At 64.5% G+C, this 57,671-nt stretch carries 39 protein-coding genes and 1 other annotated feature (1 of these 40 running past the window's edge); of the genes, 11 read left to right on the top strand and 28 right to left on the bottom strand.

Features of this window, described 5'->3' with window-relative positions; translation table 11 throughout:
* Positions 1-153 precede the first annotated feature (153 nt).
* The 6 genes from ACI3K3_RS12825 to ACI3K3_RS12850 all read right to left on the bottom strand — a co-directional run bounded on the left by ACI3K3_RS12825 (position 154) and on the right by ACI3K3_RS12850 (position 5,775).
* Positions 154-426 carry a DUF1427 family protein gene (locus ACI3K3_RS12825; RefSeq protein ID WP_404914225.1) on the bottom strand — a complete coding sequence of 91 codons (273 nt, stop codon included), beginning with the start codon at positions 424-426 and terminating at the stop codon, positions 154-156.
* Positions 427-452: 26 nt separating this feature from the next.
* Entirely contained in the window at positions 453-1,289 is an 837-nt protein-coding gene (locus ACI3K3_RS12830; protein ID WP_404914227.1) for an alpha/beta fold hydrolase, read from the bottom strand.
* Positions 1,290-1,406: 117 nt separating this feature from the next.
* Positions 1,407-2,078, bottom strand: a complete 672-nt coding sequence (locus ACI3K3_RS12835) for a hydrolase (RefSeq protein ID WP_404914229.1) — start codon at positions 2,076-2,078, stop codon at positions 1,407-1,409.
* Positions 2,075-2,269: a hypothetical protein gene (locus ACI3K3_RS12840; protein WP_404914231.1), complete on the bottom strand. Its 195-nt coding sequence runs from the start codon at positions 2,267-2,269 to the stop codon at positions 2,075-2,077. Before ACI3K3_RS12840 ends, ACI3K3_RS12835 begins: the two co-directional genes overlap by 4 nt.
* Positions 2,269-3,156 carry an alpha/beta hydrolase gene (locus tag ACI3K3_RS12845; RefSeq protein WP_404914233.1) on the bottom strand — a complete coding sequence of 296 codons (888 nt, stop codon included), beginning with the start codon at positions 3,154-3,156 and terminating at the stop codon, positions 2,269-2,271. Before ACI3K3_RS12845 ends, ACI3K3_RS12840 begins: the two co-directional genes overlap by 1 nt.
* 141 nt (positions 3,157-3,297) lie before the next feature.
* Positions 3,298-5,775 (bottom strand): ATP-binding protein, encoded by a 2,478-nt coding sequence (locus ACI3K3_RS12850; protein ID WP_404914235.1) that lies wholly within the window; start codon positions 5,773-5,775, stop codon positions 3,298-3,300.
* 191 nt (positions 5,776-5,966) lie between these two features.
* Here ACI3K3_RS12850 and ACI3K3_RS12855 point away from each other — a divergent pair, with 191 nt between their 5' ends.
* Positions 5,967-6,413, top strand: a complete 447-nt coding sequence (locus ACI3K3_RS12855) for a VOC family protein (RefSeq protein WP_404914237.1) — start codon at positions 5,967-5,969, stop codon at positions 6,411-6,413.
* A 21-nt stretch (positions 6,414-6,434) separates the two neighbouring features.
* Here the strand turns inward: ACI3K3_RS12855 and mddA are convergent, their stop codons facing one another.
* From mddA to ACI3K3_RS12870, 3 genes are all read right to left on the bottom strand, one after another.
* Positions 6,435-7,169 (bottom strand): methanethiol S-methyltransferase, encoded by a 735-nt coding sequence (gene mddA / locus ACI3K3_RS12860; RefSeq protein ID WP_404914239.1) that lies wholly within the window; start codon positions 7,167-7,169, stop codon positions 6,435-6,437.
* 141 nt (positions 7,170-7,310) lie between these two features.
* Positions 7,311-8,429 carry an acyltransferase family protein gene (locus ACI3K3_RS12865; RefSeq protein WP_404914241.1) on the bottom strand — a complete coding sequence of 373 codons (1,119 nt, stop codon included), beginning with the start codon at positions 8,427-8,429 and terminating at the stop codon, positions 7,311-7,313.
* A gap of 17 nt (positions 8,430-8,446) precedes the next feature.
* Positions 8,447-9,922, bottom strand: coding sequence for a hypothetical protein (locus ACI3K3_RS12870; RefSeq protein ID WP_404914243.1), 1,476 nt, complete (start codon positions 9,920-9,922; stop codon positions 8,447-8,449).
* A gap of 469 nt (positions 9,923-10,391) precedes the next feature.
* On the opposite strand from ACI3K3_RS12870, the gene ACI3K3_RS12875 reads away from it, so the two are divergent.
* Positions 10,392-12,905 carry a calcium-binding protein gene (locus ACI3K3_RS12875; RefSeq protein WP_404914245.1) on the top strand — a complete coding sequence of 838 codons (2,514 nt, stop codon included), beginning with the start codon at positions 10,392-10,394 and terminating at the stop codon, positions 12,903-12,905.
* Positions 12,906-13,474: 569 nt separating this feature from the next.
* Here ACI3K3_RS12875 and ACI3K3_RS12880 read toward each other — a convergent pair.
* From ACI3K3_RS12880 to ACI3K3_RS12925, 10 genes are all read right to left on the bottom strand, one after another.
* Positions 13,475-14,020 carry a calcium-binding protein gene (locus tag ACI3K3_RS12880; RefSeq protein ID WP_404914247.1) on the bottom strand — a complete coding sequence of 182 codons (546 nt, stop codon included), beginning with the start codon at positions 14,018-14,020 and terminating at the stop codon, positions 13,475-13,477.
* Positions 14,021-14,504: 484 nt separating this feature from the next.
* Complete coding sequence (locus ACI3K3_RS12885; protein WP_404914249.1) at positions 14,505-17,195, bottom strand: S8 family serine peptidase; 2,691 nt, start codon at positions 17,193-17,195, stop codon at positions 14,505-14,507.
* Positions 17,196-17,811: 616 nt separating this feature from the next.
* Positions 17,812-19,551 carry a hypothetical protein gene (locus ACI3K3_RS12890; protein WP_404914251.1) on the bottom strand — a complete coding sequence of 580 codons (1,740 nt, stop codon included), beginning with the start codon at positions 19,549-19,551 and terminating at the stop codon, positions 17,812-17,814.
* 47 nt (positions 19,552-19,598) lie between these two features.
* The gene (locus ACI3K3_RS12895) at positions 19,599-20,900 is read right to left on the bottom strand and encodes a polysaccharide pyruvyl transferase family protein (protein WP_404914253.1); all 1,302 of its coding nucleotides are present in this window, start codon (positions 20,898-20,900) and stop codon (positions 19,599-19,601) included.
* Positions 20,901-20,913: 13 nt separating this feature from the next.
* Complete coding sequence (locus ACI3K3_RS12900) at positions 20,914-22,263, bottom strand: FAD-dependent oxidoreductase (protein WP_404914255.1); 1,350 nt, start codon at positions 22,261-22,263, stop codon at positions 20,914-20,916.
* 499 nt (positions 22,264-22,762) lie between these two features.
* Positions 22,763-23,752 (bottom strand): MucR family transcriptional regulator, encoded by a 990-nt coding sequence (locus ACI3K3_RS12905; RefSeq protein WP_404914257.1) that lies wholly within the window; start codon positions 23,750-23,752, stop codon positions 22,763-22,765.
* Positions 23,753-23,913: 161 nt separating this feature from the next.
* Entirely contained in the window at positions 23,914-26,184 is a 2,271-nt protein-coding gene (locus ACI3K3_RS12910) for a glycoside hydrolase family 3 N-terminal domain-containing protein (protein WP_404914259.1), read from the bottom strand.
* Positions 26,185-26,323: 139 nt separating this feature from the next.
* Positions 26,324-27,838, bottom strand: a complete 1,515-nt coding sequence (gene proP, locus ACI3K3_RS12915; RefSeq protein WP_404914261.1) for a glycine betaine/L-proline transporter ProP — start codon at positions 27,836-27,838, stop codon at positions 26,324-26,326.
* Between the two features lie 460 nt (positions 27,839-28,298).
* Complete coding sequence (locus ACI3K3_RS12920; protein ID WP_404914263.1) at positions 28,299-29,264, bottom strand: DMT family transporter; 966 nt, start codon at positions 29,262-29,264, stop codon at positions 28,299-28,301.
* Between the two features lie 67 nt (positions 29,265-29,331).
* Positions 29,332-30,138: an AraC family transcriptional regulator gene (locus tag ACI3K3_RS12925; protein WP_404914265.1), complete on the bottom strand. Its 807-nt coding sequence runs from the start codon at positions 30,136-30,138 to the stop codon at positions 29,332-29,334.
* Positions 30,139-30,271: 133 nt separating this feature from the next.
* Positions 30,272-30,328: a sequence feature (sul1 is cis-regulatory element that is thought to sense ions involved in sulfur or methionine metabolism; They are found in Alphaproteobacteria), on the top strand.
* 65 nt (positions 30,329-30,393) lie between these two features.
* Here ACI3K3_RS12925 and ACI3K3_RS12930 point away from each other — a divergent pair.
* Positions 30,394-31,890: a SulP family inorganic anion transporter gene (locus ACI3K3_RS12930; RefSeq protein WP_404914267.1), complete on the top strand. Its 1,497-nt coding sequence runs from the start codon at positions 30,394-30,396 to the stop codon at positions 31,888-31,890.
* Between the two features lie 47 nt (positions 31,891-31,937).
* Here ACI3K3_RS12930 and ACI3K3_RS12935 read toward each other — a convergent pair whose 3' ends face one another.
* The 4 genes from ACI3K3_RS12935 to ACI3K3_RS12950 all read right to left on the bottom strand — a co-directional run bounded on the left by ACI3K3_RS12935 (position 31,938) and on the right by ACI3K3_RS12950 (position 40,369).
* Positions 31,938-34,019, bottom strand: a complete 2,082-nt coding sequence (locus tag ACI3K3_RS12935) for a glycoside hydrolase family 97 protein (RefSeq protein WP_404914269.1) — start codon at positions 34,017-34,019, stop codon at positions 31,938-31,940.
* Positions 34,016-35,638: an alpha-amylase family glycosyl hydrolase gene (locus ACI3K3_RS12940; protein WP_404914271.1), complete on the bottom strand. Its 1,623-nt coding sequence runs from the start codon at positions 35,636-35,638 to the stop codon at positions 34,016-34,018. Before ACI3K3_RS12940 ends, ACI3K3_RS12935 begins: the two co-directional genes overlap by 4 nt.
* 36 nt (positions 35,639-35,674) lie before the next feature.
* Entirely contained in the window at positions 35,675-37,489 is a 1,815-nt protein-coding gene (locus tag ACI3K3_RS12945; protein ID WP_404914273.1) for an alpha-amylase family glycosyl hydrolase, read from the bottom strand.
* Between the two features lie 156 nt (positions 37,490-37,645).
* Entirely contained in the window at positions 37,646-40,369 is a 2,724-nt protein-coding gene (locus tag ACI3K3_RS12950) for a TonB-dependent receptor (protein ID WP_404914275.1), read from the bottom strand.
* Positions 40,370-40,686: 317 nt separating this feature from the next.
* On the opposite strand from ACI3K3_RS12950, the gene ACI3K3_RS12955 reads away from it, so the two are divergent.
* Together ACI3K3_RS12955 and ACI3K3_RS12960 are read left to right on the top strand one after the other, a co-directional pair.
* Positions 40,687-41,721 carry a LacI family DNA-binding transcriptional regulator gene (locus ACI3K3_RS12955; RefSeq protein ID WP_404914277.1) on the top strand — a complete coding sequence of 345 codons (1,035 nt, stop codon included), beginning with the start codon at positions 40,687-40,689 and terminating at the stop codon, positions 41,719-41,721.
* 139 nt (positions 41,722-41,860) lie between these two features.
* A complete protein-coding gene (locus ACI3K3_RS12960; RefSeq protein WP_404914279.1) occupies positions 41,861-43,366 on the top strand; it encodes an MFS transporter in 1,506 nt (501 codons plus the stop codon).
* A gap of 249 nt (positions 43,367-43,615) precedes the next feature.
* On the opposite strand, the gene ACI3K3_RS12965 is transcribed toward ACI3K3_RS12960, so the two are convergent.
* On the bottom strand, positions 43,616-44,932 hold the full coding sequence (locus tag ACI3K3_RS12965; protein ID WP_404914281.1) for a dicarboxylate/amino acid:cation symporter: 1,317 nt from the start codon (positions 44,930-44,932) through the stop codon (positions 43,616-43,618).
* 480 nt (positions 44,933-45,412) lie between these two features.
* Between ACI3K3_RS12965 and ACI3K3_RS12970 the strand changes: the two genes are divergently transcribed.
* The 3 genes from ACI3K3_RS12970 to ACI3K3_RS12980 all read left to right on the top strand — a co-directional run bounded on the left by ACI3K3_RS12970 (position 45,413) and on the right by ACI3K3_RS12980 (position 50,510).
* Positions 45,413-47,833: a glucose/quinate/shikimate family membrane-bound PQQ-dependent dehydrogenase gene (locus tag ACI3K3_RS12970; RefSeq protein ID WP_404914283.1), complete on the top strand. Its 2,421-nt coding sequence runs from the start codon at positions 45,413-45,415 to the stop codon at positions 47,831-47,833.
* Positions 47,834-47,939: 106 nt separating this feature from the next.
* Entirely contained in the window at positions 47,940-49,274 is a 1,335-nt protein-coding gene (locus tag ACI3K3_RS12975; protein WP_404914285.1) for a carbohydrate porin, read from the top strand.
* A gap of 162 nt (positions 49,275-49,436) precedes the next feature.
* Entirely contained in the window at positions 49,437-50,510 is a 1,074-nt protein-coding gene (locus ACI3K3_RS12980; protein ID WP_404914287.1) for a BON domain-containing protein, read from the top strand.
* Between the two features lie 241 nt (positions 50,511-50,751).
* Here ACI3K3_RS12980 and corA read toward each other — a convergent pair whose 3' ends face one another.
* The 4 genes from corA to ACI3K3_RS13000 all read right to left on the bottom strand — a co-directional run bounded on the left by corA (position 50,752) and on the right by ACI3K3_RS13000 (position 55,581).
* Positions 50,752-51,732: a magnesium/cobalt transporter CorA gene (gene corA / locus ACI3K3_RS12985; protein ID WP_404914289.1), complete on the bottom strand. Its 981-nt coding sequence runs from the start codon at positions 51,730-51,732 to the stop codon at positions 50,752-50,754.
* Between the two features lie 83 nt (positions 51,733-51,815).
* Positions 51,816-54,446, bottom strand: a complete 2,631-nt coding sequence (gene mprF / locus ACI3K3_RS12990) for a bifunctional lysylphosphatidylglycerol flippase/synthetase MprF (protein WP_404914291.1) — start codon at positions 54,444-54,446, stop codon at positions 51,816-51,818.
* On the bottom strand, positions 54,428-54,856 hold the full coding sequence (locus ACI3K3_RS12995) for a DUF2147 domain-containing protein (protein ID WP_404914293.1): 429 nt from the start codon (positions 54,854-54,856) through the stop codon (positions 54,428-54,430). The genes mprF and ACI3K3_RS12995 overlap by 19 nt, the downstream gene beginning before the upstream one ends.
* Positions 54,853-55,581 carry an AcvB/VirJ family lysyl-phosphatidylglycerol hydrolase gene (locus ACI3K3_RS13000; protein WP_404914295.1) on the bottom strand — a complete coding sequence of 243 codons (729 nt, stop codon included), beginning with the start codon at positions 55,579-55,581 and terminating at the stop codon, positions 54,853-54,855. The genes ACI3K3_RS12995 and ACI3K3_RS13000 overlap by 4 nt, the downstream gene beginning before the upstream one ends.
* 294 nt (positions 55,582-55,875) lie before the next feature.
* On the opposite strand from ACI3K3_RS13000, the gene ACI3K3_RS13005 reads away from it, so the two are divergent.
* The 3 genes in view from ACI3K3_RS13005 to ACI3K3_RS13015 are tightly spaced (at most 26 nt apart) and all read left to right on the top strand, a layout consistent with a single transcriptional unit that may run on beyond the window.
* Positions 55,876-56,322 carry a PDZ domain-containing protein gene (locus ACI3K3_RS13005; RefSeq protein WP_404914330.1) on the top strand — a complete coding sequence of 149 codons (447 nt, stop codon included), beginning with the start codon at positions 55,876-55,878 and terminating at the stop codon, positions 56,320-56,322.
* A 26-nt stretch (positions 56,323-56,348) separates the two neighbouring features.
* Positions 56,349-57,035 carry a winged helix-turn-helix domain-containing protein gene (locus ACI3K3_RS13010; protein WP_404914297.1) on the top strand — a complete coding sequence of 229 codons (687 nt, stop codon included), beginning with the start codon at positions 56,349-56,351 and terminating at the stop codon, positions 57,033-57,035.
* A protein-coding gene (locus ACI3K3_RS13015) for a sensor histidine kinase (protein ID WP_404914299.1) crosses the window boundary here: on the top strand, positions 57,032-57,671 show its 5' portion. 752 nt of this gene lie beyond the right edge of the window; the window shows 640 of its 1,392 coding nt (coding positions 1-640); its start codon is at positions 57,032-57,034; its stop codon lies beyond the right edge, outside the window. The genes ACI3K3_RS13010 and ACI3K3_RS13015 overlap by 4 nt, the downstream gene beginning before the upstream one ends.

The raw sequence follows: 57,671 nt of genomic DNA on the forward strand, positions 1-57,671 counted from the left end.
CGGCCTGCGGGTTCTCGCGGTCGAGCGTGGTGATCTTGGCGTTGACGATGATGGTGTCGGTCATGGCGGCTTCCTTGGAACGGGCAGTTTGGGTGAAAAGCGAGGGCAGCAGCGAGGTGGCGGCCGCGCCTGCAAGCGTCTGGCGGCGGGTGATCACGCCTCGGCCTTGTGATCGGAAGTGCGGCAGGGGAACTTGTCGCCCGGCAGGCGGCCGAGGACATGCTTGCGGCAATCGGTCTGAACGAACTGGGCGACTTCCTCGTGCGCCCAGATCTTCTTCGCCAGCGGCACGATCTGTTCGCCGAGCAGAATGCCGAGCAGTCCAAGCAGGGCAATCATCGGCGGCGCCGGCGAACGGACGCCGAGGAGAGAGTAGACCACGCCCACCAGCAACCCGGCGGCAATCGAGAGAAGGTAGGCTTTCATCGGGGGGCTCTCCTCGGCGTCTTGACTCAGGCCTGCACGAAGGCGAGCAGGTCGGGGTTGATCACTTCGGCGTGGGTGGTCAGCATGCCGTGGGGATAGCCCTCGTAGATCTTGAGCGTGGCGTTCGGCAGGATTTCGGCCTGGAGAAGCGCGGCGTGCTTGTAGGGAACGACCTGGTCGTCATCGCCGTGCAGGACGAGGGTGGGCACGGTGATCGCCTTCAGATCGTCGGTCTGGTCGGTTTCGGAGAAGGCCTTGATGCCTTCGTAATGAGCCTTGGCGCTGCCCATCATGCCCTGGCGCCACCAGTTGTCGATCACCGGTACGGACACGTCGGCGCCCTCGCGGTTGAAGCCGTAGAACGGGCCGGCAGCGACGTCGCGGAAGAACTGTGCGCGGTTGGCGGCAAGGGCGGCGCGGAAACCGTCGAACACTTCGACGGGAACGCCGTCCGGGTAGCGATCGGTGGGGATCATGATCGGCGGCACGGCGCTGACCAGCACGGCCTTGGCGACGCGGCCCTGCGGAATGCCGTAGCGGGCGACATAGGCCGCGACTTCGCCGCCGCCGGTCGAGTGGCCGATGTGGACGGCATTGCGCAGGTCGAGGTGTTCGGCAACGGCGGAGGCGTCGGCGGCGTAGTGGGCCATGTCGTGGCCTTCGCTGACCTGTGCGGAGCGGCCATGGCCACGGCGATCATGGGCGACGACGCGATAGCCCTTGGACAGGAAGAACAGCATCTGGGCGTCCCAGTCGTCGGAAGAGAGCGGCCAGCCGTGGTGGAAGACGATCGGCTGCGCATCCTTCGGACCCCAGTCCTTGTAGAAGATTTCAACGCCGTCCTTGGTGGTTACGGTACCCATGATGCTGATCCTTCGATGTGTGTGCAGGTGTGACGTGTCGACTGGAAATGGTGGGGACCGGAAATCTCTGGCGAGGGCCGGTTGGGGAGGTTGAGGCTCCCGGTCCCGAGCTTCAGATCAATGGCCGCCCTCGGACGCGCCGAACATGGTCTTCGCGTAATTGATGCCGATACCGTAGGCTCCGCCCCACTTCTTGGCGATTCCGGTGGTGCTGTCGTAAGTTTCGGTGCGGGCCCAGTCGCGCTGGAGTTCGAGGAGGTACTGGAGCGAGGTCATCGGCACGGCGCCCAGCTGGATCATGCGCTCCACGGCGCGCTCATGCGCTTCGGTCGAGATGTCGCCGCAGGCGTCGGTGATGACGTAGGCCTCGAAGCCCTGGTCGATGGCGGAAGCGACCGGACCGACGATGCAGACCGAGGTCCAGAGCCCGGCGAAGACGATACGCGGCTTGGCGATGCGATTGATCTCCTCGATCACGGCTTCGTCTTCCCAGGTGTTCATGCTGGTACGGTCGAGCATGGCTTGGCCTTCGAAAGCCTCGGTGATCTCGTCGAACATCGGGCCGGAGAAGCTCTTCTCGGCAACCGTGGTAAGAATGGTGGGAACATTGAACGACTTGGCGCCGCGTGAGATCAGGGCTGCATTGTTACGCAGCAGTTCGGCCGAGATCGACTTGGTGGCGAAGGCCATCTGCGACTGGAAGTCGATCAGCACCAGAGCATGATTGTCAGGCGAGATCAGCGACTTGCCGGGGGTTGCAGTGGCGGTCGGTGCGGCGGTGATGGTCATTGGTCAGTCCCTTTGGTTTGCAGTGTCGATCTTGTGAAATGAGGATTAGCCGGACGATCGCTTTCCAGAAATCCAGATAAATCAGATGGTATCGTTCTAGATATTAGAAGTTCCGGCAGGCTGGCCATGCCGGCGAGAGCGAGGTCTTCGGGGCGCATTACCAGCACCGGGAAGCCGGTTCCGATCAGCATCATCCCACCTCCGCGACGGCGTCGCGCGGCTGTGGGCACAGAGCGTCGACGATCAGCGCGTGGGCCGGCTTCGTGCAGCGTGCGTCGAGAAGATCCGGCAGCCAGACGAAATCGTGAATGCTGCCGATCGTGCGCAAGGCGCTGACGTCCCCTTCCGCCGCCAGCAATCGCCGTGCGAAGTGTTCCGCGCCCCGGCGGAAGGGATCCACTTCGGCGGTCAGGATCAGGACCGGCGGCAGCCGATGCAGGCGATCTTCGTTGTAGCCACCCGGCCATCCGGCTTCGTCGAGCATCTTCCGAGCGAGCGCTGCACGGCCGCGCGCCGCATCGGTGGGCAGCCAGGGCGTGCTTCCCGACGCGTCTGGCCAGGCCAGCAGCGGCGTGGCCAGCACAAGCAGTTCGAGGGAAAACGGCGCCGACGCGGGACGGCTGGCAAAACATGTGGCGATCAGGGCGCCGATGCCATGTCCGCCCAGGAGCAGGGCAGTGGCGCTTTTCAGTTCCTCAAGCGCGGCGACGATGACGGGCTCCAGTTCCTCGATCCCGGAATGAAGCGGGAGGCTCTGGAGAACCAGCAGGGCGCAGGCCCTATCGGCGATCAGCTGCACGGCCTCGTCCGGGGCCTGGCCTTCGGAGTCAGGGACGTGGAGGTAGAGCATGGCCGCGCCGCCGGAGCGGAGGTTCGAGGGCCGGAAGTGCTGACGGGCGCGGGCCGTGGGGGCAGGACTGGGTTCTTCGGCAAAACTGGGCGCTTCGGCCTGTCTGTCCAGAAACGACTGCACATGCGAATCGAGCAACGGCTGGTCCTGGCCGGGTGCCAGCAGGACTGCCGAGGCCATTGCCGACTGGGCTGTTGCCGACTGGGCTGTTCTCGGGGGCGACGTCATTCCAGCTCTCCATGCACCGGAAGCGTTCCGGCCTGCTGGAATGACAATGGCGCATCGCCGGCAATGGCGTGAGTTAAGCGTTGTGAAGAGGTGTTAAGAGCCCGTTTGAAGAATGTCGCTGCGGGCATTTTCCAAACTGTCCTAAAGCGTCTTCGCGAGCATCGCGGGCGCCCACGGCACGTCGCCCGGATGGCCGCTCGCGATAGCGAACATCTCTTCCTGCATGCGCGACGCGCCTTGCGGGGGCGCAACCGCCCTACCGATCGCGGCGCCGTAGCCGGGGACGAAGGCGGCCCAGTGGTCGAGCCCGCTGCGTCCCGCATGGCGGGCCAGCGCATCGATCCATGCTCCGGCGAGCGCCTTTTCGCCTGCGGCGATCGCTACCGGAATGCATCCGATCGCCAGCCCGTAGCAGGCGGAAAGGGCGTGATCGACGTCGTCGATGTCCTCTCGGCAAGCCCGCGCCAGGGCCAGCGCCTCGTCCAGCGCGCCCGCCGTCCAGCGCAGGCGCATGAGCAGGCTCATGGCGGCGATCTTGCCGTCCACTTGCGCGTGGTTGGCGTGGGTGGCGCGTTCCGGGGCGGCGTCTCCGGCCAGCACTTCGTTCAGGTAGCGGGCCGCCTCGGCCCCGTTGCCCGAGAAGTGATGCGACAGGGCCTGCATGTGCGCCGCAGTCAGTCGGTTGAACAGCGCGCCTTCGGAACCGACCCGGCGCGCGAAATCGTCGGCCAGCGAAAGGCTTTCGGCATAGGCTCCGGCAAGGATGCGATGGGCCCAGATGCCCCAGCCCGCGCGCAGCACCAGCGCTTCCGATCCAGTGCTTTCGGCCAGTGCCTGCGCGCGCTCGAAAGCATGGCCCATGGCCTCCACCGGCCCGCGCGTATGCCAGAGCGAATGGCCGTAGGCGCAGAGCAGTTCGATCTGCAGTTCCTCGCTCACGTCGCCGGCTTCCATCGTGGCCAGCGCGTTTTCCGCGTGCCTGAGGAACTCGCGGGGGAGGGAGAGGTGGAACCACAGGGACGCTCCGGCGATCAGCAGTTCCACCGCCATGGCGGAATCGCCGCTGTCGCCGAGTGTGCCCTGAGCCCACGCGAGCGCGCTGCGAACATCGTCGATCCATCCGCTGTAGGTGGCAAGCCACTCGCGCGGGGCCTTGCCCTCCCAGGCCTGGGCGCTGTCGGAAAGCCGTTTCAGCAGGTGGCGGGCGTGTTCGCGCCGGGCGGCCGTTTCCAGGCCCTGTTCGCGCAATTGCATCAAGCCGTAGTCACGCGTGGTATCCAGCAGCCGGTAACGGGTCGTGGTGCCCATCAGCAAGGAAACGACCAGCGATTTGGCGACGAGGTCGGCAAGCACGTCCCGCGCTTCCGCCGCCCGGAGGTCAAGGTTTTCCGCCACGGCTAGCACCGTCTCGATGTCGAAGCCCGCGCGATAGGGGGCAAGGCGATCGAGAATGCGCCTGGCCTGGTCGTCCAGCAGGGCGTAACTCCAGTCCAGCGCCGCCCGTAGGGTTCGATGCCGTGGCATGGCGGTGCGGCGCCCGCGCGACAGCAGCGCGAAGCGATCGTCCAGCCCGGAGAGGATCATTTCGGGATCCATGGCGTCCATGCGCGCCGCCGCCAGTTCGATGGCCAGCGGAATACCGTCAAGCCGCCGACAGATCTGGACGACGACGCCCAGCGTGGCCGGGTCGCATTCGAAGGATGATCCCGCTGCGCGGGCGCGTTGCAGGAACAGGTCCACCGCTGAAAACGATGCCGCTTCCTCGGGAACGATACCCTCTGCCGGCACGTCGAGCGCGGCCAGCCGATGCACCCATTCCCCTTCGGCTCGCAGCGGTTCGCGGCTGGTCGCCAGAACTTGCAGGTCGGGGACGGCTTGGAGCAGCTCTTCCGCCAGCGGTGCGACCGCGTCGATCACATGTTCGCAGTTGTCGAGGATCATCAACGAGGGCTGGGCGGCCAGCCGGGCAACCACGCTTTGGCGCAGCGACGCGGCGGAACCGGCCACGCCCAGGCTCAAGGCGATCGTTTCCAGCACGGTCGCGTCAGTGCCGAGCGGGGCGAGATCCACGAAGCAGGCGCTCGTTCCCGAGCGTTCGGCGCTGTCATGGGCAACGGCGATCGCGGCGGTCGTCTTGCCGATGCCGCCGGGGCCGGTGATGGTGATGAACCGCCGCTCCAGCAGTTCGCGGGAAATGGCGGAGGTGACATGATCACGTCCCACGATCCTGCCGATCCGTGTCGGCAGGCGAAGCGTGGGTTCTGCCGGGGCCGGATCGGGCGCTCGGTTCAGGGTGACGTCGGCGGCCAGGCGATAGCCGCGTCCGGCTTCGTTGAGGATGGCAGGTTCGGCCAGTCCGCCTGCGATGAGAACCTTGCGCGCGGCGGAAAGGTGAACGCGAAGCGCGCTGTCGTCGATAGCCTGGCCCGGCCACACGGCTTCCAGCAGCGTCTCTCGCGGGACCAGACGGCCTTCGGCCTCGACCAGCACGGCAAGTAGACCGGAGGCCCTGCCGCCCAGCTTCACGCCCTCGCCATCAAGCGTGAGCGTCCGTTGGGGCAGCGCCATGGCGAAGTTGCCGAAGCGATAGATTCGTGCGGGCGTGACGGGAGAAAGCATCGGATTTTTCTAAAGGGCAATTGCAATATTCAGAAGCGCTGAACGCACGATCGCCTGTGGGTATGATGCTTATTACACACAAAAATGCATCGAACTGTCGCTGAAATCGGTTGCAGGTGCGAGGTCGGTCCCGACCACTCCATCCGTCCGGATTGCGGCGGCAATGGCCGTCTACCGGATCGTGCGCTGCGATGCGTTCAGGAGACGCGCCGAAGCGGATCGTAAGGGGAACCGGATGCTTCAGTTTCCGTTTCCCGGAGATGTTGCACCATGTCTCGCTTGGCACCGCCGATCTCGCCCGCGCCCGCGCCTTCTACGACCCGGTTATGGGTGAACTGGGGCTTCGTCGCACTTTGGATGTGGTGGACGCGGTGGGCTACGGTGCCGGGATCACCGTATTTAGCCTTAACATCCCGGCAGACGGCAAAGCGCCGTCACCGGGGAATGGGGTTCACGTCGCGTTCGAGGTGGAGACGCGCGGAGCGGTCGATGCGTTTTATCGGGTGGCGGTGGCGCAGGGCGGCAGCGCCGATGGCGCACCCGGTATCCGGGAGCAGTACGACCCGCACTACTACGCCGCCTTCGTGCGCGATCCGGACGGGAACAAGATTGAAGCGCTCACTTTTGCGGGTACGTGAACGGCCCGCCCGCGCGGCGTGCTATCGTTTGTGCATGCGCGGAAACAGCTTTCCGGTTCGGTTTCGGTAGCCCTCGTAATCGGCGCCGAACAGGCTCACCAGATCGCGTTCCTCGTAAGTGATCGCGATCAGCATGTAGACCGAAAGTCCCAGCGCCAGCACCAGGTGACCAACGGTCATGTGAGGCGTGGCCCAGAAGGCCAGGAAGAACCCCGAATAAAGGGGGTGGCGCACGACTTTGTAGAACAGCGGTTGCCGCAGGCGCGGCGCGGCGGGCCTCGACCCGCGTGCATGCTGCCAGGCCTGTCGCAGGCCGAACAGTTCGAAATGGTCGATCAGAAAAGTGCTTGTCAGGACGATCAGCCAACCGGCCGCGAAAGGACCCCAGGCCAAAGTTTTCCCGGCCGCGCTCGAAATATCCCAGGCCACGGCGCCGATCGGTCGCCAGCACAGGAACAGTATTATGAGAGCGAGGCTTGCGAAGAGCACGTATGTGCTGCGTTCGATTGCCGGAGGGACGATCCGGGTCCATTTCCGCTTGAAGCCTTGCCGGGCCATGATGCTGTGCTGCGCGCCGAACAGGGCGATCAGCGCGATGTCGACGGTCAGTGCGACGGCGAGCGAACTTTGCTGCCCTTGGTCAACCGTCAGCGGCAGCCCGGGGAAGTCTCCGACGAACCCTATAAGATAGAGAAATGTCGCCAGGAACAGTACGTAGACCGTAGCGGCGTAGAGAAGAAAGGCTGCCTTCTGCATGGCACGCTCCCATCGTGGGATCGGTGCCGCTGGGGGCCTGCTCGCCAGGCCGAAGCCAGCAGCGCGGCGTGGATTAGATCACTTTCGCCGGTGCGTTTCAATGGGCCGGAAGCACTACTCCTTCCGGCCTAAGCGGCGGCATCATGTAGCCCTATTGCGGCCGGCTTTCAGACCCGACGTTTCGCTGAAACGCGTCGGTGGGCTCTGGTCTCCGATCCAGCGACGGAGGAGGCGTTGGGCCGGACCGTCATAGTAGCGCGTGGCGAGTGCGGCCACGGCAAGGATTGCCGGCACAACCAGATAGGCTTCGAATCCGGCCTCGCTCCTGCCGCTGACGCGTTCCGCCAGTCCCGAATAGAGCGCCAGGAACGGTACATGGAGGCCGTAGACGGCGTAGGAGATCGCACCAAGAAACCCGGCGCCGGGGATGAGGCGCTGATGGCCGGCGCACACGGCCAGCAGCAGGGCTGCTGGCAGGACCATGACTGTCAAGGCGATGAGCCATGGAGTGGCGTGTAACGGCAGCACGAGCGCCGCAATTATCAGGGCTACGGACAGCGATGCGGCCCCTTTCCCGAGCCGGGGCAGTCGATCTCGGGCTGCGTGGATAAGCAGCCCGGTCAGGAAGCCGAAGGAGACCCGCGCCAGGCCGCCTGGCAATGTTGGCAAGTCCCAGCCGAGGTCCATGGAGCGATAGTAGCCGGCCACTAGGATCAGCGCGATCATGCTCGCCAGTGTCGCAGCGACGAGAACGGCAGGTCTTCTCGATACCAGCAGGCCGGCCCATGCCAGGTTGATGACCACTTCGAAGAAAAGCGACCACAACGGCCCGTTGATGGGGAAGACTTCCCAGCCGGTCGCCTGGCCATGCCACCATTTCGGCAGCAGCATGCCATTCAGCGCAGCGCTTGCGAGAATGCCGCCGAGACTATCCGATCGCGATGGCGCGGCGAACCAGCGCGTGAGCGCGTAAGCGGTACCCAGGCAGACGCCAAGCAACACGATCGGCATCATTCGCGCCAATCGTCGTCTGGTGAAATCGGTGAAGCTCATGCCGCTGGAAAGCCGTTTGCCGTAAGCCTGGGCGATGACGAAGCCGCTCAACATGAAGAAGAAATCGACTGCCAGGTAGCCGTTGGCCGCGATTGCCGGGGCGCCGGTGCGGGTGCCGACATGAAACAGCAGCACGATGAGGGCGGCGATGCCACGCAGTTCATCCAGCAGTTCGTAACGCTCGTTGTGGTGGGGCGCTAATGCCATGAATTTGCCTCGGATCGTCAGGAAGGCTGCTGGAAGGTGGCGTTGAAAGGCAGCCCACGGGAACGGGCGGGCCGCGCGTGGGACGGCACGGAGTCCGCGCCCTCCTTGCCTTGCCGGGAGAGCGCGATGGACAGGGCGGCAGCAATGCCGAACCCGAAGCCCGTCAGCGGTTCGAAATTGGCATCCGCGATCATCAGCGACACGGCGATCATGGGGACATAGGAAAACCGGAAAGCCGACATGACGATCCTGGATTCAACCGTTGCATACCGGGGAGACCGAAAGAAAGACTGCGCTGCGAAAGCATAGAAAAGTAACGCTCCCAGTATGCCCGAGGCGCTCAGGATCGCGACAAGGCTGCTGGAAGAACGGGTGCTGCCCAACCCGATCCCGAAGCCATAGCTTTCGGACACGCTGGAAAGCGCGATCACACGCCACATCCCGCGCTCCTCGTAGGAGAGCGACGAGGTTTTCTGCAGCACCATCCGGTCGATCATGGCCAGGATCGGATCGAGCAGGCTGGGATTGAAGAGCAAGGTCAGCATGATCGCGATCAACACGATCATGACAACCGACAATTCGCCGAGCAGGCCCTGCTTGTAGATCGGTGCGCCGTTTCGTTCGATGTTCGCTCGCAGAAGCCATTCCAGGCCAGCCATCGCGAAGAACAGGGCCAGTCCTACGTAAGTTGCCGAGGATTTTGACTGCCAGCAAAGGATCAGCAGCAGGCCCAGCAGTATGGGACAGATGCGTTCACGCAAGGTCCGGTTCGCTATTGCGCGACGATAGAAATGCAGGGCGCACAGGAAGCCGAGGCAGTAATTGCCGAAGGCGGAGGCTTCCGGCATAAGGCCGACGACGCGCTTGGATCCCAGCACTTCGACTTCGGTGGCCAGCGCGTAGGAGGCCGTCCTGAAAGGCGCGAGAACGGGGCCTAGCGGAACATACTGGCTGGCAAAATCGATCAATCCCGTTGCGATCAGCATGCCGGCGCCCAGGCAGATGGCCTGGAGCGCATGCTGCCTCATCGCGGAAGCCTGCAACAACCTGGCCAATGCGAATACGGTAAAGACCGAAATCGACATGTAGACCCACTGAGACAGGTTCTGCGCGGAGGGGTGCAGGGGAGCAGGTGTGCTGAGAATCCCGCGAACCGGGACCACCAGGATGTCTCCCGCAAAGAGGCGCGGCATGAACAGCGTGGTGACGTTGACGACGATCCAGAAGGCGAAAAGACAAAGCAATCGGTTCGGCAAGAGCGCAAGGGTAAGGAACGAGGCCGGTCCGTCACGGTCGAGAAATGCCTTGGCGACGATGATCAGCGCCACGATCGGTGCCGCGACAAGCGTCAGTCCTCCGGTGACGTTCGTGGGAATGGCGGCGCAGGCTCCGAACGGCATGACCGCGAAAAACAGGTAGAGCGCGAAAGGTGGGCGGCTGGCCATGGCCCAGATCGCCAGGATCCAGAACAGGACGATCGGCGCGGCATTCATCGAGCAGCCGATGCCGCTTTAAAATGTCCCCGCGAGCATTTTTCAGGCAGAATTCTGGCCGGATTGCTTGAGATGACTGGCTTATCGAACATTGCGGCTTGCGATCTCCGGAACCTGGCAGTTCCTGTGAACGGCCCGTGAGGACACTAGCCGAGCTGGGGGAAGGTACGCAGTTCGATCGGCTCCAATCCGGTCTGGTTTTCCCGGCCTTGATCCGAGGTGAAGAATGAAGAAGAGCCGTTCTGCAAGGATTTCAGCCGAAAGATAAATATTATGAGCAACAAATTAGTCTGTATTGGATGTAACTATTTAAAATTTGAGTTCTGTTCGCCGGATTCGAACTGAGTAAAAATACCTATCTCGATATCAATTCGCCATCAACGTAGATGGTGGTTCGGGTAACCAAGCATATGCATCGATTGTAACCCTGTCTGCGCTAGATATGGCGAAATCATTCAAGGGACGGTTCATGAGTATAGTCTTGGGGGCGCAGACCCATTTCAGCCAGGGTTGGAGCACTTCGCTTCTCGATGCGGCAGGCAAGCTGGGCGCGGACTCGATCCGGGACAGCGTGCCATGGGCCGCTGTGGAGAATGCCGCGGGGAAGTACGACTTTTCGGTGCCACAAGCGGCCTGGGTCGACCAGGCGCTTGGCCGGGGGTTCTCCGTCACCCTGACTTTTGCAAATGCAAACCCGCTCCATGACCAGGGCTATACCGTCTACAGCGATGCCGGCCGCGCTGCCTTCGCGGATTTCGTCGTGGCAACCTTGAAGCGATATCCTGGGGTCCAGGCGGTCGAGATCGGCAACGAATACAACTCGAACTCGTTCGTGACCGGCCCCATCGCAAGCGCTTCGGCGGCCAATCGGGACGATTACTATGCAAAGCTGGTCGCGGCCGTGGATCGCGCGCTTGGCAAGGCCGGTATCGACGTGGAATTGGTGGGCGGCGCCACGCATTCCATCCCGGTCGACTACTTTTCCGATCTCAAGGCCTTGGGTACTTTGGATATCCTGGATGCCATCTCGATCCATCCCTACACGACGCCGCCCGAGCAATTCGCCGATCAGATCGCTGTCCTTCGCGGCGTGGTCGGGAACGAGATCGACATCAGGGTCACGGAATTCGGCGGCGACTTCACCTCTTTGGACGATGCGCCGGCCTATTTCGCCAAGATGCTGAGCGTCATGGGCGCGGCCGGCATCGAGAGCGCGAGCTGGTATGCCCTTGCGCGCCAGTCCTATTTCCCGAACATGGAGCTCTGGAACACGACTGCGGCCAGCGCGACTCCCGCCGGTGAAACCTTTCGCGTGTTCGACGGCTTTCTTAAGGAAGGCGATACGATCGCGCGGGTCGCTACTGACGACTTCACCTATTTCTACACCCTCGGCCGAGAGGCCGCCGTGCTTTGGGGGCAGACCGGATCGGTCACGCTGGCCTCCGGAGTGTCCGCCTACGATCTTCGCGGAAACCGCATCGCAGACTTCGACGGGAAGATTTCGGCGGACGTGCCGATCCTGCTGAAGTCCGAAGGCGGAATTTCGGCGGCATCGGTGCAGTTCAACGCGGGTGCACTGGTTGCAGACAGTTTCGATCAGTTCGACGTCACGAATACGGATGGCGGCGGTGCCGGCTTCGACGGCCCCTGGTCTTACTATTCACGCTCGGGCTCGGGCCAGACCCTTGCCTTGCAGACCATGGGCGGAGGCCTGAAGAGCGGTGAGCCCTGGACGCCTTACCTGGGTTCGCAATGGCTGCGGCCCCTCTCGGTCAATGCCACGACCGTGACGCCCGCCGATTTTTCCAACGGCACGAACGCCGCTTCGCGCTATGCCGTGGTCGAGCGCTACACCGCCCAGAACGCCGGCCTGTTCAGGATCGAGGGCGATTACGATGTCTCGGATCAGTCCCGAGACGGGATCTATCTGACCGTAACCGTTAACGACCGGCAGATCCTGCAGCAGCATGTCTACGACCCCGCTCAGGGGAACAGATATGACTTCACATTGGATCACGTCCGCCTGGCAGCGGGCGATCGGGTCGAATTCGTGGTTTCTTCGGGAGCAAGCGCCGTCGGCGACGCGACCTCGCGGCATATCCGGATTTTTTCGGAGCCTGCCGCCATCGGGAGCGAGGCTGGCGCTGTGGGCGACTGGAGCGAGCAGACGGCCGGCGTGCGTCTGGACCTTGCCGGTGGCAATGTCGTCGTCGACGGCAAGCGCTTGGCGACCAGCGTGATCGATGCCATCGGATCCGGTTACAATGACGTTCTGTCCGGCGACGCGCATGCCAATCGCTTTTACGGCGGCGACGGCGACGATCGGCTCCAGGGGCTGGGCGGCGACGATGTGCTTGTCGGCGGCGGCGGCGCGGATCGACTGGATGGGGGCAGCGGCGCGGATCGCATGGAGGGCGGGAGCGGTGACGATACCTACTACGTCGACGATATTCGCGATCAGGTGATTGAAGCGGACGCAGCGGGTGGGATCGACGTGGTTCGCTCGGAGGTGGACTTCACGCTGGGCGATCATCTCGAACAGCTTTACCTGATCGGGGCCGCCGACATCGACGGGTTTGGCAATGCTCTGGCAAACATCCTCTACGGAAACGATGGTGACAATGTCCTGTCAGGCGGTGGCGGTGCAGACAAGTTGCAGGGCGGCGGCGGCGCGGACACCTTCCTGTACGATAGCCTGGAAAACGCGGCGAGCGCCGATACCATTCTCGATTTCCAGCACGGGCTGGATCGCATCGCCATCGATCGAGGCGCGTTTGCGGGTTTGGCCGGCCGGCAGGCCGGTGCGCTGGAAACTCTTGCGATCGGAAAGACGGCGACGGCGCCCGACATGCACTTGTTCTACGATTTTGGTGCCGGGACGCTTTACTATGACGTGGACGGCAGTGGCTCGGCAGCAGCCATTGCCATGGCCACCCTGCGCGGAAAGCCCATGATCGATGCGACCGATGTCGTCCTTTTCTGAGCCCGGCCAGCCCCAGGGGCTTCATCGCCATGCAGCGCCGTTCGATCAGGACGCAATGCGGAAGTCACCGTGGGCCGCCTCGGCGGCAGAGTGCGGCCCCCTCGATGGCGGGTTGCACTATCGCTCCACGGCTCGGTTGAACCGCATGTTCGCGAACGATGTGGGAAAGCATCCCTTGCTCGGGCTGGCATTGGCCGCAGGAGTTTCCGCAGCCGGGTGGCTCTGCCTGCTGTCGTTAATGGTCTGACAGACTGTTTGGAAAATGCCCAAGAGGGCATTTTAGAGCGGCACCGGCCCGCGCCCCCACCCTACCACCCGCAGGATACTACCGTTGGGTGGTAGGGTGGGGGCGCGGGCTGGTGCCGCAAAATTCGCTTTCAGCGAATTTCCAAACAGACTCTGAGCGATTACGGCCTGGCCCTAAGATAACGAAGAACCGGAGAAGGGTGATCCTTCTCCGGTTCTTTTGGTATGTCGGATGCGGTCATTCTGATCGCGCATTCACGCTAAGCTGCTGGTTTTTCGCATCTTCCGATCGGAAAATGCTCCAGGCGAAAGCGTTTCGGATATCAGGCGACGATGATGTCCGCGTCGGTAAGGTGGACATCGTAGAGCAGCACCGAGGTGCCTCCGTAGGTCAGGATGGTGTTATCTCCCGAGAAGGCGAACGAATAGCCGGCGCCTTCAGTCAGGCGAACCTTGTCCGTTCCCTGTTCGAAATCGAAGACTTTGTCCGATCCGTCGTCCTTGTCGAACTGGAAGATATCGGCGCCGGTCACGGTCGGGTCGTTGGGATCGTCGCCAAACAGCACGTCGTTGTCGGCGCCGCCCGAGATGATGTCGTCGCCGGCACCGCCGTAAAGCCGATCGTCGCCGCCGCCGCCGTAGAGCGTGTCGTTGCCGTCGCCACCGCGCAGCTTGTCCGGCGAGCCCTGGCCCCAGAGAGTGTCGTCGCCCTCGTCACCATAGAGATTGTCGCTGTTGGCGCCGCCCTGGATAACGTCGTTGCCCCCGTTTCCATGAACGGTATCGTTACCCTGCCCCGCAAGAATTTCGTCACCGGCCGAGCTGCCGGAGAGAATGTCACCAAACGAAGATCCATCAATTATAGCCACGGGATATTCCTTCCGAAAATCGTTGAGTCTGGAATTACCTGAACTTCGACGACGATTGTGCCGGCTTCCCGATTATCTGTTCAGCAAATCACGCCCACTCAAGAGATTTGGTGAAGTTCCCCTGTTGCCCAATTCCCGTGTGTGGATCTGGTGCAGCGCTTCATCCTCTTCTCAATCGTTCGCACCGAATACTCTGGATCGAGATTGGCTAGCAACCGATTAAATGCACGCCTTGTGTGAGGGTTTGCCTTTATTAAGCCAATACGGTTCAGATAATACGAGTATGTGCGTAGTTCTTGCTTTGTGACACTCTGTGTAAACGTTCAGACTCAAGCTCTTGAACCGACAATTGGCTGCAATGACCTCTCCATTCCGGAGGAGGATTATGCGGCGAAAACAGAAAAAGGCCCCGACGCATCGGAGCCTTTCCCTTCTGGATCGCCATTCCGGCCGCCTGGTAGAGGCCGGAATGGGGCGCGTTAGTTCACGCCCAGAGCAGGCCCGCATCGGTTTCGGTCATCTGCAGGCCGTCCATGCCGATTCCCTTGACCCGTGCCAGCAGATGCTCGCCTGTTTCGTCGTGCATCTCCAGGTAGGTGACCCCCGCGGTGGTGACGATATCGAAGGTCGCGTTGCCGGTGGAACCAGTGATGAGGATCTTGTCGCCATCGCTGGCGTTGAAGTCGTAGATCGTGTCCATGCCGGCAATGTCTGCGGCGTCGAGCACGAAGGTGTCAGCGCCTGCCTCGCCGTAGAGACGGTCCGCGCCGGTGCCGCCAAAGATCCAGTCGTTGCCGGTGCCGCCCAGAACAGTGTCGATTCCCGCATCGCCGTAGAGGTAGTCGTTGCCGTCATCGCCATAGAGCGTGTCGTCGCCATTGCCGCCGTGGATGCCGTCGTCGCCCGCCATGCCGCGCAGCTTGTCGATGCCGTCCAGGCCCTCGATCCGCTCGCCTGCGGCGCCGCCGGTCAGACGGTCATCACCGGACGTTCCGTTCAGGGTGACGGCGTAGGCCTTCCCCGCGTCTCCATAGGGGCTGCTGTCATGCTGGGCCGGATTACCGGGAGTGGGCGTTTCGACTACCGGCGTGTTGCCGCCGCCGCTCGTGTTACCCCCGCTGTTGGTATTACCAGTGTCGGTGGGGACTTGCGGCGCAGGCTGGATCGGCGTGGCGCCGCCCGCAGCAAGCAGCTTTGCCAGCTGATCGTAGGAATAAGTACCATCGGAAAAGGTGAAGCTTTCCACGTTGGTGACGGTGGACATTTCCCCTGCACGCACCGAAATCTGAACCGTGCCCGATGCGGAGACGGACCCCGTGATCTTTGCTGCGGCGTAGTTGAGTACGAGGCTGTCCAGGCCTTGGCCGCCGTCGATCTTGTCGTTTCCGAAGCTGAAGTAGACGATATCGTTGCCGCGGCCGGCATTCAGGACATTTGCGGCGCTGCTGCCGATGAGCGTATCGTTGCCGTCGCCGGTATAGGCGTTCTCGATCGCGTCGGCCGTGAGCGAGAGCGTCATTCCGGCAAGCGTGCTCGCCTTGGCGGCGGTCAGGTCGATCACCGTATTCGTGGTCACTGCAGCGGCATTGATCGTGTCCACGCCGCCGTTGGCATCCTTCAGAACGCTCCGCTTGGCAAGATCGGCACCCTGGTAGAGCACGCCGAACTCGTCGGTGTAGATATAGGTGTCGTTCTTCGAGGTGTCGGCATCGCCCAGCAGGGTCAGCGTGGCGCCCTTGAACTTGCCGGTCATCGGCGCGCCTGCCTTGTCGGCGGCGGCGGGATCGCGGTTGTAGATGTCCACCTTCCAGGTTCCGGCCGAGTCCTCTCCCATCGAGGCGACGGAGCCGAACGTGAAGTTGCGGATGCTGCCCACGCGGCTTTCTTCGGGAAGGTCGTAGACCAGGCGCACCTGGGTGCCGTCGGGCGAGGTGAGGTAGACGTCGAGATCGCCGGTATTGAGCCAGTTGAGGTCGATCGAAAGCTGGACGTGCTCCAGATTGACGGCTTCCGTCACCTGGATGTCGAGCGAGATGTGATCGTTGGAACCGGCGACCATGGTCTGGGCCGAAACGACGGTCTTGGTCACGGTCGCTAGGTTCGCGAAGGTCTGCTGCTGCCCCCAGGTTTCCGCCAGGCGAACCGCGTCGTGGACATTGAGGAAACCGTAGCCGAACGCGTCGCTGAAATGCAGCCCGCCGCCGTTGAAGTTGTCGGCGCCGTTGGTCCGCCAGCCGTCGCCGAAGTTGGCGCCGTCCGCCAGGCCGGACCGGTGCGCGGAATAGGCCAGGATTTCCTGGATGTCGCGATAGCCCAGGTTCGGATTGGCCTGGAGCATGAGGCCCACTGCGGCCGAGACGGCCGGCGCCGCGAAGGAGGTGCCGTTGACGCTTTCGTAGCGATCGCTCAGCGTCGTGGTCAGCACATCCCGTCCGGCGGCGGACACGAGGACGTTTGCGCCAAGGCTCGTGAACGAGGAAGCCTTCCCGTCGCTGTCGACTGCTCCGACGGCGATCGAATAGGGCGAATTCTGGAAGTTGTGATAGTTCGAGGTGCCTGTGGTTCCGGCGTTGCCTGCCGCAAAGACCAGCGAGGTGCCGAGGCCGCCGCGACCTTCGGATACGGCGCGGACGAGCGCAGCCTTGTATTCGGGATTAACGGCGAAGTTGTCCGCGAAATTCTCCACGAAGCTCCAGCTGTTGTTGGAAACGTCGACTTCGGACGACTTCTGAAGCGCAGCCACGATCTGGCCCACCGCGTTGGCGGATCCGTAATCGACGCCATAGCCGATCAGGGTTGCGCCGGAGGCGATGCCCACCGTTCCCACGCCATTACCGGCGTCTGCGGCGATCACGCCGGCTACGAGCGTTCCGTGCGATGCGGGGAGCGCGGTGGCGCTGATCGCCACGTTGTCGGTGCCAACCGCGAAGTTGAAGTCCAGCGAGGTGCTGTAGGCTTTCTTGAGATCGGCGTGGCGGAAATCGATCTGGGTGTCCACGACACCGATCTTCACGCCCGCGCCGTTGTAGTCCTTCCACACGGAATAGGCATCGATGCTCAGCTTCGACCGGGTCGAGCCGTCGAGGTACCACTGCTGCTTTTCAAGAATATCACCGTAGTAAGTCGTGAGGCTTGCAGCAGCGGAGACAGAATTGCTGTTGATCTTGGTGCTCATGGCTCATAAACTCGCGGTTGGCCAAGTAAGTCGATCTTTTTGATCGTCAAGTTGGCTGGGAAATTCGTTGTTTGCGAGTTTCCTTTTCGTCCAATAAAGCTAATCTCGAACTTCTCGGTGAGGTGAATCGGTTTTAATGGGTGCGTGCGTCAATTATTTCATGCTAGTTGTGGCTGCATAGGTATTATTTCGGATGCTTTAGATTCGCCTGTGAAGTGGCCGCCTGTTTTCCGAACGCGAACAACCAATTGGCTCGAGGTCGCGAAAGGTGGCGTTAACCATAAGGTCGGTCCGGTCGCGGAATCGTCAGCTTTCGGAAAGCATTTCAACGGTGCGGAATAGGCAAAGATACGGATCGCATGAATCTAAGGACTAAGCCCTAGGCGGAAGAATTCTTTGCGTCGCGAGTGCGTTTTTTATGGCTCGCGACCCGGATTCGCTTAGCCAGCGGGAAGGGTCGCGCGAAAGTCGCGCATGCGACGACGGCCTAGATGGCAGCAGGCCGTTCGACCCGGTCAGTTTTCTGGGAAATTCCAGATCCCGCAAAATCCGAACAATGTCGCCGAAAACTGGAGGAGGGTATTGTGGGAGAATTGGCGCTCAAGAGCACCCTTCGTCAGGTGCCGTCCGTTCTTCCAACGGCTACGGCGCCGGGACACGAAGATCGAGCGAACAGACGAACGCGGTACTTGGTGGCGCTATCTCGGGCGCTCTCGTTCCATCGAATGGCGAAAGCCAGCTTCTGCCCCGGCCGGACCTGTAGCTGCCGATCAATGACATATCCGGAAGATCGCTGCGGTTGCGTGATCTGACGTCCGTCGATCGAGAAGCTGATGTCGGCTCCGCGCGCGCCCGCAGTGGCCGCCGTGAATTCACCCAGGACTTGCAGCGAACCACCGTGTGATACGCGATATTCCATGACCACTGCGTCTTCGCCAGGACTTGGCAACGCGAGGTCTGCGGAAACCCTCGGCAGAGCGTATCCCTGCCGACCGAGGTACGGTGTCCAGGGCACCCCCTCGACCTGCTGTCCCGGCAGCGTCTCGAGCGGGAGCAAGCTTCCGGCCTTGCGAGAATAGAGGGTGAAGCCGGTCGAAGCGAGCGCGGCACCGGGTGCGGGATAGGTGAAGCCGTAAAGGCTGTCGGCGATCAGCGCTGTGCAGTCCAGCCTGACGTTCCCGCCCAGAGCCAGAGGCTCGCGGCCTTGAAGCACTATCACTCTTGTTTCGTCCATCATGAGGTCTTGGGCGCCAAGGCGCTTGCCGGTCGCGCTGAAGGCACTGACTTTGGCGTTGTCGATGCGAACCGCTCTTGGCGCTCCCCAGAGAACCCATGTCCTGGGGCCGAATTCATGGATGAAGGTAAAGCGATCGGGGCTGCGGTCCACACCGCGAAAGGCGGTGAAGTGGTCGATGGCGAAGCGATAGGCCCGTCCGGCATCCGTGATCTCGCCATTTCGCCGAAGCAGCGGCACGAAGCCGTCTCCCCTCTCGTTGAGTGGGTACCAGTTCAATTCCTTAGCGCCGAGAGAAGATAGCGTCGCATAGGCCCGCACCAGTTCGTCGGGGGCTGTGCGTGGATCCCGGCTCCCCAGTTCCGTGATGTAGAGGGGCTTGTCGCGCGCGGCGGGGTGGCGTCGCAGCACGCCGACTTGTGCGGGCAATTGATCGATCGGCGTCGTGTAGGGGTGTATCGCCAGGCCTTCGAGGAAGGCTGCATCGCGACTTTCCAGCAAGGGCCACAGAAAGCCCGCGGGCAGCGAATGGACGGAGCCACCGATCACACGCACCGATCTAGCGGCCTGCCGCACACCCTCTGCGGCGCTCTTCACCATGGCAAGATGATAGGCCCTGCGCCCCGCAAGATTCGTATCCCTCACGGGACCATTGACGAAGTTGTTGCCATTGATCTCGTTGCCGATCTCCAACGTATCGATGGCCGGGTAACGGCGCACAAGTTCCGCTACAAACCGTGAGAAGGCAGCGAGCGCGGCTGGAGAATGTGGTGTATGACCCGTGTCATAGAGCGGATTGCCCCAGTTGAGCGTCAAGGTGAGCCGCGCGTTCCGTTCCGTGAGGCGCGCCGGGTACTTTGTCATCGGGGTATTGAAGACGTACTGCCCTTCGACTTTCTCTATATCCGCCCAGCGCAGACTGTCGCGCCAGTTCGCAATGGGAAGTGCAAGTGCGGCTCCGAACACCGCCTCGTTCCAGCCCTGCGAGAAATTGGAGGCCGCGCCGAGGCGCATGGGCGTGTTCGATGCCGGATTTTGTCCCTCTACGGATGAGAAGACACTTGCCGTCTTGGCATTGAGCCCTGCGGTGGCGCGATGTGGAACCGGAACTTGGATGCCCAAGACTATAAGCAGGACCGTTAAGGTAGGCAGCGCGATGAATGCGAACCTCACCGGTGAGTCTCTGCAACCGCCCGATCCATTTCCGCTTTGAGGATCGCTACGCTATCGCTGGCTTGCGCCAGAGTGGCAGCGTGCACCTGAGCGTCGATGCCGGAGGACATGGCGGTTTCCAGAACGCCGCAAGTCGATCGGGGTGAGCAGGCGAGGGGATCGATGAGCCATTTTTCCAGGTTCACCGATTCAAGGAAAGAATCCAGCTTCGGATCCCAACACAGTGCCACAAACGGTACTCGACAAGAGTAGGCCGCAATTACGGCGTGCATTCGAAAAGCGACCAGTCCCTGGAGGCTTCCGATAAGCCCTGCGAGCTGTGCAGGCGTTTCGGGCTCGACGTAAGCAATGCGATCGGCGGGTAGGTCTGCCTGCACATCCGCTTTAATACGTCGGGCGCAAGAGCGGTCCTCGGGGCTTCCGTTCGTGAATATGGTGACATCGTTGCCTGCTAGGACGAGAGCCTTCGCCAAGTTCCGATACCAGGTTTCCAGAGCCTCCGTCTCGACCTGCTGCGTCGAATGGTAGCGCACGGCGAGAGGGCTGGTAATGTTGAGGCCGATGGAGCGCCTGCCATTGTTCGTTTGCGGCGCTATCCCCTCGATCCTGTAACGCCAACTGGCCAACAGCCCGGGATCGGGAACCACGCCCGCAGGCAGGTCGAACTCTGTGCCGAATTCGGCGTTCCATAGTAGCCGGGAGCGCTCATCCCTGACGTAGACCTTTTTCAGGATGCGTCGATCCAGCGCCCGGCGCATGAGGGCCCGACCGCTTCGGCTCCATCCGGACGACACGCCGCAGCCGTAGATGAAGGCGGGAAGACCGCGTCGTTCCGCTGCCTCCACAGCCAGAGCGATTTTTGTCGGAAAATTGAGATCGAGATCCACGATAAGATTGCCGCCGCCGATGACGATGCAACTCGCCCCTGGCAACGCGGCATCATAGTGCGGTCGCCAACGCCGGCGGGACTGCACGGCGAGCGGAAGGCGCACCGCCAGTTCCCGCATGGGTGTGGGAAGCATGTGCAGCGCGCGGATCAAGGGGCCACGCCCCGCTGCGCCGGGGCCGTAGGCGGTGCGGCCGGCAAGGTCCACCGACCAGGTATCGTCATGCGCGCCGCAACGCACCAGCGCATGTTCGAGACATTCCGACAGCAAGCCATCGCCCAGGTTGGGGCTGTATTTTACGTTAAAGATGCGCACGCGAGGGCGAATGGCTTGCGTATCGCCGGAATACGGCGGCGTATTCGTGCCGTGATCCGCGCTGAACAGGTTGTGCGCCGGCCTGATTGCAGTCATTGGCAAGACTCCTTCATGCCGCTATTCCGGGGGCAGCCGAAGCCATTGCCGTCACGCCGACATGGTGGGATACTTGAGCAATTACGCCCGTCGAGGTGGGAAGGTATTCGAAGCGACCCTGCCGCCCGGCTGTTACGATCCCGGTGCGCTTGATGCGATCCAGCACCGCGTTCACCTTTTTCCGATAGCCGACGGTGTAAAGCGGGTAGCAGCTCTTCACGAGATCATGACCTTCCAGTCTGAGGCCCCGAGCGAGCCCCAACTGCAGGGCGTGTGTGCGAAAGGCCTCGAAAGTCGGTTGCGGCTCATGCGCGGAGCCCGGCGCGAGCGTCGTCTCGACTGAGAAGGACGCTCTTTCGTTGGCGGAATTCGGATAGATGCGGGAATAGACTGTCGCTCGCTTCCACGCGCCGTCGGGATGAAAGTTGAAAAGGACGTTGCCGCTGTCCGGATGAAGCCATTCCGCTGAGACGTGAAGGGTTGTCATGTCCAGGCTTTCAAGGCCCGAGGGTTCCGAAAACAGCGCGCGGTGCAAGGCATCAAGCGGGATGGTGCTGACCACCGAAGTTGCCAGACGCGTACAGCTTTCGGTTCGGATACGGAAGAAGGCTTCGTCTTTCTCCAGTGCTTCCAGGCGTTCTCCAAGCGCGAAGGTCACCCCTTGAGCGGTGAGGTGCTGGACGATGGCGGAGAAGAGTACGTCAAAGCCCTGTCTGGGACGGACGCGCATCGGCCAGTGCCGGGCTGCCGAACCCTTTTCAGGGACGAAGACCCGCATTGCGCTTCGTGCCAAGTTCTCCAGCCGCGTAAAGCGGTCAATGATCGCCATGCGTCGGAAGAAGAATTCCTCGTCAATGGCGTGAGGTTGGACGTGATGGAAACGTGTTATGTAGTGGCGCAAACCGGTATCGGTGAAGAAACGAGTGCCCAATCTCTTGCGGCAGAGCGTTTCCAGCGAACCATCCGGCTTCAGCGTTAGGCGGGAGAAAAGCAGATCAAGCGCCGAGAATGCCAGGCGCGCGGGCTTTTGCCTGAGCAAGTCCCTGGGTGCTATCGGATAGAGCAGGATCGATCCGTCGGGTGCGATCCTGCGCTGGACGCTTGCGACTTCCGGGCAGATCTCGCGCAAAGACGGCGCGAGATCGAAGATGCTTGCAGTTTCTTCGTAAAATACGCTGCCGACATCGAAAGTATAGGGACCGATCTGGCGACTGCGGTGGGTGCCGCCGGCCCGATGGCTCTGATCGATTACGATGACTCTGTGGCCTGCCGCCGACAGTTGCGCGGCCGCAGCAAGACCTGCGATCCCCGCGCCAAGCACGGCGATGAGGCCCGAGCTTCCGGGCTTGAGCGGTTTGCTCATGAAAGTGCGGCGGTAGTAACAGTGACCTCGTCAGTAACGGCGTCTGCCGGGCAGTCCCGGACGATGCGGCTACGACATGATAGGGCGCGGGAATCCTGAGTTAGCGACATCGGCGTTCCCCCTTGCAACGATATCGCATCGTCGCTCATCCGCACCATCATTCGGTACAGCTGAGCTTTTATTGCTCGATTTTTTCAGCGGCAATTCGATCCGCATCCGTTTCGGATGGGTAAAACTCAAGTCGGATGCAAAACCGAGCTAGTTACATCTTCTGCCGCAGGGGAAGGTGTGCGACGTCCGCTAGTGCGCCGCATTCGGGTCGGCAAAGATATTGCCGGCACAGCTCACTGGAGGTCTCAGGAATGATGGTTCAGGGAGCGAGGAAATTGCCGATGCGGTTAGGGGGCGCATGACAAGCCGTCTACAAGTTCAGGCAGGGGCAAGTTCAGGAAAAGAGGCCGCGACCCGGCAGAACAAAGCTCTGCCGGGTCGTGGGTCGTTATTCGGAAGGCTTCGTGTCCGCCTTGGCGGGTTCGGTCTTGGGGCGCGTGTTGCGTGCCTTTGACGTTGCTTTCGGAGCAGCCGCCTTGGCGGAGCGGGTAGCGGTGGAGCCGCTGCGCTTGGCTTTCGAGGCTGCTGGCTTCGGTGCGCCGGCGGTGGAGCCGGCCGCCGGCGTAGCTGCTGCCGGCGTGGCGGAGGTTACGGGGGCCGATTCCGGCTTTGCAGCAGCGGTGGTCGTGTCAGCCGATTTCGCGCTCTTCGACTTCGGCTTGGCGGATGCCGGTTTGCGGGCCTTGGAGGGTAAAGCGGTCTTGGGTGCTACGGCGGTTTTGGGCTCTGCGGCCTTCGCGGTTTCCGTAGCCGATTGCGGCTCTCTGGCGAACCGCTTCTTGCCCCCGCGAGGCGCGGTGGCCGCCTTCTCCGGAGCAGTCGAGGGCGTGCCGGGCTTGCTTGCGGCAGGTGACGACTTGGCCTTTACTGCGGGTTCGCCAGAAACGGGCGCGGAGACGCCGGCGCTGCTGTCGGCGGCAGGCTTCGCTGCGGCGCTGCGGTCCTTGCCGGACGCCGAAGTTGCGTCCCGCTTGGCGCCGCCGGGGCGACCGCCGAGGCCCATGCGTTGCGCGACGGCACGGCGATGCTCGGAATAGGCGGGAGCGACCATCGGATAGTCAGCGGCCAGTCCATAGCGCGAGCGATACTCGGGAGGCGTCAGGCCGTTGTTTGCCAGATGACGCTTGAGGCTCTTGTAGGGCTTGCCGTCGATCAGGCTGAGGATGTGCTCCCTCGAAGCGAGGCTCTCCTCGATCGAGACCGCTGGCTTCTGCGGCACTTCGGCTTCCGCACCCAATGCCGACTGGCCTGCGAGTGCCGATCGGGTCTGATCGATCAGTGCAGCCAATTCACTGCTGGGCACACTGTTGTTGGCGAAGTAGGCGCTCAGCAGATCGACTGTAAGGCGGGTGAGGTCGGGCTGTTCGCTATCGGGCATCACATGCTCCCTTTGGAGATTGGCGAGGTGGAACCGGTAACTTTGCCCTCGCACGGTTGTCGTAAATAAACAGGAAATGCTTTCGGGGCCAATAGTCAATTCGGAGTGGAGCGATCGCGCCGAAGAAAAGATGCGTGCGGTGGTCTCGTCCGGTATATTTCTCAGGAGCGCGCTGTGGCCGGTGCGAAGAGTTCGATCTGGGAATGCAGGCCGCCTGAGGAAGACTGCCCTATCCAGAGGTCGAAAAGGCCCGGCTCGGCAATCCGGCGATTACCGGACCCGACGAACTCCAGATCCTTGCGCGCAATCGCGAAACGGACGACCTTACTTTCGCCCGGATTCAGTGTGATGCGTTCGATGCTTTTCAACTCGCGGATCGGCCGGGTACGACTGGCAACGCGATCGCGCATGTAGAGTTGCACCACTTCGCTGCCGCGACGACTGCCCTTGTTGGTGACCTTGGCCGAGATTTGCAGCGTATCGTCCCAGCGCATGACCTTGTCGGAAAGCTTGAGGCTGTCCAGGGTGAATTCGCTGTAGCTCAGGCCATGTCCGAAGGGGAACCGGGCGCTGTTGTCGGTGGTCGTGTAACGGGCGCGATACTCGGTGCGTGCGTCCACGACGGGTCGACCTGTCGACTTCCGATCGTAGAAAAAGGGTTCCTGGCCCGATTCCCAGGGAAAGCTGACGGGTAGCTTGCCCGAGGGGTTGACCTTGCCGAACAGAACATCGGCTACGGCGTGACCCGCTTCCGAACCGAGGAACCAGGTGGCCAGGATGGCCTGGGCATTGGCAACGCCGTCGTGCAACGCCAAGGCGCGGCCGTGGCGCAGCAGTACCACGACAGGCTTGCCCGTGGCCGTAACCGCATCGGCGAGGGCCTGCTGCGCGGCGGGTATCTCGATCGTCGTGCGCGATTGTGCCTCGCCCGACATCGTCTGGGGCTCGCCGATCGCAAGGAGCACGACATCCGCCGCCTTCGCCGCCTCCACGGCCCTGGCGATGCCGCCGTCGATCGGCGTGTCGATGCCGCTGCCGGGAACGATCGTGAGCTTTGCCGTTTCGGGAAGGGCCGCGCGCAGGCCGCTGGCGATGTCCACGCCCTTGCCGGGATCGCCGTAGAAGGCCCAGGGGCCATAGACGTTGTCTCTGTCCTCACCGAATGGACCGATCAGCGCGATCTTCTGTCCGTGCTCGGGATCGAGCGGCAGGACGCCGCTGTTCTTGAGCAGGACGATCGAGCGCGCCGCTGCCTCGCGCGCCAGTTCACGGTGCGCGGGCGTGGCGATATGCGTGCGTTCGACGTCCTCGTCGAGCGACCGCCAGGGATTGTCGAACAGGCCCATGGCCATCTTCACGTAGAGGATGCGGCGCACGGCCACATCCACCGTACCTATCGGGACCGCTCCCGATTTTACCAGTTCGGGCAGGTAGCGGACGTAGAGTCCGCTCTGCATGGACATGTCCACCCCTGCCAGCACTGCGAGGCGTGCGGCATCGCGTTCGTCCTCGGCATAGCCATGGGCGATGAGTTCCTCGTCGGCGGTATAGTCGGAGAAGACGAAGCCGCGGAACTGCATCTCGCCGCGCAGGATGTCCGTCAGCAGGGCGCGGTCGGCGGTTGCGGGCACGCCGTTGATCTCGCTGAAGGCCGCCATGGTGGTGAGTGCACCGGCGGCGAAGGCGGCCGAGAAAGGCGGCAGGTGCGTTTCGCGGAGGGTCTCGTCGCTGATATCGACGCTGCCGTATTCGAGTCCACCCGCGACGGCGCCATAGGCGGCGAAATGCTTGGGGCAGGCGAGCAGGGAATCGGCGCGTCGCAAGTCCCTGCCCTGAAAACCGCGCACTTTCGCGGCGGTGAGCAGCGCCGTCAGGGTGACGTCTTCGCCCGAACCTTCGACGACGCGCCCCCAGCGCTGGTCGCGGGCGACATCGGCCATCGGCGCGAAAGTGAGGTGCAGGCCGGCCGCCGTTGCTTCCACCGCCATCGCCCGTCCGGTGCGTTCCGCCAGGGCAGGATCGAAAGTGGAGGCTTCCGCGAGCGGAACCGGGAAGATGGTCTTGAGGCCGTGGATCACGTCGCCCGCGAACAGCAGCGGAATGCCGAGGCGGCTCTGCTTGACGGCCAGTTCCTGGGCGCGTCGCGCGCCGGCCACGCCGATGCCGTTGAACAGACAACCCACCCGCCCCTTGCGGATTTCCTCGGAAAGGCGCTTTTCGTCCTGAATGCCGGCCTGGGGATTGGGCGGATTGAAGGGACGGAAGGCGTCGGCAAGGCAGGTCATCTGCCCGGCCTTTTCCTCGATCGTCATGCGGGCGATGAGATCGTCCACCTGTCGGACCTGATCGGTGGCGAAAGCGATGCGGGGCAGGCCGAACGCGGCGGCACCTCCGAGGATGCCAGAGAGAACGGCGCGGCGCTGAATGGTCATGGAGGCGAGAAGACGTTCCGATTGATGCAAACGATGCCCCCGAAACGTCGCTAGGCCCGTTTTTGTTGCACTGCGGCGGAAAAGCGACCGGCCGGTTGTCGCTTGGGACAACCGGCCGCATTGGTCTCGTCTTCGATGTTCAGGTGAGCGCTGCGCGGGCCATCGCGGGAGACGGGGCGAGCGCAGGGGCCGGCTCGGCGGCGCCAAGCGTCGGTATCGCGTCGTCCACCGTCACCGGCTCGTCGCCTTTCAACAGCGCCAGCGCTTCGCCCTTGGTCTCGACGGCGGGCGGCGAGCCGCGCAGCGGCATGCCTGCCGTCTCGCGCACGGTGAGCATGGTGACCACGCCGATCGCGGCGGCGCCCATCAGGTAATAGGCGGGAACCAGCGGGTCGCCGGTGCGGCTGACCAGCCAGGCTGTCACCAGCGGCGTCGTGCCGCCGAACAGCGAGACGGAGAGGTTGAACGAGATCGACAGCGCGCTGTAGCGAACCGGCGTGTAGAACAGCGCGGGCAGGGTGGAGGGCATCGAACTCGTGAAGCAGACCAGCGCCACGCCCAGCGTCATCAGTCCGAGGAAGATCAGCCAGTCGTTGCCCGAACCGATCAGCAGCATGCTGGGGATGGCCAGGACCATGAGCGCGACGCAGGCGCCGATGATCATCGGGCGACGGCCAAGGCGATCGCTGAACATGCCGCCGATCACGTTCAGGGGCATCATCACCACCATCACCAGGATGATCAGCAGCAGGCCCTTGGTTTCGGCATAGCCCATGGTTACCGTCAGGTAGTTGGGCATGTAGGTGAGCAGCATGTAGTCGGTAACGTTGAACACCAGCACCAGTCCCATGCACTTCAGCAACTGGGGCCAGTGCAGCCGGAACAGGTCGGACAGGCCGGGACGGTCGGTTTCGCGCTCGTCCACTTGCTCGGTATAGGCCTGGAACGCCGGGGTTTCTTCCAGCTTCAGGCGCATGTAGAGGCCGAGCAGGCCCAGCGGGCCGGCGACCAGGAATGGAATGCGCCAGCCCCAGGCGAGCATCTCCGCGTCGGTCAGCGCCATCTGGAGCGCCGTGACGGTGCCGGCTCCGGCGATATAGCCGCCCAGCGTGCCGAATTCGAGCCAGCTGCCCATCAGGCCGCGCTTCTGGTCGGTCGAATACTCGGCGATGAACGTGGCGGCGCCGCCGTATTCGCCGCCGGTCGAGAAGCCCTGGACAAGGCGGGCGACCAGCAGCAGGATCGGCGCGGCAATGCCGATCCGCTCGTAAGACGGGATCAGGCCGATGCAGAAGGTGCCGACGGCCATCATCACCATGGTCAGGGCCAGGATCTTGTGGCGGCCGTAGCGGTCTCCCAGGGGGCCGAACACCAGCCCGCCGAGCGGCCGCACCAGGAACGCCACTGCAAATGTGGCCAGGGTGGCGATTAGTTGCAGCGTCGGATCGCCCGAAGGGAAGAACACACGCCCCAAAGTGACGGCGATATAACCGTATACGCCGAAGTCGAACCATTCCATCGCATTGCCGAGGGCGGCCGCGCCCACCGCGCGGTTCAGCAGCGAACGGTCTACTACCGTGATATCGTCGATGGCCAGTTCCCGGCGGGATTTGAACCAGCCGAATTGCGCATGTTGCGCAACGGGGTTTTGCATGTCTATCTCCGTGCGCGCCCGGGCAGGCGCGCAGGAAGGCACCACTATCGCCGAGCGGGAGGCGGCCGTCCAACGGCCCTGAAGGGATGCGATGCCACATTGGGCATCAAGCGGGGGGAGGGCGGCCCTTAGCCACATTTCGTCGCAGAAGGGACTTTAATGGCCGAAGCGTTGTTCAGCGGCGATGAGTCGAGTTTGTGTGAACAAATGAACGGAGTTCGCTTGGTGTTGAGCTAAACCCTTTTCGCGGTTGATTCCGCGATCGGAACCGGCACCCGTTCGATCTCTTCGAGGTAGTTGGAAGGACTGTACGGCCGTGCTCCGATACACGACCAAAAACGACTGTTTCAGCAGATCGGTAGTTTTCACGGATGAGCAGCCGACTGCACAGTCGAAGCGATCGATCTTCTTTGGTTCAAGGCGGTAACGGCGATTTCGGAACTGCCGCCGGGCCTCTGGATCAGGCTGCGGCGGCGCGCCTCGGTGCATGGGCGGTGAGGCAGGTGAGGACGCTCGCGCTCATGAAGGCGATCGCCAGCAGTTCGGGCACGGTGGGCAGGCGCGACTCCCAGAGGAAGCCGTAAAGCAGCGCGAAGGCCGTTTCGAACAGGATCATCTGGCCGACCATGGTCAGGGGCAGCAGCCTGCTCATGGTGTTCCAGAAGGCATTGCCGACAACGGAGGCAAGCAGGGCGACGCCGCCCGAGACAGCCAGAAAACGATACCACGCGGCGGCATCATGGCCGGCAGGTTCGAGCAGCAGCGCGAAGGGTATCAGCAGCACGGCCTGAAGGCCGGTGACGATGCCGAGCAACAGGCTCCAGTCATGGGCCGAAACGTCGCCGAGTCGGACGAGCCAGCGGCTGTTGATCACCGCGAAGGTCGCCCAGGAGGCAAGGGCGCCGACCGCGCAGAGCAGGCCGATCAACGGCATGAGCCCGGCGTCTGCGCTTTCCGTTACCCGCATCTGTCCCAAGGTCTGCCAGCCGATGCAGGCCAACGCGCCGCAGCCCAGCAGCAGCGAAGGTGCCAGTCGGACAAGCGACGGCGCGCTCGCGTCGCGACTGCCGACGATGGTCACGACAACCGGGATGAAGCCGATCACGAGCGAGGTCACGGAAATGCCCGCCAATTGAACGGCGCTGGACAGGAGGATGTAGTAGAGGGTGTTGCCGAGCAGGCTGAGCCAGGTCAGCGCGATCCACTCGGTGTGACCGAGCAGGCGCACCAGCGTCCGCCAGCGCGGCATCAGCAGAACCGCGGCGATCAGGCCGTAGGCAAGATAGCGTCCGGCTGCCAGATGGAGCGGGCCGAATTCGCCGGCCAGTTCGGGCGCGAGGAAAACGAGGCCCCAGACCGCACCGGCCGCCGCCCCGAAACCCACGCCAACGATCGTATTCCGCTTATCCGACACATCAGGCTCCATGCCGGGCAAGCTCCATCCCGGAAAGACGGCAGACTACACCGAAGATCCGGGCCGGTCTTGACCGCGTCTACGCCGGTTTTGACCCAGTCTCCAGCGCCCCATGCGGCGCCCCATCCTGCATCTGGCGCCGATAGGCCGCCGGGGCCAGGCCGGTGGCCTTGCGCATGGCGCGTGTCAGGGCGCTCTGGTCGGAATAGCCGAAGCGATAGGCCAGTTCCGCGATCGGCAGGTGACCCGCGCACAATGCCTCTCGCACCCGCTGCAACCGCAGGTCGGAAAGCCAGGCGCGGGGCGTAGTATTCAGCTCGTGACGGAACAGTTCGTGCAGGCGGCTTACCCCGACGCCGGCGTGGCGCGCCATCGATGCGGCCGTCCACTGTCCGCCCGGCTCCGCCTCCACCGCGGTCAGAAGCGCGGCCAGGCGCAGGCGCGCGCGGGGCGTTTCGCCTGCCAGTGTGTCGAACAGCAGGGGCGCCCAGCGGTCCACCATGGCCTGCGTGGTTTCGTGGGACGCGCCGTGCTGCGTTGCCATCAGTGCCATGAAATCCACCAGCTTGTTCGCGGCGGGCGAGAGCGCGCAGTAGGGGCCGCGCGCCAGTTCGTCCCGCAGGCGTGGTGCCAGCGCCTGACGGTCGAGGTCGAGAATGAACGACCGGTTGGCCTGCTCGCTCACCTGCCCGTTGACCTGATCGTGGCGCATGCCGGTATCGACGAAAGCCATGTCTCCGCGCCGGATGGCGCCGCCGCGCGTGCCGATCTCCATCGCCAGCGCGCCTTCCAGCGGCAGGACGATCTGGGCGAAGCCGTGGCTGTCGGTCGTGCTGTCCCGCCCATAGCTGCGCACGTCGATGGAGAGGGGGGAGAGTGGCGCCATCCCTGCCCTTTACCACCGATCGCCGCCCCGATGACAGCGGGATTTGCGATTGGCCTGTCCGGTCGCCCGGGGATAGGGGCACGCGGTAGGGCTTGAAAACTCGGGCCGGAATCCTGTAAAGGCGCTCCATTCGCAAGGAGCCCGGTGCAAATCCGGGTGGCTATTCCGGCCGCCGATCCGCCGGACAATCTCACATGACCTTACCCTTCAAGCGCCGGTAATTGCCGGCGTCATGTGCAATTGCGGACTTCTTTCATGACAGACACACTCTTCCGCTACCGGCGGCAGTGGTTCAGCGACGCCGTGACCGCGCGGCGCGACGTGCTTGCCGGCATTGTCGTCGCCCTCGCCCTGATCCCGGAGGCCATCGGTTTTTCGATCATCGCCGGAGTCGACCCCCGCGTCGGGCTCTATGCTTCCGTGGCGATCGCCATCGTCGTCTCCTTTACCGGCGGCCGGCCGGCGATGATCTCGGCGGCGACGGCAGCGGTTGCCGTCCTCGTCGGGCCGCTAGTTCGCGATCACGGCGTTCCCTATCTCTTTGCCGCGACGATCCTGATGGGGCTGTTCCAGATCCTGGCGGGCCTGCTGCGCCTCGATCTGGTGATGCAGTTCGTCTCGCGCTCGGTGATCACCGGCTTCGTCAACGCGCTGGCCATCCTGATCTTCATGGCGCAGCTGCCCCAGCTCACCCATGTGGGATGGCAGACTTATGCGATGGTCGCGGGCGGTCTTGCGGTGATCTACCTGTTCCCGCGCGTGACAAGGGCCGTGCCTTCTCCGCTCGTGGCGATCCTGCTGCTGTCGGCTTTGAGCATCGCGATGGGGCTGCCGGTCCACACCGTGGGCGACATGGGCCGTTTGCCCGAAGGCCTGCCGAGCTTCGCGCTTCCGCAAGTGCCGCTGACGCTGGACACCCTGCGCATCATCCTGCCCTATTCGCTGACGATGGCGGCGGTGGGCCTGCTGGAGTCCATGCTGACCGGGCAGATCGTCGACGACATGACCGATACCGACAGCGACAAGCGCCGCGAATGCGCGGGGCAGGGGAGCGCCAACATCGTCGCCGCCCTGTTCGGCGGGATGGGCGGCTGCGCCATGATCGGGCAGTCGGTGATCAACGTCAGTTCGGGCGGACGGGGGCGCCTGTCGACTTTCGTGGCGGGCGCGTTCCTGCTGTTCCTGCTGGCGGTGCTAGGGCCCTGGGTGGGCCGCATCCCGATGCCGGCGCTGGTCGCAGTGATGATCATGGTTTCGATCGGCACCTTCAGCTGGGCGTCCATCGCCAACTTGCGCCGCCATCCGCCGACGTCCTCGGCGGTGATGCTGGTGACGGTGGCGGTGGTGGTCGCCACGCGCGATCTCTCGCTCGGCGTGCTGGCGGGAGTGTTGCTGTCCGGCGTGTTCTTCGCGGCCAAAGTGCAGCGCATGTTCGCGGTGGAGCGCGAACTTTCGGCCGATGGCACCCGTGCCACCTACCGCGTTACCGGGCAGATCTTCTTCGCCTCGGTCCAGCGCTTCACCCGCGCGTTCCAGTCGGAGAGCGAGGCCTCGCACGTCCTGATCGACGTATCGGCCGCGCATTTCTGGGACATTTCGGGCGTCGGCGCGCTCGACAAGGTGGTGGCCCGGCTGCGGCGCGAAGGCCGGAGCGTGGAGGTCGTTGGCTACAATCAGGCGAGCGCCGACCTGGTCGATCGCTTCGCCCTGCATGACAAGACCGGCTTCGAGAGCGGCGCGACGCCGCATTGAAGCAGCGTTTCCGGGACGGCGCCATGCCGTCCCGGAAACGCAGTGGCTTACTTGCCCGGCACCAGCCGCATGGCCGCGCCGCCGCCGGGAGCCAGCCAGAGATCGAGCTTGTCGCCCTTCTTCACGTCACGCGTGTCGTAGGCGATCCGGTGGCGGGCATCGGTGAGGTAGGTCGCGCCTTCGCCGTCCTTCCAGATCGTCGCCTTGTAGGTCTTGCCCGGTTCGAGGAAGTCGAACGAGAGCGTGACGGTGCGCGCGGTGGCGTCGTTCACGCCGCCCACGAACCATTCGGGGCTCTTGCGGTCCTTGCGTGCAAAGATCGCGAAGTCGCCCACTTCGCCCGCGATCAGGTGGCTTTCGGCCCAGTCGGTGGGGACATGGCGGATGAATTCCATCTCGCGCGGATGCTTTTCGAGGTTCTCGACGAAGTCCGCCGCCATCTGGATCGGTGAGTAGAGCGCGAGATAGAGCCCGAGCTGCTTGGCGAGCGTAGACGCCAGCGGATCGTGCTTCGCGCCTTCCAGGCTCAGGACGCCCGGCGTGAAGTCCATCGGGCCCGAGAGCATGCGGGTATAGACTAGGGTCGGCTCATGGTCCGGACCGTTGGCGAAGGCGCCCCAGGCGTTGTATTCCATCCCGCGCGCGCCTTCGCGGGCGATCCAGTTGGGATAAGTACGGCGCAGACCGGTATCCTTCACCGGCTCGTGGGCATTGATGGCGATATGGTGCTTCGCGGCCAGCTTCACCACGTCGAGGTGATGGTTCACTTGCCGCTGGCCGTCGTGCCATTCCATATGCGTGGCGCCCGGCTGCTCGCCGTAATGCCAGGTGTCCGCGATGATGCCGCCGCCATCGGCAACGTAGCCGGTCTTCACCGAGGTCACGCCCAGCTTCTCGTAGAGCGCGAAGCCCGCGTCCATCTGCTTTTCGTAGATGGCGATATTGCCGCCGGTCTCGTGGTGGCCGATCAATACGACACCCTTCTTGCGAGCATAGTCGGTGACGGCCTGGATGTCGAAGTCCGGCGTGGCTTCGGTGAAGTTGAAGTCGCCGTGGCCGAACCAGTCGCCGTCCCAGCCCTTGTTCCAGCCTTCGATCAGCACGCCGCCGAACCCGTTGCGCGCGGCATAGTCGATGTACTGTTTGGCGCGTGCGGTGGTGGCGCCGTGCTTGGGGCCGGTCGCCCAGGACCAGTCGCCGCGGATCATGCCCCACCAGATGCCGACGTAGCGCATCGGCTTCACCCAGCTGACGTCGCCCAGCTTGTTGGGTTCGTTGAGGTTGAGTTCCAGGTCGTTCTCGACCAGCCCCGCCGCCTTGTCGGCGATGCGGATCGTGCGCCAGGGCGTGTTGAAGGGCAGGTCGCGGACCACCCGCGCGCCTTGCGAGGAAGGCGAGAGCGTGGTGCGGAATTTCTGCCCGTCTGCGCGCTTGAACCAGTATCCGGCATAGTCGACCAGCGCCGCTTCGTGGAACGAGAGGTGAGTGCCGTCCTCCAGCTTCATCGTGATCGGCGTGTGCGCGGTGGATACGGCGTCGATCGGCGTCTGCTGGTAGACCTGCTCGTAGCGGTTCCACTCGCCGCCGGGGATCCACCAGGCAGTGCCCTTGGGAACGATGTCGAACTCGGTGGTCTCGTCGGCGATCTTCATCGTCTTCATCGCCGGCTGCTCGGGCAGTTCGTAGCGGAAGCCGATGCCGTCATCGAAGAGGCGGAAGTGCACGTCCATCAGGCGGTTGCCCTGAACCGCGGACTGGCGGAAGTGGACGGTGATCTCGTTGTAATGATTGCGCACATCGGTGCGCTCGCCCCAGGGCTGCTGCCAGGTATCGTCGTGCGTGCCGGTTTCGCTGCCGGTGATGGAGAAGCCGCGCACCATGTTGACGCCGTCGGTCAGCACGAAGCCCAGCTTGCTCGGGGCGATCAGCAGCTTGCCCTTGCGCGAGAGCGACCAGGTGGGGCGGCTGTCGTTGTCGGTATCGACGGTGAGCACGATCGACCCGTCCGGCGAGGCCGCAGTCGCCGTCTTGCGCGCGTCCTGGGCGTTCGCGGCGAGCGGCGCCAGGGCGGCGGCCAGGAGGCCGGCTTTCAGAAAGGGGGTTTGGCCCAGCAGGCGTAAAGGCTTCATGCGTCTTCTCCGTTCGGAACTTCGGCTTCTTCCCGAAGCCAGATGGCACCCCATGCGGGCAATGTGCCGGGTGCGGTATCGTTGACGGCGGTGAGCACGGTGCCCGTGGTCGAGACAACGACCGGCCAGGCGGCGTCGCTTGCGCCGATGTTGAACAGGGCAAGGACCGATCGTCCCTCCGCCTTGCGGCGCAGGACCAGCCGCGTCTCGTCGGCAAGCAGCACCTCGCAAGTGCCCCGGCGCAGGGCCGCATCGTCGCGGCGCAAGTGGACGAGGCGACGCGTCAGATGCAGCAGCGAGGCGGGATCAGCTTCCTGCCGGTCGATGGCGCGGGCAAGGTTGGCCTCGGAAAGCGGCAGCCACGGTCGGCCGCCGGTGAAGCCGCCGTGTTCGTCCTGCGCCTTCCACGGCAGCGGCGTGCGCACGCCGTCGCGAGAGAGGGTGAGCGGCCAGTTGGCGATGGCCTCGGGATCCTGGAGCCGTTCGAACGGCACCTCATCCTGCTCCAACCCAAGCTCTTCACCCTGGAACAGGATCGGATTGCCGCGCAGGGAAAGCAGCAGCATGGCCTTCATCCGCGCGAAGGCGTCGCGGTGTTCAGGGGCACACCAGCGCGAGATGGCGCGGGGGGCGTCGTGGTTCTCGAAGGCCCAGCTCGGCCAGCCCATCCCCGGTTCGTCGGGCCAGAAGTGCTGCGCGGCGGCGATGTGGGACGGGGTCAGGTTCTCGGCATAGAGGAAGTCGAAGCCGTAGGCGCTGTCGAGGCGGGCGGGGCCTTGCGTGAACGCCTTCATCTCCGAACCGGCGTTCAGGCCGCCCACTTCCGCCAGCGAATAAGTATCCGGATAGGAGGCGATCAGCGCCTGCAACCGCTCGATGAAAGGCAGGATATCCGGGTGGGACTGGTTGTAGCGCTGGATCTGGAAATCGTAGGGGCGGGTGCGCGGCTTGCCGTCTTGCGGTGCCGCCGGATTGTCGTGCAGCAGCGGGTCGTGCATCGAATGGTTGAGCGCATCGATGCGGAACCCCGATACGCCCCGGTCCAGCCAGAACTTCGCGACCGCCAGCAGCGCGTCCTGCACCTCGGGGTTGTGGCAGTTAAGTTGGGGTTGTTCGGCCAGGAAATTGTGCATGTAATACTGGCCGCGCCGCGCATCCCAGCGCCAGGCGGGGCCGCCGAAGATCGACTGCCAGTTGTTGGGCGGCGTGCCGTCTTCGCGGGGATCGGCCCAGACGTACCAGTCGGCGCGCGGGTTGTCGCGGCTGGCGCGGCTCTCGGCGAACCAGGCGTGCTTGTCCGAGGTATGGGCATAGACCTGGTCGACGATGATCTTCAGGCCCAGTTCGCGGGCGCGGGCGATCACCAGATCGAAGTCTTCCAGCGTGCCGAAGATCGGATCGACCGCGCAGTAGTCCGAGATGTCGTAGCCGAAATCGGCCATGGGAGAGGCGTAGAACGGCGAGATCCACACCGCTTCCACGCCGAGCGAGGCGACGTGGCCCAGCCGTTCGGCAATGCCTTTCAGGTCGCCGATGCCATCGCCGTTGGCGTCCGCGAAGCTGCGCGGATAGATCTGGTAGATGGCGGCGCCGCGCCACCATTCGGGTGTAGGGGTCATTATCGTTTCCGGGGGCCAGAGAGGGAGCGGCAAGGATCAGGGTTTGGCCGCGCAGACCGCGAAGCCGAGTGGCGGCAGCGCGACGTGCAGGGAACCGGGCGCGCCGGCCTTCGCGGCACAAGGCGCGCCCGCCAGGGTTTCGAAATCGAGCGAGGCGGGCTCGACCGCGACCTGGGCCGAGAGCGGCGCGGTGGATGTATTGAAGGCCAGCAGCACTTCGCGCCCGGTGTTCGGATCGAAGCGCGACACGGCGAGGAGGCCCGGCTTGTCCGACGCCGCGCGGGTGACGGAGCGGCCTCCGGTCAGCGCCGGGGTCTTCACGCGCAGGGCGGATAGCTGCGCGATCAGGCGGTAGAGCGGGTGGGCGGGGTCGAAGTTGTCGGTGGCGGTGGTCCCGGCCGTGCCCACAAGCGCCTCGCCGTTGTAGATCGCCACTTTGCTGGCGAACATGTCCTGCCGCGAAAGCTGGTCGCCGCCCGCGCCGACGAAGCCCTGCTCGTCGCCGTAGTAGATCGTCGGCACGCCGCGCAGGGTGAGCAGCATGGCATGGGCCAGCTCGTCCCGCTTCAACAGTTCGTCGGCGCTCATCGCGGGATCGGCGGCCTTGAGGAACATCGCCGCGCGCCCGGCATCGTGATTGCCCAGGAACGTCGGCAGTTGCAGCGCCGCCGCCGCTCCGCCCTCGTAGAGCCCGTCGTCATCGGGCAGGCGCGCCAGTTCCTCGCCGGTCTTGCCGCTCGCCGCCGCCAGCACCGCGTGCATGAACGCGAAGTCCAGCACGCCGGGAAGCCCGGCATTGCGCGTCCAGCTTGCCAGCAGGGCGGGATCGTAGTCTCCGCTCATCACTTCGCCGAAGATGTGGAAGTTGGGGATGCCCCTGGCCGCCGCCCGGGCTTTCATGGCTGGTACGAATGCGCGCCAGAATGCAGGGTTCACATGCTTGGCGGTGTCGATACGGAAGCCGTCGATGCCGTACTTGTCGATCCAGTCGCCATAGATCGCGATCATGCCCTCGATCACGCGCGGGTGCTCGGTGGCGAGGTCGTCCAGGCCCACGAAATCGCCGTATTGCGCGCTTTCGCCCTTCCAGTCGGTATTGCCGCGATTGTGGTAGTAGATCGGGTCGTTCAGCCATGCCGGCACTTTCACCCGCGCTTCGCCCTTGGGCACGACGGGGGTGTAGGCGAAGGACGGGTCGGTCAGCTTCGCCCAGTTGGCCTTGCTGTCGTTTGTGTCTCCGGCAAAGCCCGGATTGATCGCCCCGCCCGAGACGCCGCCCCGGCGGGAGAACGGATATTCCGCCTTGGACCGATAGGGATATTGCTGCGCGGATCCTTCCTGATACTGGATCACATCGGCCGTGTGGTTGGCGATGATGTCCATGTAGACCTTCATGCCCCGCGCATGGGCAGCGTCCACCAGCGCCTTGAAGTCCGCGTTGGACCCGAAGTGCGGATCGACCTGGGTGAAGTCGGTGATCCAGTAGCCGTGATAACCGGCGCTTTCCTCGCCCTTCGGCCCCTGCACCGGCTTGTTCTTGAAGATCGGCCCCACCCAGATGGCGGTGGCGCCCAGGCCTTGGATGTAACCGAGCCGGGCGGTCAGTCCCTTGAGGTCGCCGCCGTGGTAGAAGGCCTTGTCGGCCGGATCGAAGCCGGTCGCCAGCTTGCCGCCCTTGAGCCCGCCCTTGTCGTTCGACGGGTCGCCGTTCTCGAAGCGGTCGGGCAGGACGAAGTAGATCACTTCCTGTTCCGGGCTGCGCGCGCGCAAGTCTTCCAGCGGCCCGGCGAACGCGGGTGGGGCTGCCAGCGAAAAGGCCATTGCGGCCAGCGAGGCAAATCGGCGGATCATGGTTTTGCGGCTCTCCCGTGGACGCCTGGGGCGGAAGAAAGGGCGGAGCCATGGGAATGGCGCGCATTCCCATGGCTCCGCCAAGTGGCCTGCGGGGCGGGTTTGGAGGAGGAGAAACCCCGCAGGCCGAGGGTAGAATAAGAGCTTACTTGATGCTCAGAACTTATACGTGAATCCGGCCAGGAACCGGCGGCCGTAAGTCTGATAGTCGATGATCTGCCGGGTATCGCCGGGATTGGTGGTGATGAACGGCGCGTCGGTCAGGTTCTGGCCCTGGATGTAGAGCGACAGGCCCGCCAGCGCGCTGTCCGGCTGGAAGTCGTAGCCGATCTGGGCATCGACGATCGTTTCCGCAGCCGCGCGGCGACGCACGCGGTTGGCCGAGAAACCGGAGACTTCGCCGATGAAGGTGGAGCGATAGCGTACCGAACCGCGCGCATTGAAGCCCCACTTCTCGAAGTAGGCGGTGCCGTTGGCGACCCACTTCGAATAGCCGGGCAGGTCGCCCGAAGGCTGGCCCGGTTCGGGCGCGATCTTGGTCTTCGTATAGGCGACGCTGCCGGTCACGCCGAAGCCGTCCAGCGCGGAAGCGAACGTCTCGAACGGCAGCGTGGTGGCCACTTCGACGCCGTAGATCTTGCCGCCCTTGCCGTTGATCGGCACGTTCAGCTGCGCGGTGTCGGAAATCGGGACTCCGTTGCCGGGATCCTGAAGGGCCAGGCCGTCGGTGGGCACGGTGACGTCCATCTTGTAGACGTAGCTCTTCAGTTCCTTCCAGAAGAACTGCGCGGCGACATAGCCCTTGGCGCCGAAATACTGCTCGAAGGTGAGGTCGAGCGCATTGGCGCGCCACGGACGCAGATCGGGATTGCCGGATTCGCCGGTGACCTGCGCCACGCCATTGACGATCGTGGAGTTCCAGCTCAGCGAGGCGCGCATGTCGTCCAGGCGCGGGCGGATCATCTCGCGCGCGGCGGCGAAGCGGATCACCGTGTCGCTCGGCAGGCGCAGCGACATGTTCAGGCTGGGCAGCACGTCAAGGTAGTCGGCGCTGTTGTTGCGCGGCAGCGAGCCGACATTGGGCGAGCCATTGGCGTTCTCGCCCAGATAGACGGCGGTGGCGCCCTTCGAGTTCTGGTCGGTCCAGTTGGCCTGAACGCCGAGGTTGCCGGTGAACTCGCCGATCCCGAGATCGGCCTTGAAGTTCGCCTGCGTATAGGCGGTCATGACCTTCTCGCGGATGGCGTAGCTCTTGACCACGACGTCGCCGTAGGGATTGGCGACCAGGTTGTAGATACCGTCATTGATCAGCGCGAGCGGGTTGTAGCTGATGACCGGGCCGAGGCCGAGGTACTTCAGGTCGGTGGTGCCAAGCTGGTACTGCTCGGGCACGGCCACGCTGGTCAGGCCATCGGTATTGGCGGCCAGACCCAGGAAGTACTCCTCGGGCACCAGCGACTTGGAACGATTGGTATAGTTCCAGCCGACCTGGATCGAGCTGAGCGCGCCGGCGTCGAACTTCTTCTCCACCTCGGTGCGGAACTGCCAGAGTTCGTCCTTGACCTTGCGGTCGTTGTAGTAGCCGTCCTGTCCGCCGCGAATGGCTGTGCCGTCCGGCGCGATCTGCGTGCCGCCCCAGCCTTGCGGCGACGTGAGCACGATCTGGCTCCAGTCTCCGTAGTTGAGGCCGGGGGTGAAGCGGGCGCCCTGCGAGGTGGAAAGGAAGCCCACGGTGTCGGTCGCGCCGGAGGGGAAGCGGCCGGTGCCGGAATAGCTTTCGACCGTCAGTTCGTTGCGATCGGTGCGCGAATAGCTGGCGTCGAACATCGCGTTCCAGCCGTTGTCGCCTTCCCACTTGTTGTTCCAGCCGAACGAATAGAGCTTGGCATGGCGCTGGAACACGTCGTTGCGCACGATGCCCTTGACGTCATCGAAGCTGCCGGACGTGATCAGCCCGTTCTCTGCGGTATAGCCGGGGTTGAGCGTGGCATTGCCGTAGAGCGGCATTTCGATGCCGCGCTTGATCTGGTCATCCTTGAAGTTCGAATAGAAGGCGTCGATCGTAGAGGTGAACTGCGGCACCGGGCGCCATTGCAGCGTGCCGTTCAGGCCCAGGCGCTTCAGCTTGGTGGAGGTGTTGTAGGACTTCTGCCCGGTGATCACGCGGTTGCCGTCCGGCGTGGGATCATAGCCCCAGGCGTTGAACTCCTGGATCTGGTAGGGTTCGTCGGTATAGCTGGCGCCAAGGGCGATGCCGATCGTGTCGTTGGCGAACTGGTCCACGTACATGCCGTTGACCCGGTAGCCGAGATCGTCCGAGCCGACGTTGAGCTTGCCGAGATCGGCGTAGGAGCCGCGCGCGCCGATCGTGACGATGCGCTTGCCGGCGTCCAGCGGGCGGATCGTGCGCATGTCCACCGTGCCCGACAGGCCCTGGCCGACGAGGCTGGCCATCGGCGTCTTGTAGACGTTCACGGCGCTGACGACTTCGCTGGGATACTGGTCGTATTCGACGGCGCGGTTGTCGCCGGTGGAGGTCTGTTCACGGCCGTTGAGGAGCGTGGTCGAGAAGTCCGGGGCGAAGCCGCGAATGGCGATGGCGTTGGAGCGGCCGGACACGCGCTGCGAGGTCAGGCCCGGAAGGCGGGCGATCGATTCGGCGATCGAGGCGTCGGGCAGCTTGCCGATATCTTCGGCCGAGACCGATTCCACGATCTGCTCGGCGGTCTTCTTCTTGTTGACGGCCGATTCAAGGCTGGCGCGAAAGCCGGTGACGACGATCGACTGGCCATCCTGGGCCTCTTCGGGAACAGGGTCAGAAGCGGATTCCTGGGCCGCTGCGGCGACGGGTACCGTGCCGGCGGCCAGAGCGGCTGCCATCGCAAGCGAGGACGAGTTCCGGCGAGAAACGCACCGGCGCGAAAATTCCTTGTGAAGCGACATCCTGTCCTCCTCCTCCTGCGGTTATCGTCCGACCCCTGGATGTTGATGGGGCTAGACGTGGAAGATCCGGTGTTTTGCACCGCGACTCTTCCGTTCACCCCGTCGCTTAGGGCGCGACAGATGAATGCATAATATGGCATACGTATACGCGAGTGCCGTCGGGCCACGTTGCGTTGCACGATTGCAACGTCTCCGGGAGGGGGTAAGGCGGCAGAAATGCTGGGTTTTATAAAGAAAATTCGAAAGTAAAAACGATGGGCCGCAAACCGAGCAACAGGCCGACGAGTTTCGACATCGCCTACCGGGCCGGGGTTTCCCAGCCCACCGTCAGCCGCGCCCTGCGGGGCAGCAAGGCGGTGAGCGCGGCAACGCGGGCGCGGATCGAGGAAATCGCGCGCGAACTGAACTATTCGGTCGACAAGAACGCCTCGTCGCTGCGCTCGCAGCGTTCGAACACGATCGCGCTGCTGTTTTTCGAGGAACAGACGCCCGACGATTCCAAGATCAATCCGTTCTTTCTCGCCATGCTGGGATCGATCACGCGCGAATGCGCCAACCGGGGCCTGGACCTGCTGATCTCGTTCCAGAAGATGGAGGACGATTGGCACGTCCGCTACCAGGACAGCCACCGTGCCGATGGCCTGATCCTGCTCGGCTATGGGGACTACACGCTCTACGAAAGCCGTCTGCGGCAACTGGTGGGGCAGGGCACGCAATTCGTGCGCTGGGGCTCGGTGAACGAGGAGAACATCGGCGCCACCGTGGGATCGGACAACTTCGGGGCGGGCCATCTGGCCGGCGAGCACCTGATCGGACTGGGGCGACGGCGCATCGCCTTCCTGGGCCAGGCCGACGAGCATTATCCGGAGTTTGCCGAGCGCTATCACGGCCTTTGCGCCGCCATGGCCGCCGCCGGGCTGGATTGCGATCCCGTGCTTCAGCGCGACACGATCAGCCACGAAAACCTCGGCCATGCGGCAATGCAGGCGCTGATCGACGAGGGTGTGGAATTCGATGCCGTCTTCGCGGCCAGCGACCTTATCGCGATCGGCGCCATGCGGGCATTGATCGCGGCGGGGCGCTCGATCCCCGACGAGGTCGCGGTCATGGGTTTCGACGATCTGCCCGCGGCCAGCATGACCCATCCGCCGCTCACGACCGTGATGCAGGATTTGAAGGGTGCGGGCGAGCGACTGGTGGAGACGCTCGTCGCGCTGATCGAAGACCAGCCGCTTCCTGAGACGACCTTGCGTGGAAAGCTGATCGTGCGGGGCAGCACTTCGGCGTGAGTCTTCCGGGCGATCACGTATTCGTATGCGTGTTGCCGATGGCCGGGCGCCGTGCGAGTGCCTTGGCACGCATCAAGACGCCGGACTATCGGCAGTACCAGTAGTTCCGTCAACGGGGCTGACAAGAAAGAGGGACGGGATGAGGGGAGCCGCGATGCTCGAAAAGCCGAAACAGGGCTGGGCCGGGCTTTGGAACATCAGCTTTGGCTTCTTCGGCATCCAGATCGGCTTCGCGTTGCAGAACGCCAACATGAGCCGGGTCTTCCAGTCGCTCGGTTCCTCGATCGACGATCTTCCCGCGCTGTGGATCGCGGCGCCGTTGACGGGACTGCTGGTGCAGCCGATCGTCGGCCATCTGTCCGACCGCACCTGGCTCGGCCGGCTCGGCCGCAGGCGTCCCTATTTCCTCGCGGGTGCCTTGCTGGCGACGATAGCCCTGCTGGCGATGCCGGAGAGCGGCGCATTGCTGATGGCGGCGATGTTGCTGTGGATGCTGGACGCCAGCCTGAACATCTCGATGGAGCCGTTCCGCGCTTTCGTGGGAGACATGCTGCGCAAGGACCAGCATACCGCCGGCTACGCGGTGCAGACCGCCTTCATCGGCGTGGGCGCGGTGGTCGGCTCGCTGTTCCCCTATGTGCTGGATCATCTTGGCGTCAGCAATATCGCGGGGCCGGGAGGCATTCCCGACACGGTGCGCTTCAGTTTCAGGGCGGGCGGGGTCATCCTGCTGCTGGCCGTGCTCTGGACCGTGCTGACGACACGCGAATACTCGCCGGAACAGCAGGCGGCGTTCCACGAAGCCGAGGCGCATGAGACGGCCGCAAGTGCGGAGAGCCTCGCGGCGCGCAGCAAGTGGTCCGCCCTGCCGTGGATCGTCGCGGGCGCTTTCGTGGCGCTGGTCGTCCGCGTCTGGAACCTGGAAAAGGAAGTCTACCTGCTCGCGGCCCTGCTGGCCGGCTACGGACTTGCCGTGCTCGGCGCGGTCGGGCTGGCGCGTGCCGGAAAAGGCACTTCGATGCTGGCGGGGATCGTCGGAGATTTCTCGGGCATGCCGCCGATCATGAAACGACTGGCTTTCGTCCAGTTCTTCAGCTGGTCGGCCCTGTTCATCATGTGGATCAACACCACGCCGGTAGTTGCCCAGTATCACTTCGGATCGGCCGACCCCGCCAGCGCCGCCTATCAGGCTGCGGGCAATTGGGTGGGCGTGCTGTTCTCCGTCTACAACGGCGTCGCCGCCATCGCCGCGCTACTGCTGCTGCCCCGTCTTGCCGCGCGGCTGGGGAAGGCGCGAACCCACGCGGCCTGTCTGGTGCTGGGCGCGCTGGGCTTCGCCGGGTTCATGACGCTGCGCGATCCCGATCTGCTGATCGTCTGCGAAATCGGGATCGGGGTAGCCTGGGCCTCGATCCTGGCGATGCCTTACGCCATCCTCGCCAGCAACCTGCCGCAATCGAAGCTGGGCGTGTTCATGGGACTGTTCAACGTCTTCGTCGTGCTGCCGCAACTGCTGGTCGCGACCGTCATGGGCTCTATCATGAAAACCTTCTTCCCCGGCGAGCCGATCTGGACGATGGGCTTCGCCGCCGCCACGCTGCTGGTGGCGGCGCTTGCGTCCCTGCGGCTTGGCAGGGACGTCTGAAGGTCAGAAGTGGCCGCTACAGTAAGCCAGCAGCAGGATGATGGGGATGGGAACGCCGATCAGCCAGAGTAGACCCGAACGCATGGTTTTGTCCTTTCCATTGGTGGGATAGACAATCCTCTGGAAAGGCGGGGGTTCCCCTAGAGCATTTTCCAATCAGGTGGAATCACCTGATGACTCGGAAAATGCGGCAAACCAGAAACTTGGAGCGGTTGATCCGGTGCAACCGGATCAACCGCTCTAGCTGGCCTACTCGGCAGGGACGGCGGCGGGTTCCATCTGCATCGGCCCGCGCATGCCCAGGCGTTCGGAGACGATCGTCGGCACCAGCGCCTGTCCCGCGACGTTCACCGCCGTGCGGCCCATGTCCAGGATGGGGTCGATCGCCAGCAACAGGCCGACGCCTTCCAGCGGCAGGCGCAGCGTGGACAGCGTTAGCGTCAGCATCACCACCGCTCCGGTAAGCCCCGCCGTGGCCGCCGAGCCGATCACCGAGACGAAGACGATCAGCGCGTAGTCGGAAAGCTGAAGCGGCACGCCATAGAACTGGGCGACGAAGATCGCCGAGATCGCGGGATAGATTGCGGCGCAGCCGTCCATCTTGGTGGTGGAGCCCAGCGGCACCGCGAATGCCGCATAGGAGCGCGGCACGCCGAGGCGCTCGGTCACTTCCTCGGTCACCGGCATGGTGCCGACCGACGAGCGGGAGAGGAAGCCGATCTGGATCGCCGGCCAGGCGACCGAGAAGAACCGTAGCGGGTTGATCCCGTGGAGCAGCAGCAGGATCGGGTAGACCGCCAACAGCACGATGGCGAGGCCGATGTAGACCGCGCCCGCGAAGGCGCCGAGCGCCGAAAGCGCATCCCAGCCGTAACTCACCACGGCATTGGCGATCAGCGCCGCCGAGCCAAGCGGGGTCAGCGCGATCAGCCAGCGCAGGAGCTGGCGCAGCACGAGGTTGGCCGAGGTCATGAAGCCGAGGAAAGCTTCTGCCTTGTCGCCGATGCGCACCGCCGCCGCGCCTACCGCAACGGCGGCGATGATGATCTGGAGGACGTTGAACGACACCGAGGTTGCCGGGCCGTCCGCCTCCAGCGTGGTCGAAGCGGTAATGCCCAGGTAGTTGGCGGGGACCAGGCCCTTGAGGAAGTCCAGCCAGCCGCCCACCGCCTTGGGCGCCTGTGCCGCGCCGGCATCGACGTTGGCGTGGAGGCCGGGCTGTATGGTCAGGCCCAGCGCGATGCCGATGACCACCGCGATGAGTGCGGTGATCGCGAACCACAGCAGGGTCTGTCCCACCAGTTTCACGGCATTGTCCAGCCCGCGCAGGGCGGCCACCGAGGCGATGATGGCGGTGAACACCAGCGGCGGCACCAATGTACGAAGCAGTTGGACGAATATCTGCGCTATGGTGTGGAACGTCTCGGTCGCGCCATCCGCCAGCGCGCTGTCGGGTCCAAGCTGCCGCACGGCCAGTCCCGCGACAAGGCCGAACACCATGCCAAGCATGACCTGCGTTCCGAAACCGGGAAGCCACGACCGCTTGGCGCGCGGAGAATTCGACATTCGCTTACTTTCGTTACCGGACCGGATGTCCCGCCATTTCGGCCTTCGCAGGCTTTCCTGCAAGGGGCGCGGGAATGGCACGCTCGCTCGCACGGCAGGCGGTTATTGTCAACTCAAACGGTTGACAATAACCGCCTGCACTTTTCGGTCGTGGAGGCGGGCACATATAACACGATGATGGGCTTCCATAACTTTATGGTTTGGAATAGTATAGAAATAACAAAGCAATAAACGATTGCCCTTGCGTAATTCAAATTGGCCGGGGGCAGGGCAGAGTGCCAATGCGCGAGGCTTGTAATCCGTGCAGCCTCTCTATCGGTAAAGCATTGATCGCGCCCTGTTCCTGCTTCTCGTTCGAGATAGCGGCGGATGGGCGCGTCCTGGTGGTTTTCCATCGCTTCGGCGCTGCATGGTCATGACAGATACGCGGTCTTTGCCGACCGCAGGACAATGCAAGCAAGGAGGTGCCGCATGCGGGGCATGAACAAAGACGCGAGTCTGCTGATCAGGGCATGGCTGTTCCTGTTGGGAGCGGTCATCCTCGCCGCCGGGCTGTTCTTCACGATCGGCGGCGTCAAGCTCATCAGCCTCGGGGGAAGTTTCTACTTCATCCTCGCAGGACTGGCGCTGCTGGTGTCGGGCGCGCTGATTGCCCGCCGCCGCCCGATCGGCGCGCTGCTGTTCGGAGCGACCTTCCTGCTGACGATTCCCTGGGCTCTGTGGGAAGGGGGGCTTTCGTTCTGGCCGCTGATTTCCCGCCTCCTGGCGATGGGCGTCGGCGCGACGGTGGTGGCGCTGTCCTATCCCCTCCTGCTTCGATCCGCCGGACGCCTGCCTGCGTGGAAGCCCGCTCTCGTGGCCGCCGCCGTGGTGGGTGCGGCTTCGGCCGCCGGTTTCGCGGGCATGTTCGTGCCCCATGCCACCGTCGCCTTCTCTGGCGAGGAAGGCGCGCTGGTTCCCGTCGACCCCGCCCATGATCAGAAGAACTGGGAGGCTTACGGCAACACCAGCGGCGGCAGCCGCTTCGTGGCCCTCGACCAGATCACGCGCGACAATGTGAAGAACCTCCAGGTCGCCTGGACCTATCGCACCGGCGACGTGGCGGTGAGCGACGGCAACGGCGCCGAGGACCAGAACACGCCGCTCCAGGTGGGCGATACCGTCTATATCTGTACCCCGCATAACAATGTCATCGCTTTGGACGCCGATACCGGCCGCGAGAAGTGGAAGGCGCGGATCGATGCCAGGGCCTCGGTCTGGAACCGTTGCCGCGGCCTCGCCTACTTCGATGCCAAGGCGCCGCTCCAGCAGCCGAACATGGCCGGATCGTCGCCCGTGACCGCCGTCACCGTGCCCGAGGGCGCGCCGTGCCAGCGCCGCATCCTGATGAACACCATCAATGCCGAGCTGATCGCGCTCGACGCCCAGACCGGCAAGTTCTGCCCGGACTTCGGCAACGGCGGCCGGGTGGATCTCAAGGCGGGCCTGGGTGACGCGCCGGACCCGCAGTACCAGCTCACCTCCGCGCCGACTCTGGCGGGGACCACCGTGGTCGTCGGTGGCCGCGTGGCGGACAACGTGCAGGTGGACATGCCCGGCGGCGTGATGCGGGGCTACGACGTGGTCACCGGCAAGCTGCGTTGGGCCTTCGATCCCGGCAATCCCGCGATCACCGGCATGCCGCCCGAGGGCCGCACCTATACCCGCTCCACGCCCAACGTCTGGGCGGCGATGTCCTACGATCCGGCGTCCAATACGGTGTTCATGCCGGTGGGCAGTTCCTCGGTGGATCTCTACGGCGTTCCCCGGACCCCGCTCGATCACAAGTACGGCGCTTCGATGCTCGCGCTCGATGCCACCACCGGCAAGGAGAAGTGGCACTTCCAGACCGTCCACAACGACTTGTGGGACTTCGACGTGCCGATGCAGCCGACATTCCTGGATTTCGCGGCGAAGGACGGCAGGACCGTGCCAGCGCTCGTGTTCGGCACCAAGGCCGGCCAGCTCTACGTGCTCGATCGTGCGAGCGGCCGACCGCTGACGGAAGTGGCAAACGTCAGGGTCAAGCCCGCCGACATCGCGAACGAGCCCTACGCGCCGACGCAGCCGAAATCGGTGGGCATGCCGCAGATCGGCGTCGGTCCGCTTACCGAGGCCGACATGTGGGGCGCCACGCCGTTCGACCAGCTCCTGTGCCGCATCGCTTTCAAGGGCATGCGCTACGAAGGCCTCTATACCGCGCCCGGCACCGACAAGTCGCTGAGCTTTCCGGGATCGCTGGGCGGCATGAACTGGGGCGGGCTTTCGATCGACCCCACCAGCGGCACGATCTTCGCCAACGACATGCGCCTGGGGCTCTGGGTGAAGATGGTGGCCCAGAGCCATGAGCAGAAGGCCTTGGCCTCTAGCGGCGGCGAGGCGGTGAACACCGGCATGGGCAGCGTGCCGCTGAAAGGCACGCCCTATTCGGTGGTGAAGGATCGCTTCCTTTCCGCCCTGGGCGTTCCCTGCCAGGCGCCGCCGTTCGGCACTCTCACCGCGATCGACATGAAGACGCGCAAGGTCAAGTGGCAGGTACCGGTCGGCACCGTGAGCGATACCGGCCCGATGGGCGTGAAGATGGGGCTGCCGATCCCGATCGGCCTGCCGACGCTGGGCGGTACGCTGGTGACGCAGGGCGGGTTGGTCTTCATCGCCGGCACCCAGGACTACTACTTGCGCGCGTTCAACTCCGCGAACGGCAAGGAAGTCTGGAAGGCCCGCTTGCCGGTGGGCAGCCAGGGCGGCCCGATGAGCTACAAGTCGCCGAAGACCGGCAAGCAATATGTGGTGATCACCGCCGGCGGCGCGCGCCAGTCGCCCGATCGCGGCGACTATGTGATCGCTTACAAGCTGCCGTGACGGCCTTGGGGGCGGCGCGCAGCCGCCCCCTTCACATCCCGGATAGAACAGCCCGCGTCGGGACGACGGCGGGAAGGAGGGGGCCTTGGCCCGACGTAACCGCATCATGAATCGATCCATCGCCGGCTTGATCGCCCACATGACGGGCTGCGGCCTGCTGATCGCCGCCCCGTTTGGGGCCGGTTCCGCGCAGGCTGAAGAAGCCGTTCAACCGCCTGCCGCCGCCGCCCAGCCCTCCGTTCCCGGCCCTCCGGCCGAACGGGAGACGCTGACGGGCGATTGGGGCGGCCTGCGCAGCGATCTCAAGCAGGCGGGCGTGACTTTCCGCGGCGACTACGTCTCGGAGACTTTCTCGGCGGTGGACGGCGGGGAGCGGCGCGGAACCACTTACGTCCAGCAGGTGCGCCTGGGGGCGGACTTCGACATGGAGCGCTTGGCCGGGTGGAAGGGCGGCATCGTCCATGTGACCGTCAACGACCGGCGCGGCGTGGGCCTGTCGTCCGACTTCGTGGGCAACCGCCTGCCGATCCAGGAAGCCGCAGGCGGCTACTATGCGCGCCTGACCGAGGCCAGCGTGGAGCAGAACCTCATGAGCGGCAGGCTCAACTTGCGGCTGGGTTATTTCGCGATGGGCAACGACCTGGGCGGCATGCCGATCGGCTGCAATTTCGTGAACGCCGCCTTCTGCGCCCACCCGCTCTCGATGTCGGGAGACAGTGGCTGGTACAACTATCCCAATGCCCGCTGGGGTGCGGCGGTGCGTTACAAGCTGCGTCCGGACGTGACGCTGCGCACCGGCGTCTACCAGGTGAACCCGCGCCTGAACGACGAGGACAATGCCTGGGATCCGTTCGCGGGCGGCACCACCGGCGTGGTCCTGCCGCTGGAAGTCGAGTACGATCCGGGCACCGCCAAGGGCAATGGGGCGCTTCCGGGGCACTACAAGGTCGGCGTCTACTACGATACCTCGCGCGTGGAGCGGCAGGGCGGGGGTGGTACCGTCAAGGGGCGATACGGCTTCTACATCCTGGCGGACCAGATGATCCTGCGCGAAGGCATGGGCGGCCGGGGCCTGTCGGTCTTCGGGCAGTTCACCGCCAATCCCCAGATATCCGCCCAGATCACGCGCTGGTACGCGGGAGGTCTGGTCAAGACCGGCACGTTCAGGGGGCGCGATGCCGATACGATCGGTCTGGGCTTCACCCATGCCGTGGTCGATCCGCGTTTACGGCGCGCTAATGTCGGCATCGCGCCGGTGCCCGGGGCCTACGCCTCGCTGCCGGCGGGTGAGACGGCGATCGAACTGAGCTACGGCTTTCAGGCCAACCGCTGGTTGGTGCTTCGGCCGGACATTCAATACATCGTCGATCCGGGTGCTTTCCGCTTCCGCTCGACGCCCAATGCCCTGGCGCTGGGCCTTCAGGTCAGGATGCAGTTCTAGGGCCGATAACCCTCACCTGCGATGAAAACCATTCCTTGCGCGTTCGGCAGTGGATCAACCGGCCGACATGCGACGTTCCGTTAGTAGCCGATGCAGAGCGAGCCCCCGCGTACCGGCCGGGGCCGGTCTCGGCATGAGCAGAACAGATCAAGGAGAGCATCGATGAATCGGCGTGATTCCAACTTCGGCGGCCAGCAGTCGGGTGATTATCGCAGCGAGAATTCAGACTGGGATTCGCCGCGCCAGGCCAATCAGTGGCAGGGCGAGTCGCCTCGCCAGACCGGCGGCTGGGGCAATGACGACGACCAGTCGACACGGTATTCCGATGGCGGCCGCAACCGCCCTGAAACATCGTCCGGCGATTTCGAAGGTCGCTATCGCGGCGGATCTCGCGAAGAAGCGGGCTATCGGGAGACCGGCTATCGTGAAGGTGGCCGCTATGGACGCGGACGCGGTTATCGCGAGCAGCGCTACGGTGACGACTACCAGAACCGCGATCGGGAACAGTCCTACCGCTTCTCGGGCGATCGCGGCGCCTATCCAAGCCGCGAATACGACGCGAGCGGCGGCAACGACTTCTCCAGCTTCACCAGCGAGGATTACGGCGGCCGCGATTTCTTCGCGCCGCGTGGCGGCGGTGGTGGCGGGCTGAGCCCGAGCTTCAGTTATCGCCCGACTTTCGACACGTTCGGCCGTGGCTATTACGGATCGAGAGCAAGCGAAGACCGCACCGCACGCAATCCGCGCGATTACGGTGATTGGCGCGAATATGGCGAGAATCGCGGCTTCTTCGAGCGCGCCGGTGACGAGATCGCCAGCTGGTTCGGCGACGAGGATGCGGCACGCCGCCGCGAGCAGGACCATCGCGGTCGCGGTCCTTCCGACTATACCCGTTCGGACGAACGCATCCGCGAGGACGTGAACGATCGCCTGACGCAGGACTGGCGCGTGGATGCCACCAATATCCGCGTCGTCGCCAAGGACGGCGAAGTGACGCTGGAAGGCAGTGTCGGCAGCCGCAACGCCAAGCGCCGCGCCGAGGATGTCGCAGAGGATGTCTCGGGTGTGAAGCACGTCCAGAACAACCTGCGCGTGACCGGCGGCACGAACTGGACCGACACCGGCCAGGGCGCTTCGCTTTCCAGCACGACGCGGACCGGTACGGCTTCCACGACTGGATCGTCCAGCACCCTCGGCTCAACGACGGGTAGCTCGACGACGGGTAGCACCTCGTAAGCGAGCACGGTCGTAATCAGAAAAGCCGCGGGCGCCCATCGGGAGCCCGCGGCTTTTCCCTGCATGGCGAGTACGGCCTGCCGCTCGCCTTTATACCGTCGTCATCCTGAACTTGTTTCAGGATACATTTTTAACCATCAGCAGCGGGTTGTGGCGAGAAATGGATCCTGAAACGAGTTCAGGATGACGGTTTGGATTGGGCCACAGACGATAAGTGAAACGAGTGTCCTCGGGGGTTTCGTCACAGCCACCTTGTATGTCGGAACCAGACATAGAGCGTGCAGCAAAGAACCGCGATCACTCCCAGCACCGCGAAATAGCCGAAGCGCCATTGCAGTTCGGGCATGAACTGGAAGTTCATGCCGTAGATGCCGGCGATGGCGGTGGGCACCGCCAGGATCGCGGCCCAGGCGGCGAGTTGCCGCGTGATCGTGCCTTGCCGCTGCGATTCCAGCAGGTGGCTGACTTCGAACACCGTGGTGAGGACTTCGCGCAAGCTGGCGACCATCGAATCCACGCGGCGCACATGGTCGTACACGTCCTTGAAGTAAGGCCGCACCGCCGCGTCCAGGAACGGCATGTCCAGGTGCACGAGCTTGCTGCACACTTCGGCCATGGGAGCCAGTACGCGCTGGAAACGGATCAGTTCGCGGCGCAGCGCGAACAGGCGCATCACGTCGTTCCGATCGAGGAACGCGTCCAGCGCGCGCTTCTCGATTTCCAGGACGTTCTCCTCGATGGTTTCCACGATCGGCAGATAGCCGTCGACGATGAAGTCCAGGATGGCGTGGAGCACATAATCCACGCCGTTGGACAGCAGCGTCGGCGCGGCTTCGAGCTGCGCACGCAGTTCGGTGTGCGCGCGCGCCGAACCATGGCGCACCGAAATGACGTGGTGCTTGCCGACGAACACCGAGGTTTCGCCGTAGACGATCTCGTCCCCTTCCAGATGCGCGGTGCGGGCGACCACGAAGAGCTGGTCGCCGTAGATGTCCACCTTGGGCAACTGGTGGGCCTTCTGCGCGTCTTCCACCGCCAGCGGATGGAGGCCGTAGGTCTTCTGCACGGAGTGAAGTTCCGCCTCGGTCGGTTCGTGCAGGCCGATCCACACGAAGTCCTCGCTCTCACCCCGGGCATGGTCGGGAATCGGGGGACAGCTTTCGAGCGATACCGGCTCGGCTGGCTTGCCCTGGCGGTAGAGGCGGGCGGCAATGACGGTCATCGAGGCGTGGTTTCCGGATTTCTGGTCGGCTTTGAAGGACGATAGCGCCGGGCGATCCGCGTGGACAGATGCGCGTCGGCTTATCAGGCGATTTTCGCCGTGCTCCCGTCCGTCCATCTCCGGCTTTTGCCTTTCCCTCCGGCATCGGAAATCAGCGACTGAAGATCCAGCAGGGCCCGGCCGGTCGCCATGCCGCCGTTGCAGGCGATGTAGCGCGGCTCCCAGCGCGGCGCGAACTTCTCCTTGTAGTTGCGCAGGCCCTCGAAGCCGTAGAACGCTTCCCCATGACGAAACAGCATCCCCGCCGCGCGCGCCCAGGTTGGCGCAAGGCGTCGCGCCTCGATGCCGGAAAGCGGCGCAAGGCCCAAGTTGAACCACGCATAGCCTTCCTGCGCGCCCCAGAGCATGAGCCGCGTGAACAGGAAGTCCATGCAGCCATAGGGCACTTCGGCGCGGTGACGCATCAGGTCCACCGAAAGCTCCTCGCGTCCCGCGGTCTTCCAGAGATTGGCGAAAGCGACGATCCGCCCCTCGCAGCGGACCACGGCCATATCGCAGCGGGCGATGTAGTCCTCTTCGAAACGACCGACGCTGAATGCCTTTTCGCGCTGTCCCTTGGCGTGCAGCCATTCGTCGGAGACGGAGCGCAGTTCCGCAAGCAGGGAAGGCACGCGGGAGGCGGCGACGATGGCGAATTCGGCGCCTTCCCGTTCGGCCCGGCGCAGGGCGTGGCGCAAGGGCCGGGCCGTGGGGCCTTCCAGGCCGAAGCGGGAGAGATCTACCCGCGCTTCCTCGCCGTATTTCATCAGTTGCAGGCCCATGTCGATGGCGATGGGCAGGACTTCGGGGGTCACCTGATAGAGCAGGACGCGCCCCTGGTTGGCGTCTGCCCGTTCGCGCAGTCGCCAGAGCAGTTCGGGCCAGTCGGCGGGGTCTCCCACCGGATCGCCCATGACGATCCAGGAATGACTTCGGACCTGGTACATCAGCATCGAGCGATTGTCGGGACCGGCAAGGAACAGCTTGTCGCCGGTAAGCGCCAGCATCGCTTCCGAGCGGGTGGCGCGGCGAAGCGCGGCCTCCACGTCCGGCGCCTGCTCGTCGGGCAGGGCCACGCGGCGGCAGGGACGCAGGAACGCCAGCAGGATGGCGGCTCCCATCAGCACCGCCACGGCAAAACTCGTGCGCAGATAGCGCGAGGCGTCTCCCGACCAGGCGAACTTCCACCACAGACTGCCACCATAGGCCGGGAACCTTTGGGCGAAGTAGCCGATCACGATGACGAGCGCGACGGTGGCGACCATGGCCAGGATCCAGTTGGCGCTCATCACGTCGCCGGTAAGCGCCGTGCGGCGCCAGAATCCCTTGCGCGCCGCCTGCAACATCGCGGCGACCGCCAGCAGGGTCAGCGCTTCCTCCCAGTCGAGCCCCTTGGCCAGCGAGAAGGCGGCACCGGCCAGCAGCAGCGCGCGGGTCAGCAGGAAGGCGGCATCGAGGCGGCGGTAGAGCGCGGGCGCGAGCAGCAGCAGCAGCGTGCCGACCAGGCTTGCGGCGATCTGGGATGCTTCGACGAAGGGCAGCGGCACCAGCCCGCGAATGTCCGCCATGCGTTCGGGCAGGGCAGGCGTGGCGCCGGACAGCAGCAGGATGCCGCCGCCCAGGAACACCAGCAGGGCGATCGCGCGTGGAGCGAGACTGATCATCATCGTCTCGCCCGCCTTCAGCGCCAGTGCGGCCGGTCGGCGCCAGCGGGCATGCTCATGGCGCAGGAACAGGATCGTCGCCAGCGCCAGCGGCAGGAGGTAGTAGACGATGCGGTAGACGAGCAGGGCGGCCACCAGTTCTCCGGCCGGAATCTGCGGGCACAGGGCGATGACGGTCGCTTCGAACACGCCGAGGCCGCCGGGAACGTGGCTGATCAGCGCGACCACGATGGCCAGCACATAGGCCAGCAGCAGCGGCGGATAGAGCGCGATCGGCGCGTGGGGGAGGAGGACGTAGAGCGTCCCGCAGGCGGCGGCGATGTCCGCCAGCGCCACCAGCGTCATGCCGGCCATCGCTTTGGGGCCGGGGCCAGGCCCGCGCCCAAGCCCGCGCCCAAGCCCGTGTGAGGCGATGAGCGCTACCGCGCCGAGCACGGCCACCAGCAGAGCGCCTGCGGCATGCTGGGCGCCGATGGAAAAGACGTGATCGGCCACGGCCAGCGGGCGGCGGTGAAGCAGCAGGGCGAGCGCGGCGGAAACGAGGACGCCGCTCCAGAACGTCACCCCGGCAATGCCGGTGACACGCGCCACTTCGCCTGCGGTCAGCCCCTTGGCGCCGTAGATCCGCAGCCGCGCGGCGCCGCCGGTCAGGATGCCGAAGCCCAGGTTGTGGCTGAAGGTATAGCTGGTGAACGAGGCGAGCGCGGCGGTCCTGTAGGGTTGCGGCCGTTCGATGGCGCGCAGGGCCATGACGTCGTAGATCGTCAGCAGCAGGTAGCTGGCCATTGTCAGGCCCAAGGCGACGGCGAGACGCCAGCACGGGATCTCGCCGGCCGTGCGGGCCAGGGCCTCCATGTTCACGGATATCGCCAGCCGGTGCAGGCAAAGCGCTGCGAGCGCCAGCACAAGCGCCGCAAGGCCGAGTTTCGCCGGAACTGCCAGCCTGCGGGCCAGCGGCTTGAGGCGGGCGATCGGCGTTGTCAGTGCCGGGTTCATGAGCGGCGCGTCCACGTCTGCGACTTGCAGATCAGGCCGTGGAGAATGCAGCCGCTGATCTTCAGATGGCCCGGATCGGTCTGGCGGATGCGGGAGAAGAAGCTCTCGCCCATGTCCGGCACGTAGACCTCGCCTTGCCAGGCGCCGTTGCCCTCGCGGTGATATTGGCGCAGCAACTGCGTGCCCACGAGATGCTCGACGCCGGCGTCAGCGGCGTCGGTCACGGCCTGGCCGCCTACCCAGGTCACCGTGCCGCAGAGCATCGTGCCGCAGGGGGCGATCGAGACTTCCACTTGCCCCCTTGGATTGAGCCAGCGACCGAAGGGGCTGGCGGGGAAGGTACTGGCCGGTTGGGCCGGAGCGGCGGCGGCAAGCGCGCCGATCAGCAGCGGCAGCATTGCCAGGCGCGCGGGGGAACGGGTCATGTCAGAGGCTCTGGTCGGGGGATGGCGTGATGGATGATGGCGCCCCGGATCGCGGCGAACAGCCGGTCGGCGTCCTTGTCCAGGTAATGGTCGCCGGGCAGGACGATGCGGGTGAGGCGCGGCAGGTGCAGGAGCGGGCAGAGGCTGTCCGGCTCGTCGTGGCCGCGAATGCAGACCACCGGCACCCAGTCCAGCTTGCGGGCGCTGGCGATCGCAGGGGCATCGGGCGGGGTTTCGTCGAGCCATTCGAGCGGCGAGACGCGCAGGAACACCGTGCGGGTGGGGACGGTCAGCACGACCAGCGCAACCCGGCGGCGAAGGTCTGCGGGCAGGTGCTCCAGACCGACATGGAGCATGTCGGAGCCGAAGGACTGGCCCAGCAGGACGACGCGGTCGGCATGGCCCAGCGCCATGGCACGTCGCAGGGCCTGCGCCAGCATGGCGGAAACCTCTTCCGGCGTGCGGCGCACCTTGAAGTAGTTGAGCGAGTTCACGCCCACCGTGGCGATGCCGTTATCGGCAAGACGGTGCGCGATCCCGCCGCCGAGCCCGGCGCGAAGGCCCATGTCGCCGGAGAGCAGGACGGCGGCGTAGCGGCCGCCCGCTTCCGTCCGGAGCACGGCGCCATGTGCGGGAAAATCCTCGAAGGGGGAGCTATTCCACGCCCCCAGCCAACCGAGCCAGACTGCGATCAGCGCCGCCACCGCGATGATGGCGGCGAACAACCTTGTCGACCCCCTTACCGACCGGCGTAACGACCGGGCGGGGCGATGCCTGCGGAATACTGCTCCTGTCATGATGCCGATGCTGGGCTCCGCCACCTTGCCTCCGGATGGACCCAAGATGGACTTTCCTTAATGTGACTTGGCGGCGCTCCGATGCGATAGTGCCGGCAAGGGTGTAGCTTGCCGCAGCTTCGTGTTGCGGCCTTGGATCGTGCCGCCTCATGTCCGTTTTTCCCCTCCTGCCAACATCGCCGTGCGTTCAGTCGTCCTCCTGCGGAGAAATCAGGCTTGAGCATGACTGAGGCGGATGAGCGCAAGCGTCGGCTGCCGGGCCTGTTGCCGATGCTGGGCGCGCTGCTGGCGGTGACCGGGGCGCTCACCTGGGGCGACATCTGGGCGCAGCGCCACTTCGGCCTGATCGGCCGGGCCCATCCGTCCCCGCAGGGGAACCCGTCTGGCGAGGATTGGCGGCAAGTGCTCGATTTTACTGCCGAGCCGGGGGCGGGACGGCTGTCCGGGCTGGTCGTTACCAGCGTGCGATCTCGTGGTTCCGCAGAGAAGGCCGGGCTGGCGGTGGGCGACCTGATCAGGAGCGCGGACGGCGCCGAGCCGCCGAGCCTTCGGGCGCTTGCGGAAGAGTTGTCTGGGCGCGGACAAGGCCCTATTCACCTGACGGTGGTTCACCGAGGCGCGGTCCGGACGATCGACCTCGCCCGTGGGCCGGGCCTGACAAGGCCGTGAAGCGATGTGAAAGGCCGGGCTGAACGATGGGTCACAAGTTGCTGGTGGTCGAGGATGACGAGGCCACGGCCAGCTACATCGCCAAGGGCATGGTCGAGGAAGGCTTCGTGGTCGATCGTGCCGCCACGGGGCGCGATGCGCTGTTCCTGGCCAGCGACGGCAGTTACGATGCCATCGTGCTGGACCGCATGATCCCGCAGATGGACGGCATGTCGGTGCTGGGCGCGCTGCGGGCGGGCGGTATCGAAACGCCGGTGCTCGTGCTGTCCGCGCTGGCATCGACCGAGGATCGCGTGGCCGGGCTTACTTCCGGCGCCGACGATTACCTGACGAAGCCTTTCGCCTTCGCGGAACTGCTCGCCCGCGTGCGCCTGCTGGTGAAGCGCGGCGGCGGGCAGGCCGCGGTGGAGACGCGGCTTTCCTGCGGCGATCTGGACATGGACCTGCTCGCCCGCAAGGTGCGGCGGGGCGGCCGCACCATCGACCTCCAGCCGCGCGAGTTCCGACTGCTCGAATACTTCCTGCGCCATGTCGATGAAGTGGTGACGCGCACCATGCTGCTGGAAGCCGTGTGGGACTACCACTTCGATCCCGGCACCAACGTCATCGACGTCCATGTCAGCCGCCTGCGCCGCAAGCTCGACGAGGAGGGCGCCGCCCCCCTGCTGCATACGGTGCGCGGGGCAGGCTATCGGCTGGGGCTCGCCGCTTGAGGATTGGAGTGCGGGCAGGCGCGCGGCTTTCGCGATTCCTGCGGTCTACGACGTTCCGGCTGTTCGTGCCGGTGGTGCTGTTCCAGCTTGTCGCCACGGGCGGGGTGCTGACGTTCGTATGGATCGCCGGCCAGCAGAGCGTGCGGGACGAACAGCGCGCGCTGGTGGAGGAACTGCGTGACGACCTGTTGGACACCTGGCAGGACGGAGGGAGCATCGCACTGCGGGCGAATATCGAGCGGCGACTGCGAAGCGAGGGGCGCCGGGCTCCGGTGTTGCTGCTGGCCGACCGCGAGGGGCGGGCGCTGGCGGGAAACCTCTCGGCACTGCCCCCGCCTGACGCGGGGGGTGGAAGCCTGTTCGAGACGGTGCTCTACCGCAGCGACAGCTCTCGGCCGCAGACCATGGCCCTGTCGCAAACGCGTCTTGCGGACGGATCCACCCTGCTTGCGGGGATCGAGATCGGGCGCGACCTCAAGCTCCAGCGCAGTTTCGAACAAGCGCTGCTCGCGGCCCTGCTGCTGGCGCTGCCGTTGACGATGCTGGTGGCGGTCCTCACGTCGCGCCTGGTCGGCCAGCGTGTCCATGACATGGCGCAGACCGCGCACCGGGTGGGCAGCGGCGTTCTCGACGCAC

The sequence above is a fragment of the Novosphingobium sp. ZW T3_23 genome (assembly GCF_044987305.1).
Lineage (GTDB): Bacteria > Pseudomonadota > Alphaproteobacteria > Sphingomonadales > Sphingomonadaceae > Novosphingobium.

What these genes read in the sequence shown, in the direction of transcription:
- ACI3K3_RS12825 (WP_404914225.1), bottom strand. Translation starts at nt 426, where the DNA reads ATGAAAGCCTACCTTCTCTCGATTGCCGCCGGGTTGCTGGTGGGCGTG.
- ACI3K3_RS12830 (WP_404914227.1), bottom strand. Translation starts at nt 1,289, where the DNA reads ATGGGTACCGTAACCACCAAGGACGGCGTTGAAATCTTCTACAAGGAC.
- ACI3K3_RS12835 (WP_404914229.1), bottom strand. Translation starts at nt 2,078, where the DNA reads ATGACCATCACCGCCGCACCGACCGCCACTGCAACCCCCGGCAAGTCG.
- ACI3K3_RS12840 (WP_404914231.1), bottom strand. Translation starts at nt 2,269, where the DNA reads ATGCTGATCGGAACCGGCTTCCCGGTGCTGGTAATGCGCCCCGAAGAC.
- ACI3K3_RS12845 (WP_404914233.1), bottom strand. Translation starts at nt 3,156, where the DNA reads ATGACGTCGCCCCCGAGAACAGCCCAGTCGGCAACAGCCCAGTCGGCA.
- ACI3K3_RS12850 (WP_404914235.1), bottom strand. Translation starts at nt 5,775, where the DNA reads ATGCTTTCTCCCGTCACGCCCGCACGAATCTATCGCTTCGGCAACTTC.
- ACI3K3_RS12855 (WP_404914237.1), top strand. Translation starts at nt 5,967, where the DNA reads ATGCGTTCAGGAGACGCGCCGAAGCGGATCGTAAGGGGAACCGGATGC.
- mddA (WP_404914239.1), bottom strand. Translation starts at nt 7,169, where the DNA reads ATGCAGAAGGCAGCCTTTCTTCTCTACGCCGCTACGGTCTACGTACTG.
- ACI3K3_RS12865 (WP_404914241.1), bottom strand. Translation starts at nt 8,429, where the DNA reads ATGGCATTAGCGCCCCACCACAACGAGCGTTACGAACTGCTGGATGAA.
- ACI3K3_RS12870 (WP_404914243.1), bottom strand. Translation starts at nt 9,922, where the DNA reads ATGAATGCCGCGCCGATCGTCCTGTTCTGGATCCTGGCGATCTGGGCC.
- ACI3K3_RS12875 (WP_404914245.1), top strand. Translation starts at nt 10,392, where the DNA reads ATGAGTATAGTCTTGGGGGCGCAGACCCATTTCAGCCAGGGTTGGAGC.
- ACI3K3_RS12885 (WP_404914249.1), bottom strand. Translation starts at nt 17,195, where the DNA reads ATGAGCACCAAGATCAACAGCAATTCTGTCTCCGCTGCTGCAAGCCTC.
- ACI3K3_RS12895 (WP_404914253.1), bottom strand. Translation starts at nt 20,900, where the DNA reads ATGACTGCAATCAGGCCGGCGCACAACCTGTTCAGCGCGGATCACGGC.
- ACI3K3_RS12900 (WP_404914255.1), bottom strand. Translation starts at nt 22,263, where the DNA reads ATGAGCAAACCGCTCAAGCCCGGAAGCTCGGGCCTCATCGCCGTGCTT.
- ACI3K3_RS12905 (WP_404914257.1), bottom strand. Translation starts at nt 23,752, where the DNA reads ATGCCCGATAGCGAACAGCCCGACCTCACCCGCCTTACAGTCGATCTG.
- ACI3K3_RS12910 (WP_404914259.1), bottom strand. Translation starts at nt 26,184, where the DNA reads ATGACCATTCAGCGCCGCGCCGTTCTCTCTGGCATCCTCGGAGGTGCC.
- proP (WP_404914261.1), bottom strand. Translation starts at nt 27,838, where the DNA reads ATGCAAAACCCCGTTGCGCAACATGCGCAATTCGGCTGGTTCAAATCC.
- ACI3K3_RS12920 (WP_404914263.1), bottom strand. Translation starts at nt 29,264, where the DNA reads ATGGAGCCTGATGTGTCGGATAAGCGGAATACGATCGTTGGCGTGGGT.
- ACI3K3_RS12925 (WP_404914265.1), bottom strand. Translation starts at nt 30,138, where the DNA reads ATGGCGCCACTCTCCCCCCTCTCCATCGACGTGCGCAGCTATGGGCGG.
- ACI3K3_RS12930 (WP_404914267.1), top strand. Translation starts at nt 30,394, where the DNA reads ATGACAGACACACTCTTCCGCTACCGGCGGCAGTGGTTCAGCGACGCC.
- ACI3K3_RS12935 (WP_404914269.1), bottom strand. Translation starts at nt 34,019, where the DNA reads ATGAAGCCTTTACGCCTGCTGGGCCAAACCCCCTTTCTGAAAGCCGGC.
- ACI3K3_RS12940 (WP_404914271.1), bottom strand. Translation starts at nt 35,638, where the DNA reads ATGACCCCTACACCCGAATGGTGGCGCGGCGCCGCCATCTACCAGATC.
- ACI3K3_RS12945 (WP_404914273.1), bottom strand. Translation starts at nt 37,489, where the DNA reads ATGATCCGCCGATTTGCCTCGCTGGCCGCAATGGCCTTTTCGCTGGCA.
- ACI3K3_RS12950 (WP_404914275.1), bottom strand. Translation starts at nt 40,369, where the DNA reads ATGGCAGCCGCTCTGGCCGCCGGCACGGTACCCGTCGCCGCAGCGGCC.
- ACI3K3_RS12955 (WP_404914277.1), top strand. Translation starts at nt 40,687, where the DNA reads ATGGGCCGCAAACCGAGCAACAGGCCGACGAGTTTCGACATCGCCTAC.
- ACI3K3_RS12960 (WP_404914279.1), top strand. Translation starts at nt 41,861, where the DNA reads ATGAGGGGAGCCGCGATGCTCGAAAAGCCGAAACAGGGCTGGGCCGGG.
- ACI3K3_RS12965 (WP_404914281.1), bottom strand. Translation starts at nt 44,932, where the DNA reads ATGTCGAATTCTCCGCGCGCCAAGCGGTCGTGGCTTCCCGGTTTCGGA.
- ACI3K3_RS12970 (WP_404914283.1), top strand. Translation starts at nt 45,413, where the DNA reads ATGAACAAAGACGCGAGTCTGCTGATCAGGGCATGGCTGTTCCTGTTG.
- ACI3K3_RS12975 (WP_404914285.1), top strand. Translation starts at nt 47,940, where the DNA reads ATGAATCGATCCATCGCCGGCTTGATCGCCCACATGACGGGCTGCGGC.
- ACI3K3_RS12980 (WP_404914287.1), top strand. Translation starts at nt 49,437, where the DNA reads ATGAATCGGCGTGATTCCAACTTCGGCGGCCAGCAGTCGGGTGATTAT.
- corA (WP_404914289.1), bottom strand. Translation starts at nt 51,732, where the DNA reads ATGACCGTCATTGCCGCCCGCCTCTACCGCCAGGGCAAGCCAGCCGAG.
- ACI3K3_RS12995 (WP_404914293.1), bottom strand. Translation starts at nt 54,856, where the DNA reads ATGACCCGTTCCCCCGCGCGCCTGGCAATGCTGCCGCTGCTGATCGGC.
- ACI3K3_RS13005 (WP_404914330.1), top strand. Translation starts at nt 55,876, where the DNA reads ATGACTGAGGCGGATGAGCGCAAGCGTCGGCTGCCGGGCCTGTTGCCG.
- ACI3K3_RS13010 (WP_404914297.1), top strand. Translation starts at nt 56,349, where the DNA reads ATGGGTCACAAGTTGCTGGTGGTCGAGGATGACGAGGCCACGGCCAGC.